Origin of the sequence: Lactobacillus sp. ESL0259 (genome assembly GCF_003693045.1) — a bacterium.
In the GTDB taxonomy this organism is placed as follows: domain Bacteria; phylum Bacillota; class Bacilli; order Lactobacillales; family Lactobacillaceae; genus Lactobacillus; species Lactobacillus melliventris.
Genome location: NZ_REHP01000001.1, coordinates 57,672 through 106,712, shown reverse-complemented (window position 1 = coordinate 106,712; position 49,041 = coordinate 57,672). Strand labels below are relative to the sequence as shown.

Below are 49,041 nucleotides of genomic sequence, written 5' to 3'. Positions count from 1 at the left end.
TCGTTCCAAGATTCGCATCTCGGATTTATTTGCTTGCGAAATTGACTTCGCTCTTTTGTTTTGGGTTCTTTAAACCCGCACATTTTTGCGAAAACATTGTTCAGTTTTCAAGGTACTACCTGCTGCTAAAGCAGCTTTTTTATTTTGCCAGATTCAAGCGTTTTTGTCAAGCACTTTTTTCTGACTTGTTTTGCCGTCTTACCGGACAGCGTTTATTATCTTACTAAAACAATTGACTTTTGTCAACTGCTTTTGCTTGATTTTTTTACGCCGTCTTCGTGCTCGCGCCTTGCGGCTCATTGCCCGACGACAGTTATTAATACTAGCAAGTATTTTTCTTTTTTGCAAGTCTTTTTTGCATTTTTTTGAAATAAAAATATTTCTTCATTATATTTGAATTATTTTTGCTCAATTAGCCTAGCTTCGCCGTAATCTAGTTAGAATTGCCCCACAATTTCCTTGAAATATTTGTCTCATCTCTTCTTTATTTGTCACAATTTCGTATCTTAAAACTAGCAAACGTTATCTAAACTTAATCCTTTCGTATAACCTAATTAATTTAAAAGTTTTATAATACAACTATCTTTTTAAGGAGATTAAAACTATTTTGAAACATAAAATCATTACACTAGCCACATCCTTAGTTATGGCCGTGACACCCCTAGCCGCTGTTTCTACTACACAAGTCAAAGCAGCACCAAGCAGCACGCAGACAGAAATGTATAATTTTGTCAGAAATACTTTGCAAAAACATCATGTTCGCGGCATTGTTACCGTTGTTAAAAACGGTGTACCACAGACAATTAGCTATGGTTATGCTTGGTATGGCAAGCGTATCGGCAACGGCAATAGCCAAGTCGTCTATCCGACAGCTTCTTTGCAAAAAGTAATAACTGCGGCCATGGTAGTCCAGTTAATTAACGAAACCAAGGGCACTAATAATTCCTTCACCCAATACACCAAAATATCTCGCTGGTACCCTAACCTCAAAAATGCGGATAATATTACTGTAGGCAATCTGTTAACTCATACCTCCGGTATTATGGCGACTAAAACCGAAGTAGACAGGGGCCGAAACTATTCGGAAGAAAAAGCAATTAACTGGGTAGTTAACAACATTAATTCTTCTCCATCCGACACAATAGGTAATTATCATTACAATAATAGTAATTATATTTTACTTACAGGCATTATCAGACAAATCACCGGTAGATCGTATGCGGATAATATCCAGAGCCGAATTATTGACAAGCTGAACTTGCAGAATACATATCTTTACCAAAACATTCCTAAGGGTAAAACAGACCCTATTTCATACTATTCAAATGGTGGTAAAAATTATCAAAAAGCCGCTTATCTTAAAAAGAGTTTAGTCTCACAGATTCCAGGTGCCGGCAATCTATTTACTACAACAGAAGAATATTACAAAATGCAAGTTGGTTTAACAGATGGCTCTATTCTTAATAAAAACGATTTTTATTATCTAACACACTTAAAAAGCAAAGTAGTTAATTATTCAGGCGGACTTTATTTATATAATAACGATAATATTAAAAACGCCTATGGGAGTTTTAAAGGGGTTCATTTTGGTACCTGGATGCAGCTAACTGCAGATAATCAAAACGGTATTGTGATGTTTTTAAATCAAACTGATGATAATGAAAACAACCAAAAAGATGTAGGCTACGAAATATTGCAGCGCATCAAGCCTAATACTTTTGTGGCGCGTTAATTTGATTTAGCTTAACTTCTAAAATCATTTAATTACGATGAATTCGGTTTAAAACAAATAAGAGTCAGGAGAATTTCCTAACTCTTATTTTTTACTTGTAATATTTATTAAAAGTTACTCTTTTTGACGTATTGGTTTTTCCCTACGATATAGTATAGCTTCCGGTGGATCTTAACGGCTGCGCCATAAGTTTTTATTCTTTGGCCCTTCTTTAATGCCTTTCGCTGCAGCTTTTTAGCCGTTTTACCGTAAACGTAGCTGTTGCGTCTTAGCTTGCGCTTAACGCCCGAAACATTAGTAGCCTTAACATAGTTATCCTGGCCTAAATCGTAATACTTCTTGCCCTGAATAACTTTAGTGCCATAGGTCCAAATAGTCTTGCCCATAAAGTATTCACCAGTTTTACGGCTGCCATTTTGGTCGTACAGGTAGGAATTATGAAAAACTGTTCTCCTCACTGCAGCTTGCCCTGTGACATTTTGCGAGTAAATATAGGTGACACTTTGCGGATTGGCCGTATAAAAACCAGTGGCATTCTTTGGTCTTTGGGTCAGCTTATAGCCAGCCAGAGCTACTTCTTGTGTAAGGTAGCCTTCACCAACATTACCGGTTAAAACCCGATCAGGTGCAAGCTGCTTGCCGGTTTCATCTTGATAGTGAACCGTAACGGAGCCACCCACAATTGGTTGCCTGCCAGCAGTACCGCCAGGGTTAACCGGGGCATTTTTAGCATAAACATAAGTGACTTCTTGGGGGTCGTCTGTAAAAGTACCTTTAGCATTTGCAGGAGTAGTTTTTACCACATAGCCAGCAATATTTTGGGGTATACTGCTATAGCCAGTACCAAATCTTCCATTTAAAGTCTGGTCTTGAGCTAGCGATTTACCATGTTCATCGCGATAATGAACTGTAACTTTTCCTACTCTAATATACGTATCTTGATCTCTGGTACCTAAGTAGTTCTCTGTTAATTCATAGGAAGACCAGTAGTTATTTCCCTGCGGCTCGTCTACCGAGCCGTTGCCTTTATTACGCCAGTGGCTATCTGTGTTAAGGTAGGTGTTCTTTAAAAAATTATTAGGTCCCAGAATTAAAATAGACAAATTAGATAGACCACTTAACACGCCAGTCTTGTTCGTTACTTGAGACATCTGGAAACTACTGATATTTAGAGTTTTCAAACTTGCACACTCGGCAAACATATCATACATATCAGTAACCTTTTCAGTATTGAAATTTTGCAGGTCTAAACTAGTTAAGCCTTTACAATTGACGAACATATTACGCATGCTAGTAACCCCAGCTGTGTTAAAGCTGCTCAAATCCAGGGATGTTAAATTCTCACACTGATTAAACATATCCTCCATATTAGTCACAGCAGAAGTATCGACTTGATTTAAGCCCTTAATTTCAGTTAGACCAGTAAGCCACTTAAATACTCCGTGAGCATCGCCAACGAGCTTCAATGGCTTTGTAATCTCAATTCTTTTAATAGATTGATAGTCACCAAAAACGGATTGAATAGAAGGAGGGTTAGTAGCCGTACCACCAGGTATAATTAATAAACCTTTATCCGGAAGCCAAATTAGATCAGTTCCGCCCCATCCGACTATCATAACAGGGCCTGTAATGTTTTTAGTTGAATTGCCCACAGTTGATAAGTCTTTAGAAACTTGAGTTTTACTAGTTAAAGAAGTTTGCGGTTGCGTGACATTGTTATCGCTAGGTTCAGGAGTAGTATTATTATCAGTATCAGGACTAGTAACTGAAGCTGTAGTCCTATTACTATTTGATAAAGAACTATTTTTATTTACTTGCTTTTTAGCAGCAACAGAATTGATCAAAGTATCAGCTTTAACCATATCCGGAGACATGATAATTAAACCCAAGGTAGCAGCAACCACACTAGTAAGTATTAATTTGCCACTATGGTGGGACTCAAATTTATAATTTCTTGTCATAATATAAACCTTTCATATAATAATAAACAACATGATAAGAATAACACTAAAAAACAAAAAATAAAAGTGTAATTTGTATACGCGTAATATTATTTTTAAACCAAAACGCTGTTAATAATTTAACCATAATAAAACCCCGAAATTGAAACAATTTCGGGGTTTATAGTCACAAGGTAATTTATCAACTTTTTACTTTATGTTTAAGTTTTTAATATTTAAAAGTTAAAATTATTTTTCACGTTTCTTTTTGATTTTGTCATACAGATACATCGTATCAGAGATAGCGAAATAGACAAGTGTAATAAAAAATGCAACTGTAGCAATTTTAAGAGCCAAACTAAAATTAGTTAATGCTGTCCACATTAAAAAGACTACATATAGAGCCGCAATTGGTAAAACAACTCGATTAATTCGATGTTCTTGACGCATAGCATGGATTGCTTTATTTTGATCTGCATCTTTAAGGTTACGTTCTGCCATTTTGTTACCTCCTTTTTATGGCCTACTTATTTAAATTTTATAGTATTTTAACATAATATTTGTAAAATAGCTAATTTTATTAATATTTATTTAATATTTTTTATTTATCTTATCAAGCAAAAATTCTATAATGGCGACTCTTGAAACGTTACAGCTAACACAAAAAGTCTAAGAAAATTAATTCTTAGACTTTTTCTTATTCATCAAATAATAACTCATACATTTTTGTACTCAATGGTTTTTCTAATAATAAATTCATCCCTACCACTGCTTTTTTCTTCGGCCCCAACAATTCTTCTTTGACCGTGTCTTTTTGAATATCAACCTGTCCTAAATAGTAAAACTGCTTGCCAATCGCATCACTCTTCTTAACAAAAAGCAACAGCTTCATTTGCGGCGTATTAAGCAATCTCTGCACCTCATCTGATTCTAGATGACGTGGCGATCTCGTATACCAGCGTAAACAGCGGCCGTCTTCTAGCGTATTATGGTATAAAGCATTGCGCTTTTTAGCCGAGTCTTTTTGATAAGTGACAAAAATAGGAGTTTCATGTTCGTCCACACGGTAGCCATACATTGGTGCAGAAACATCTAAAGGCCAATTGAGCAACCGACAAGCATCTTTACGATCGTATTGCTCGTAAAGCGTGAATTGCTTTTGATTATCATATTTTTGATTCATTGCCAAACCTGTTTTAATCACATCAACAAACAATTTTTTAAAAGTATTATTTTGCAAAAGAGACTGCATTAATTGCGGTGCTAATGCATAATCCAGTAAATCAGCTTTAACCACAAGCGGCTGACCGCCATACTGTTCTTTTTTGGTTGTCTTGCCCTGCTTAATGTCAAAAAAGCTTAACGAAAGAATATCTTCAACTGAAATTAACACTTTTTCATTAACATAAGCACCATAATCATGCAGTTTTTTCTCAAATTCTTCCTGACTAACCTGCTCTTTTTCTAAAAGTAGCTTTAAAAGCAGCAGTTCATGTGGCCTTTTACCATTCAATAATTCTTTAGTAACAAAAGATAAAACCGCACTTTCATAGCCATTCAATTTTACAGGCTCACCCATCTTGGCCAGAAACTCGCCATAGTGTCCAAGACTATGATTGTTGGCAAAGACTATTGGTGAAGTTGAGCCATAACGGTAAAAATCAAATAGCAGGGGCGGACGCCCTATTTTTTCAGCTAATTCTTGGTAAGATTGCCGCAATTCCTTAATGCTGTCCAATTTAATCTTATCCAGCGAAGCCAAAATTTTGGCAGAAGCAATTTGGCTAAAGTTAATTGTTGAAACATCAATAAAACTCGGAAGCACACTTTCTTCACGTGCCTTATCCTGTGAACGACTGTCATCCTGATTCAAAGCAATCGGAATTAAATAGTTATTTTTATAGTTACCAATAAAGTCAATGACCGTGACATAATCTTTGCCCGGATATTTACGTAAGCCCCTACCTAGCTGCTGGATAAAAACAATACTGGACTGAGTATTCCGCAACATAATTATCTGATTTAAAGCCGGAATATCAATGCCCTCATTAAAGAGATCAACGGTAATGATGTAATCAATTTTACCTTGTTCCAGCTGCCTGACCACTTGCAGTCTTCTTTTTTCACTGTCTTCATTGGTTAAGGCTACTGCCGGATGCTTGCGCTCTGAAAAAGCCTGTGCTAATTCGCGTGCTTCTTCTTGGCGGCTGCAAAAGACCAGTCCTTTAGCTTGAGAGCCACAGTAGCCGTAATAGTCCAGCTGTTTCAAAACATAGTCAACACGCTCTGGCGCCAGTAATCTGCGCAAGTTGGCGGTCTCATCAATGCTTGCACCAGCAACTTCATAGTCCGCAACTCCCACATAATGAAAAGGAGCCAGCATTTTTTCTTCTAACGCTTCCCGCAAGCGGATTTCATAAGCTAGATTATAATCAAACAATCTATAGACATCCTGATCGTCCATTCTTTCTGGCGTGGCAGTCATCCCCAGCCAAAACTGCGGCTTAAACTTGGCAAAAATGCGCTGATAACTTGGTGCAGCTGCTCTGTGGGCCTCATCAATCAAAATGTAATCAAAAGTTGTTGCACTCAGGCTGGCAAGGATATCCGGCTGACTTAAAGTCTGCACGGTGGCAAAAACATATTTGCGCTCAATCTGGTGCTTATGTCCGGTTAACAAGCCATAATCAGTTGGATTGCCGCCAATTACCTGGTAAAAACTTTTTAAAGCTTTTTTGGCAATTTGTTCACGATGGACTACATAAAGAAACTTGCGCGGTTTAAAATCTTTAACCGCAAAAGCCCCCAAATACGTTTTCCCAGTTCCAGTTGCCGAAACTACCAGGCCGCGTTTTTGCCCACCATCAACTAGTCCCTTTAGTTCATGCAGTGCCTCCTGCTGCATCTTATTTGGCACAATTTTAGCTGCTTCATTAACATGAACCTGGGAATGCGGTTGTGGCTTTACCCAATTTTGTTCGTATTCTCTTATCCAGCTTGCGGATAATGGCGTGCTCGTCTTTTTTAATTCATGCAGCTGTTTAGCAATTTGTGTTGTCAGTGTCGCATTATTCTTCGAACTAATTTTCAAAGCCCACTCATAATTACTTAAAAGTGCCGCACGGGTAAAATTAGCACTGCCAATAACCAAAGTTTGCCAGTCATCATGGTCAAAGAGATAACCCTTAGCATGAAAACCTGCTTGCGGCGTAATCTTTACCGTTAAGTTGCTAATCTTCATTAATTCACGGAAAACTTTGGGGTTGTTAAATCCTAGATAGTCGCCTGTAATTAACGTACCCGTAACGTTTCTTTTAGCCAAATCGGCCATGACTACTTTAAAGGGGACAAGCATGTCCTGTGTCACAAAAGCCACTGCCCAGGTAAAAGTATTGCAACTGAGCAGCTCTTGCCGCAAAGTCAGCCAAATGTTCTCCTGCTTATTATTTTGCAGGAGCTTTGGTCCTAATACTTCATGTCCCGGATAACTGGAATCATACAGACCATTAAGAATGGCGTCTTGCAAGGGCTCATTCATACTCATCACCTCAAAATTATTTTACACAAAAGAAAAAGAAACCCAACCTGATGTGACCCTTAATTTGTCCTAATTTTAGGGATCACATCAACCCTTTGGCTCTCTTTTGATAGCTATTTATAAGTCTATTTCTAATAAAATTGGGCAATGATCGGCGCGCGCTCCTGTGTCCATCATTTCAGAACGCTTGACCTTGTCAGCAACTCTATTGCTTGTCAGCCAGTAATCAATTCTCCAGCCTGAGTTATTAGCTTTGGCAGTTCTTACCCTTTGAGCCCACCAAGAATAGACCCCTTCAACGTTGCCGTGAAGTTTTCTAAAAGTATCCGTAAAACCGGCTTTAAGCATTTTGGTAAAATCTGCCCGTTCTTCATCAGTAAAGCCGGCAGAATGATGGTTAGTATCAGGGTGCTTCAGGTCGATTTCATGGTGCGCACAATTGTAATCACCACTAGCTAAGACCGGTTTTTCCTGATCTAATTGCTGCAAATATGCGATGTATTTTTCATCCCACACTTGCCGGTCATCTAGGCGCTTAAGGCCATTGCCAGAATTGGGGGTATATACTTGCGTGACAAAATACTCAGGAAACTCTAAAGTAATGATTCTGCCTTCGTGATCCATTGGCTCCGGCGCTCCAATAATAGGATAAGTTACTTTAGGCTTAAGTTCTTTTTTATATAAAAACATAGTTCCAGCGTAACCTTTACGAGCCGGTTCTTCAGATGAACGCCAGACTATATCATATTCAGGGAACTCTTTAGTTAATATTTCCCAATGTTTTTTAGTAGGACCCGTGGAGCGTAATTTTGTTTCTTGAATGGCAACAATATCTGCATTTTGGTCATGTATTTTTTCTAAAACCTTACGTGTCTCCACTGCACGTGAGGAGGTTCCGGTCAAAGCAGCATTTAGTGAGTCGATATTCCACGAAATTAAGATCATATTCTTCTCCTTATTATTCATTTCTTTCATTATATAGTTTTTTCATGGGGACTCAAAATTTCAGTAATTTTACCAGTACTATTTTGACATAAAATTTTATAAGATTTGCTCAAAAATGCTGTTATTTTTTTCACGACCTCGGCAAAAAAATTCGTAATTTTTTTAATATTGCTTAATCCCTTGATACACAATATTGTAAGCGATTACTACTGCGGCGCGGTTTTTGCAAAAATTTATTTTTCACAATTTTATATTTTTAAATCATTTTAAGCAAGTGTATAATAGCACAAGAGATAACAATAATAATCTTTGGAGGTTAGATTTTATGACTAAAATTTATGCTTATGCCATTCGTAAAGATGAGGAACCATATGTACATGAATGGAAGGAAGCTCACAAGGATGTTGAGGTTGATTACACTGACCAACTTCTTACCCCTGAAACAACTGAATTAGCTAAAGGTGCTGATGGTGTCGTAACTTACCAGCAACTCGATTATAAAGCTGATACAATTGAAGCTTTGGATAAATTAGGTATTCATAACTGGTCAATCCGTAACGTTGGTATTGACAATATCGACCTAAAGAAGGCTAAAGAATTAGGCTTCAAGATCACTAATGTTCCTGTTTATTCACCAGATGCCATTGCTGAACATGCTGCCATTCAGGCTGCCAGAGTTTTACGTCAAGATAAGGCAATGGATGAAAAAATCGCTAAGCATGATCTTCGCTGGGCACCTACAATCGGTCGTGAAGTACGTGACCAAACAGTTGGTGTCGTTGGTACTGGTCATATTGGTCAAGTATTCATGAGAATTATGGAGGGCTTTGGTGCTAAAGTTATTGCCTACGATATTTTCAAGAACCCAGAATTGGAAAAGAAGGGCTACTACGTTGACGACTTAGATGAGCTTTACGCTAAGGCTGACGTTATTTCACTTCACGTTCCTGATACTCCAGAAAATGTTCACATGATTAACGATGATTCAATCAAGAAGATGAAGGACGGCGTTGTGATCGTCAACGTTTCTCGTGGACCATTAGTTGATACAGATGCAGTTGTTCGCGGTCTTGATTCAGGCAAGATTTTTGGCTTCGTAATGGATACTTACGAAAACGAAGTTGGTATTTTCAACAGTGACTTTAGTGGCAAAGAATTTCCTGACAAGCGTCTGGCTGACTTAATCGCACGGCCAAATGTTTTGGTTACACCACACACAGCCTTCTACACTACTCACGCTGTACGCAACATGGTCGTTAAGGCCTTTGACAACAACTTGAAATTAATTAAGGGTGAAAAAGCTGATACTCCAGTTGATTTAGATAAAGAGTTTTAATTTCTAAACTTATTTCCCTTCTTAAATACACTTTTAACATTTCAAATAATACAAAAAGACACCAGATAAAAATTATCTGATGTCTTTTTTAGGCTTAATTTAATTAGCAGAAGCATTTACTGCTTGAATTAATGCGTTTCTAAAGCCCATTTCTTCCAGTTTGGTGACGCCCCTAATAGTTGAACCACCTGGCGTAGTGACTTCATCTTTTAATTCTTCAGGCAGCTTTTTACTAGCTAATGCCAATTTGCTGGTACCCAAAAGCATTTGGTTAATTATCTGGTATGATTCTGCCCGCTTAACACCGTTTTGCACAGCGGCATCACTAAGAGCTGCAACCAGCAAATCAACGTAAGCAGGTGTGCACCCGGCTATCGTACCATAGATACCCAGTAAGTTTTCGGGTACGACATATACTGTTCCCATTTGTGTAAAAATCTTTTTCACAGCAGCGATTATTTCCGGCTTTTCATCTGGCAGAAAAGTAATAACAGTAATGCCAGCTCCAACTTGAACCGGTGTATTAGGTACAACCTTGGCAAAGGTAGAGGCTTGCGGAAGATTTTCATTAATCTGAGTCAGGTCACCGCCACCAGTTGACAGAATTATACCTTGATATTTTTGGCCTAAATTTTTGATGATGGTTGCAGTAATTGGGCCGCCCACTGCAACTACCACCGCTTGGCAGTCCTTAAAGTCATCATAATCATTAATCAAGGTTAAGCGAAGCTCAGCTGCAAGTTTTTGCGCTGTGTGATGCTGTCCACCATCAAAAACATAGATGTCTTCACTGGGATTTTTAGCATTTAACAAGCCCTTAATAATTGCGGCGCCAATCTTACCAGCCCCAATAAAGCCAATTTTCATCACTTATTCACCTTTTAAAAATCCGTTTGATCTGGATCGTTTGCTAACTTACCTGCTCCATGCAGTCCATCAAGTTTAGCCATATCCTCCTCGGTTATAGTAAAGTCAAAGACTTGTAAGTTGGATTCAAGACGCTCGCGGTGAACCGATTTTGGTAATGGAACAAAACCGTGTTGCAATGACCAGCGTAACAGGACTTGCGCTGGACTTTTATCATAGTGTTGGGCTACAGAAACTACTGTCTCGTTGGCAAATAAATCTCCTCTGCCCAGTGGTGAGTATGCCTCACTCAGAATACCCAGTTCTTTGTTATAAGCTGTTACGTCTTCCTCCATATCACTAGGATTCAAGTAAATTTGATTGACGGCCGGACGAATTTTGGCAGTTTTCAGTAATTCAGCCAAATGCTTGCGTCTAAAGTTAGAGACCCCAATTGCACGAATTTTTCCTGCCTGCACTGCCTCTTCCATTGCCTGCCAGCTCTCTGCATTTAATTCAGCCCAATGGTCACGCACAGGAGCCGGGTTAGGCCAATGGATTAGATACAAATCAAGATAATCCAAGTCTAATTTGGTCAAGCTTTCGTCAATGGCAGCTTTAGTTTTTTGATAGCCGTGGTGGTCATTCCACAACTTAGTGGTCACAAATAAGTCATGTCTGTTAACTCCACTTAGTTTGATTCCCCGACCAATACTTTCTTCGTTACCATATGCGGCAGCAGTATCAATTAACCGGTAGCCAATGTCCAGTGCATCTTCAACGGTTTTTTGGGCAACTTCACCGTCAGGAGTTTGCCAGGTTCCCAGTCCGATAACCGGTATTTTGACGCCATTATTTAGTTCATAAGTATCATTTAAAGAATGAATTTTGCTAGTCATAATTTTTCACCTCTCCCATCATTATACCGGATTGAACTATACTTCTACAGTAAAAGATAGCAATTATTGCGGTTGTTTTTGGAAGTCGCTTTTAAGTAAAGCCACAAATTCAGGATAGGTAGTTACTTCGTATAACGGATGCAAGTTCATCGTATTTTTCCGTTTCCGGTGGTTATACCAAATACTGTCAAAGCCATATTTTTCTGCACCTAGTATGTCTGACTGCAAACCGTCACCAAAGAAAACTGTTTGTTCCGGGCCGATTTTAGTATGAGCAAAAAAGTAATCAAAGATACGGGCATCAGGTTTAGCAAATCCTGCTTCTTCTGATGTCACAATCAACGAAAAATAATTAGCGATTCCGGCTAATTGTAGCCGATGTCTTTGCATATAGGCTTCGCCATTACTCAAAATAGTCAATGCATAATTTTGTTTTTTGGCATAGCGTAAAGTATCAACTACACCCGGGAGCAGTTTATGTGCTTCGCCAAAATAAGAGCGGTATTCGTTCATTACTGCTAAGCCGTCAATTTCAATCCCGAATTTAGCTTTAATAAAATTGGCAAAAGCTATTTTACTCAGCTGCTCATAGTCGATCTTGCCCTGCTCAAGCTCACGCCACAGACCTTGATTATATGCATGATAGTCCCGCTGCAGCTCATCAGTTAACGGCCATTGATGCGCTTTAAAAAGACTCTGCAGAGCAAAACTCTCTGTAGCAGCAAAGTCAATTAAGGTATCATCAACATCAAAAATTATTTGTTTATAACGCAAGCATGTTCTTCCTCTCCAACTATTCCTCAGAATATAACACGTATTCACTAAAAATTAGTGTGGAGATTTATTATAACAATATTTCACAGATAAAGAACAAAATTAACTATTTTTAAATTTTGGGTTGCATTGCTTCTGCTATTTCACAAAATCGGCTATAATATCTTTTAATTTTAGCAAAAGGGGTGATTGGGCATGTTTACACTATTATTGGTTTTGTTTCTCATTTGGCTTTTTATCAAAATGGGTCTTGGCTTTTTTAAAATTCTATTTTTCCTTCTGACCTGTGCTCTGACCTTCTTTTTCTTTGTTCAATTACTGCTTCCGGTAGCTGTTTTTCTGGGAGTCATTTTTCTCATATTTGCCCTAGTTAGACGCTAGTTTATCTCCAAAATTAAACATATATTCAAGCATAATAAGTATCACTTTTAACTTATTATGCTTTTTTATATTTGCGAATGCTATATGATTTTTTATTAACCTCGATAACTTACTCGCACATCACGTTGTGACTTTTACTTGTGTTTGAGACTAAATTTTTCTCTATCAAATACAAGATATTGTGGTATAGTTCTAGTGGACACCATAGATAATGTATCTGTGGAACAATAATTAATTTTAAGGAGTGACTTTGAATATGAAAAATACGAGCATAACGTTGGATCAGGGCTACATTGATCAAGTGAAACAAAATGTCACCCCCCATTGGGGAGAACTTGGCTGGGTTACTTATAAACGAACCTATGCCAGATGGCTTCCGGAAAAAAATCGTTCCGAAAATTGGGACGAAACGGTTAAACGTGTAATTGAGGGCAACATTAACCTTGATCCTCGTCTCAAAGGCACTCCTTCAAAAGAAGTAGTCGCTGAACTAACAAACGAAGCCAAGGATTTATTTAAACTAGTGTACGGTTTAGGAGCAACGCCTTCTGGACGTAATCTGTGGGTTTCCGGCACCGACTACCAAAAGCGCAATGGTGACTCGTTAAATAATTGCTGGTTTATTGCTATTCGGCCGCAAAAATACGGTGATAGCCATATAGTTCCCGACTATTTAGGTCAAACGCAAGAAGCAGTTTCAATGCCTTTCTCATTTCTTTTTGACGAATCAATGAAAGGTGGCGGCGTTGGCTTTTCTGTTGTCCAAGACAATATTAAAAAGATTCCTACAGTTGATAATAAAATTGATTTAACGGTTGTAATTGATAAAAACAGTGCTTCATACGCTGATTCAGTTAAACTTGGTGCAACGGATAAAGATGAGTGGGCCAAGCAAAGCAAGGACAAATCAGATTACGTTTATTACAATTTGCCTGATACTCGCGAAGGTTGGGTTTTAGCTAATGCCCGTTTAATCGACATGCACTTCAATCAAACTAATCCCGAGAATAAGACCAAGCTGGTACTTGACATCAGCAGAATTCGTCCTTACGGAGCTAAAATTCACGGCTTTGGCGGTACCGCTTCTGGTCCTATGCCCTTAGTGGAAATGTTTTTCGATATTAACAACATTATTAACAACCGGGCTGACGGCAACTTAACTTCTGTTGATTGTACGGATATCTGCAACCTGATTGGTAAAACAGTCGTTGCTGGTAATGTAAGAAGGTCAGCGGAACTAGCTTTAGGTACAAGCACCGACCAAGACTTTATCACTATGAAACAAGATAAAGACAAACTTTACCACCACCGTTGGGCCTCAAACAACAGTGTAGCCATTGATTCTAACTTTGATGAATATGAACTAATCGCAAACGGTATTAGAGAAAATGGTGAACCGGGAATAGTTAACCTGGATTTATCTCGTAATTATGGCCGGATCATTGACGGTTATCAAAAAGATATTGACGGTGATGTTGAGGGTACTAACCCTTGTGGAGAAATTTCCTTGGGTAATGGTGAACCATGCAACCTGTTTGAAGTATTCCCGTATATTGCCGAACAAGAAAACTGGGATTTAAAAGATGTTTTCAGATTGGCAACTCGCTTTGCTAAACGAGTAACCTTTAGTAGCTACGACTGGGAAATATCCCGCAATATCATTTCCAAGAACCGGAGAATTGGTGTTTCAATGTCAGGCATTCAGGACTGGCTCTTAAATGACCTGGGTCACCGCGTTGTTACCGGCTTTGAAGACAGCGTTGATGAAGAAACCGGTGAAAAGATTAAGAAGCCAATTTACGATCCTCAGGGAATTAAAATGGTCACTTCCGCTTACCAGGCAGTCATTGATGCTGATAAGGAATACAGCAAGACCTTAAACTGCAACGAGTCGATTAAACATACTACTGTTAAGCCTTCAGGTACTGTCGCCAAATTAGCTGGAGCTTCTGAAGGGATGCACTTCCACTATGCCGGTTACCTCATTCAACGGATTCGCTTCCAAGCTTCAGATCCACTGCTTAAAGCGCTCGATGCCTGTGGTTACTACTCAGAACCAGATATCTACTCACCAAACACAACTTGTGTCGAATTCCCATTGCGTGCAGCTCACGCCGACAGCAAGAACTTTGCCTCGGCTGGCACGGTTTCAATTGAAGAACAATTTGCAACACAAGCCTTTTTGCAAACTTACTGGTCAGATAACGCAGTCAGTTGTACGGTTACCTTCCAAAGCGATGAAGGGGACAAGATTACACCACTGTTTAAACAATACCGGCATGTGATTAAGTCAACTTCTTTATTGCCATATTATGGTGGCTCACTGAAACAAGCGCCAAAAGAACCTATTGACAAAGAAAAATATGAAGAAAGAAAAGCTGAGATCACCGGTGATGTTGCTCAAGTATTCGCCGAGCAAAACGATGATCAAAAAGATTTGGAGTTAGTCGATCAAACCGACTGTGAATCTGGTGCATGTCCTGTTAAATAAATTAAGTAGGCGAAATTTTAGTCATGAAAAAAAGTAAATTACCAGTAATTGCCAGCGTCGCCGCTATTTTTGCCTTTAGCCTATCTGGTTGTCAGAACAACCAGACAAAGCCAAAACCTAAGACAAATAATAATATTGCCGTTAGCTATGTTTTAGCTGCTAAAAATGATACTGAAAAAAAGACAGTTAAAGTGCCGCAAAAATCTACTGTAATGACCGGCTTGAAAAAGGCGTGGAAAGTTGACAGTAACAACGGCTTTATCACAGCAATTGACGGTAAAAAGCAAAATGCTAAAAAGAAAATTTACTGGACTTACACTATTAATGGCAAATATGCTACAAAGGGTGCTAACCAGCAAAAAGTCGCAAATAAAGACAAAGTCAAGTTTACTTTAGCCAAAATGAAGTAAAACTATTGGCCGTGCAAGTAACTAAGTACGAACTATTTTAGTGCTTGCACAAAAATATTAATAGATTGGGAGTTTATATATGAAAAGAAGCAAATTATCAGTTTTGACCGGAATAGCCACCATTTTTACCTTTACCTTTGCAGGCTATGAAACAACTCAAAATGTCCAACAGGTTGATGCCAGCAGTAAGATCAAAGTTACTTACACTCTAAAAGTACATAATAAGACCTACAAGAAGAAGACTATTAAATTGCCAAAGCATTCAACTGTAATGCGTGGTTTAAGAAAATGCTGGAAAATAAAGAGTGACCATGGACTTATTACTTCAATAGCTGGTAAGAGCCAAAATCCAAGTAAAAAAATCTATTGGACTTACAAAATAAATGGTAAGTTCGCTCAAAAAGGGGCCGCAATCCAAAAATTGGCAAATAAAGATAAGGTTAAGTTTACTTTAGCAAAAGTTAATTTCTAATTTGTTATGGCACGTAATTCAACTAAGAAATTAGCATTACTAGCGATTTTAACAGCCATGTGCGTAGCGCTGAGAATTTTTAAAATAATTCCTGTGCCTAATGTCCAGCCGGTAACCGATATTTTAATGATTGTAACGTTGAATATCGGCTTCGGCTTTGGCTTTGCCTTAGCTCTTTTAACCATGGTGGTCTCCAACATTTACTTAGGCTTTGGCATTTGGACTGTGGCGCAAGTTTTAGCCTTTGGCGGCTGCGTCTTAACCGTTGCTTTGCTGGATAAATTCACACCATTGAAAAAGCATTTTACTTTGCAACTAATTCTCGCCGTTTTTCTCGGTTGGGAATATGGTTGTTTTGTCGACTTTGGTATGTCTATTTTCGGCGGCTTTAACGCATTCTTGGCCTACTGGGCTGGTAGTTTAGTCTTTGATACCTACCACGCCATTGGTAATTTGGTATTCTACCCGATTCTCTACAAGCCATTGAATATTGCACTTGATCATTACAAACGGAGGCTTTTATGACGATTAAAATTTATACTAAGGTAGGCGATCAAGGCTTTACCAAACAGGTTACCGGTAAAATGGTTCCTAAATATGACCTGCAAATTGTTGCTGTCGGTGATATTGATGAACTTGATTCATACCTCGGTGTCGTAATTGCCAATTTGTCTGCTAAATGCCAAGAATTGCATGATCCTATCCAAAACTTACAGCGGGACTTATATGAACTAGAAAGCGATATTGTTGTCAAAAGGCACGAAGAGATTACACCTGAAACAGTAACCAAGCTAGAAAAGGAAATCGACGAACTTAATAAGAAAATACCCCAAACAACCCATTTCATTTTGCCTGGCGGTTCGATTACGGCAACTCATTTACATTATGCTCGGACAGTTGCCAGACGTGCTGAACGTTCCATGGTTAAATTAAACGCCGAAGAGCAAAAGTTAGCTCCTGCTTGTTTAAAGTATATCAACCGTTTATCAGATTACCTTTTCATTCTAGCGCGCTATGCCAACGTACTGGATGGCGTTCCTGAAGTCAAAAGTAAAATCAAATAAGTTTATTAGCATTTAAAAAAGTGAAGTAGTTCCAACCAAGAATTACTCCACTTTTTCTTTATCTTAAATTAGTATTTTACTGCCACCAGAGTTTAATTAAACCTTGTGTGCCCAAATCACCTAAGTGCTTTTCATCAACAAGTATCTCATATAACTTCTTAGCTTCTGCAGTAGCTGGCAAGTCAATTTTCATTTCTTTTGCTGTCTCTAAAGCAATGCGCAAGTCTTTCAAAAAATGCTTACTGAAAAAGCCTGGGGTATAGTCACCTTTTAAAACTCTCGGACCGTAGTTACTTAAACTCCAGTTAGCAGCACTACCAGCACCAACAGTTTTAAGGACGGCTTCAAGATCAAGGCCGGCCTTTTTGGCATAAACCAGCATTTCTGTCATGCCAGTCATAGTGCCTGCAATCATGATCTGGTTAGCCATTTTAGTATTCTGTCCCGCACCAGCTGGTCCAAAATAGTGAACTTGCTTGCCGAAATCCTTAAAAATAGGTTCCAAGTTTTGGTATGCGGACTCATCACCACCAACCATGATGGTCAGTGTACCGTTTTTTGCTCCGAGGTCACCGCCTGAAACGGGAGCATCAAGGACTTTTGCTCCTTGTTTTTCACCCGCAGTGAAAATCTTTTGCGCTAAAGCCGGCTTGGAAGTGGTCATGTCTACCAGATTTTTGCCCTTAACTTCAGCTTGTAAAATACCGTTATCGCCGAAATAAACTTGCTCAACATCAGTTGGAAAACCAACAATCGTGAAAATGGTATCAGTTTGTTCAACTACAGCTTTAGGATTTTCACACCAAGTAGCACCTTTTGCAACCAGATTATCGGTCTTACTCTTAGTACGGTTATAGACCCACAGTTTGTGACCAGCTTTTAATAAGTTAAGGCAAATTGCGTTACCCATTACGCCAGTGCCAATAAAACCTATTTTCATAATCAACATCTCCCTTATTAAAACGTTTTCTGAACAATTTAATCATACCACTAACTTATCTTTAATAAGCAGGTATTTAGATTTTCACTAATAAATATTTTGGCCTGGGTACCATATTCCAGCATCCCTAATAAAGTAAAATTCTTGATGGCCCACTTGCACTTAGATATGCACTCTGATTTATGCACAAAATGATATTTGATCATATTTTCCAACAATACTAATACAGTTTGATAAAAAACAGTTTAAGCCTCATTTTAATGCTTTAGCAGCTTTAACAAAATGCCGCGCTTCCTTATAAGCCTGTTGTTCAATGCAGATCATTAAGAGATTGTAAATTACTCTTAATAATTCTTCTTGCTGGCGCAGCCTTGAAGCGCCCTTTAACTTTTCAACTATTTTTTACCTATTAGCAAATTGCTTTTCAAGTCATAAATCAGGATTAAATCAATTGCAAACACATCTGTAATTATAGTTTAAACGGTGCCATATCATTTTTAACTAAAAAATTAGTTTACTATTTGACTTAACCTTAACTTTAAGTACTACAATTTTGATAATTATAAAATTTATCCTGCTGATCATAGCAATTTATATAAATGTCAGCTCGCCACCATAATAAAGTATTTTATAATTATAATTAATAAATATGAAACAAATTAGTGCAGGGAGGCACTTTTATATGAACAAACATGAAGATTTCTTATTAAACCAAATTGCCGGACCCCAGGATCTTAAAAAATTAAGCATCCCTGAAATGGAACAGTTAGCTCAGGAAATCAGAACATTAATCTTAGAAAAAGATGCGGCTGAAGGCGGGCATCTTGGTCCCGACTTAGGAATTGTGGAGGCCACAATTGCCTACCATTATGTCTTTAATGCACCCAAAGACAAAATTATTTGGGACGTTTCGCACCAAACATATCCCCATAAAATGTTAACTGGACGGGCACAGGCCTGGCTTGATCCCGACCACTATGAAGATGTCACTCCGTATTCTAATCCGGACGAAAGTCCTTATGATTACTATTCAATCGGCCATACTTCAACCTCTATTGCGCTAGCAACAGGTATGGCTAAGGCCCGCGATTTAATGGGCAAGCATGAAAACATCATGGCTTTAATTGGTGATGGTTCGATGACTGGCGGACTGGCCTTTGAAGGCTTAAACAATGCCGCAATTGAAAAGTACAACTTGGTAGTTGTAGTTAATGATAATCAATGGTCAATTGATGAAAATGTTGGCGGCTTAGTGACTGCTCTAAAGAAATTACGTGATTCAAACGGCCAGACTGCCGAAAATCCGTTTACAGCTATGGGCTTTGATTACCGCTATGTCGCAGACGGTAATAACCTGACTGATATGATTGCCGCTTTTAAGGCAGTTAAAGATGTTGATCATCCCATTTTATTACACATTAATACGTTGAAGGGCAAGGGCTATGAGCCCGCAGTTTCTGATGAAGAAGCTCATCACTGGGTATCACCGTTTAATTTACAAAATGATCAACCACTTGCTCCAGAAAGTCAGGAGCCTACCCCTAATTCAGTGGCGCTTGACGTGATTAAAGATGAGATTAAAGCAGGAAAAAGCGTCATGGCGATTGATGCAGCCATTCCGGGTGTCTTTGACCTGGAAGAGTTTAAAAAAGAATTTCCCGATCATTACACGGACGTGGGCATTGCTGAACAAGAGTCTGTTGCTTTTGCCACGGGGTTTGCCAAAGAAGGTGGGATTCCAGTTCTAATGGAAAATTCTACTTTCTTACAGCGTGCTTTTGACCAACTGTCTCACGATACGGCTGCCAACGACCTGCCCGTTGTAATGTTAGTAGCTGGTGGCAGAATCTCTAATCAATCTAAGACGCACTTGGGAATCTTTGACCAAGTAATGATTTCTAACTTGCCTAACTGGATTTATCTGGCTCCTACTACACTAGAAGAAGAAAAAGCAATGATCAAGTGGGCTATTAGCCAAAGAAAGCACCCCGTTGCTATTAAAATGCCGGCTAATGTGCCTGATGCAGACGAACAAACAATAGCGACTGATTATTCAGAAATTAAGTATCGGGTTAAACCAGGTAAAGATGTGGCAGTTTTAGCGTTGGGAGATTTTTATCAATTAGGTAAAGACGTGGCAACTAAATTAGGAGCTAGCCTAGTTAATCCAGTCTCTGCCAATATTTTGGACAAACAAGCCTTAGACGAATTAGCTGCTAATCATCAAGTAATTGTTACGCTTGAGGATAATTCGTTAGATGGCGGCTTTGGGCAAAAAATGGCTTCTTATCTGGGCAAAGAAAAAGTTAAGGTGCTCAATTACGGCCAAAAGCGCGTTTATACCGATCAAACTCCAGTTAAAGAAATTTACCAGCAAAATCATTTAACTACTGAGCAAATTGTGGCGGATGTACAGCAGCTTTTATAATTGCAAACTATGGCTGCAGTAGGAGCTGATTAATAATGACTAAAAAACATAAAACTATCATAGCAGGCACATTGCTATTAGTGTTATTGCTACTTGCGGTTTACATCTTCAAAAACAACTACCAAAAAGAAAATGGTGCCAGCATTCGCATCGATACGCCAACACTTTTTGTACATGGCTGGGGCAGCAGTTACCACGCCGAAGAAAGTATGGTCGCTTATGCCCAAAAACAGCATGCTACTAATTCTGTCATACGCGCTGATGTTAGTCCTGCCGGTAAAGTTACTTTACTAGGGACAATTAAAAAACGGGCCAAGAACCCGATAGTTGAAGTTAATCTTCAAAATAATAAGAGCATTTTTGCTGGAACGAATAATCAAATTGCTGCCATGAACAAAAGCAGCAATTATATTAAAGATGTAATCATTGCACTGCAAAAAAAATACCGTTTTAACCGCATTAATTTAGTAGGTCACTCTATGGGTAATTTACAGATTGCCTATTACTTACGCAATAATGCCACTAATGCGCACATGCCTCAACTAAATAAACAGGTTTCGATTGCTGGTCATTATAATGGCTATGTTGGGGAACAAGGAGCACCAAATAAAACCGTCTTAAATCGGGCTGGCAAACCCAGACAGATGAGCACGGGGTACCGCGCACTTTTAAATTTAAGAAAAAAATTTCCTCAAAAAGCTGCAGTTTTAAATATCTATGGTGATATGGGGTCTGGCAGTGATGGTGATGTCACCGTTAACTCTGCCCGTTCTTACCGTTACTTAGTCAGTAAACGCGCCCGTTCATATCAAGAAAAAGAAATCAGAGGTCCTCGCGCCCAACATAGTAAATTACATGAAAACACACAAGTTGACCGTTTGCTAGTTAACTTTCTCTGGTAATTAGCTTACTGTATTTTACCTTGATCATATAAACTTATTTTGTTTTTTAACCGCGCAATGGTAACTTGAATATTTTGGTCTTGCTTTTCTAGCCTATGCAATTCTTTGACTAAAATTTGCCGTCTGGGTTTCTTAGTATCACTGCCCTGCTGCATCAATTTAGTATATTCCAGCAAATCATTTACCGGAATTTTCACTTGACGCATGCACTTAATAAAACTAATCCAAGTAAGATCTTTTTCTTCGTAGTTTCTGACACCATGTTCCTTCTTTATCGCAGGTATTAAGCCCATCTTTTCATAGTATCTGAGAGTTACAGGAGTCAAATCTACTTTTTCAGCCACTTCCGATATTTTCATTATTGTTCCTCTTTCTGATAGACCTAAACTTAGATCTAAGTTTAAGCATTAGCTAAAAAAATATTGAGTTAAACACAGCGATTGTTCTTGCTTGTTTTACCTAATATTGATTGAAAAGTAACCTATAGTTAATAGTTATAGGCGCTTTTTATCTTTCGATTTTACCGATTAGTTAAAATTTTAGTCATACTACTTTTTTATGTAAAATACTTTTTAAACATGACCTAGTATAACTCGTTTGCATTAAAGGGAATTTTTAGCGGCAAAAACTATTTAGCAAGGAGAAGATAATATGGAACTAAGAGTTTTAAATTACTTTGTAGCCGTGGCCCAAGAAGGCAATATGACCCGTGCTGCCAGAAAGCTGCTTATCTCCCAGCCAGCTTTATCAAGACAAATTGCTGAACTGGAAGCTGAACTTGGAGTTAAATTGTTTAGCCGTAAGTCGCGGCATTTAGCTTTAACTCCAGCAGGTCATTATTTACTTGAACAGGCACAAGAAATTTTAGATTTAACTGCTAAAACCAAAAGAAACTTGACAAAAGCTTCTTTTATTAGTGGCGATTTAACCATCGCTGCGGGAGAAAGCCTCGGGATGCAGCGGGTCATGAATGTGGTCAGCGCAATTATTAAAGAGCATCCTTCTGTTAAAATTCACTTATTAAGTGGCGACTACAGTTATGCTGAACGCAAGTTAGACAACGGGACGGTTGACTTTGCAGTCATTATCGGGAACGTTCCTTTAGCTAATTACGCCTCTTTAACTTTACCCGAAAGAGATACTTGGGGAATTTTAATGCCTGCTAATGATCCTTTAGCGCAAAAAGCAGTGATCAAACCAAGAGATTTACAAGGACGCTCTTTATTAAATTCACAGCAAGCGCAAAAAATGCACCTTTTTCAAAACTGGCTAGGAAATTATTATGATTCAGTCAATTTTATTGGCAGTTATAATTTAAATTTTAACGGTACTTTGATGGTTAAGAATCATGCCGCATTAATGCTTACTCTAGATAAATTAGCTGATACTTCGAAAAATTCGGGCATTACGTTTAGAAAATTGCAGCCAGAGCTGCAGCAAGCTATCAGGGTAGTTTGGAAACGTGAAGTTAATTTATCACCAGTCGCAGAATTATTTTTAAAATTATTGCAGGAATCAATTTTTGAGTAATAGGATTTAATGCAATAAAAGAAAAAGAGTTTAAGAGACTTAAAAAGCCCTGTAGCCATAAGCTACAGAGCTTTTTAGTGTTAACTGCCAGTACTTTGGTATTTTTGTAAAAACACTCGCCATAACTGATAAATTAGGATAAAAAAGAATACACAGGCGCCAGGAATTAGTAAAAGCCAGACCCACTCATGTTTAACTGCAATTTTTTCTTGTGGAATTGAAGCAACCCAGCCGATTGGCAAGATAAAGGTCATAATTAGCCTTAAAGCCGACGAATAGATCGCTAACGGGTATTTACTCATGTCAAAAAAGTCAAATGTTGTTTCTGCCAAGTTGGCTAAACCATTAGAAAGTAGTGCAACGATATTACCTAATACAGCTAGTCCTAAGAAGATGAGAGAAGTAAAAAGCGAGATAAAAATAAACATGACCGTGATATACCATGGATTATGTAACTGAATATCCACAATTATCAACAATAAAAGCGCAACAATTAAATCGCCCCACGCATCTTCATCCACACGTTCATTAACAAGCTGAAATAAAGGATTGACTGGTTTAATTAAGATTGTATCTAAGCGCCCGTCATGAATATAATCAGAAATGTTGAGTGCATTGATAAAAAAGCAGCGAAAAATAGCAAAAGCTAGAGTTGCCAAGGCATAAGTTAAAAGCAGCTGTGCAAAACTATAGCCTTTAATGCGGGGCACAATATTAAAAATAAATCTTAAAGCGAGGATATTAAGCAAGTTTTGAATGATCATCCCTGCTAGCGCAAAATAAAAGTCCAGGTCATAAACAGCAAGTGATTTTAAATTTACTTTTAAATAAGTAGCTAACAATTTTAAATATCTCATTATTACCCTCCTTGAATCACAGTTGAAACAACGGAGCGCTTAAACAAGAATTTAAAAAGCACGTTGAACAGGATAATGTAGAAAAGCTGGATCAAAACTACTTGAATAAATAAACTCCACGATGGCTTTTGCGCCAGCATTCCTACTGCACCAAATGAATATTGAAATGGCAAATAAGCGGCCAAATTTTTGATCACTGCCGGATAAAAATTGGTCGGAAAAATATTGCCAGCTAATACCAATAGTATTGCTTCTTTAAAAGTGGAGATGCCCCAAATACTATAAGTATAAAAAGAAAATGTCCCTAAAAGCAGTTCCAGTTCAAAATACAATAAATACGCCAAAGTGGTTGTTACTAAGACCATTAAAATTGTGCTCACTGCAATTTGAAAATTCAGAATCCATAAACAAACTAATAAATCCACTGTACCAATCACTGCAAATTTGACAACTGAATAGCCAATGCTTTCCCACAGTAGCTGCGTTGCAAATGCTACTGGTTTTAACAGGTCAAGTGCAATATCACCAGAACGAACTTTATCATTCACATCGTAGCTGGTTTTAGGAAAAAGCACGGTCAAAAGCTGCATTAATACCAAATAACTAATTGTTTGTTTAAATTCACCGTTTGGCTTGCCAGTTAGAACAGCTTGCCACAAAAAATACTGTACGGTAAGCGAAATTAAAGATGAAAACAGCCAGAAAATCAAAGCATATTTTGAGGCTAGACCTTTTTTTATTCCTATTTTAATGAGCATTAGCCTATATTTCATTGCTGCACCTCCTGCTGTTTGAGGTGCGCCAATAAATATGCCAATTTATTGCTCTTAACTTCAATATTGGCAACTGGGATGCGGGCAGTAATTGTACTTAACACTTCTTTCAGATTTTCTTGCTTAATGCCTGCAATCTGGTATGAGCCGTTTTCAAGCTGCATCATGTTGGGCCATTGCTTTATTAAAGTGGCGCTCAATTTATCCGCACTAGTAAAAGTGACCGTTGTGGGCACATCTAATTCTGCTAGTTGTAGACTACTTTGATCTAATACCAACTGACCTTTATTCAAAATTAAAATGCGTGAGCATATTTTGGCTACTTCATCGAGATCGTGCGAAGTGAAAATGATCGTTTTATCAGTTAATTTTTGTAAAAATTGCGTGATGCTATTTTTTGTCAGAACGTCAAGTCCAATTGTGGGTTCATCTAAAATAAGCAGTTCAGGATCGTGAATAAGAGCTGCAATAAATTCAGCTTTCATCCTTTGACCCAAACTAAGGGTGCGCACCGGTTGCGTTAAAAACTCGGTAGCCTGCAACAGCCGTGCTAACTTTGTTACCCGTTTGGTAAAAATATCCTCCGGTACTTGATATATTTCACGGTTGAGTTTGAAGGTGTCTATTGCGGGCAAGTCCCAGCGTAATTGGCTTCTTTGCCCGAATACTACTCCTATTTTAGCCGCATTTTTTTGTCTGTTATTAAGCGGATCTCTACCAAAAGTCTTGATACTGCCGCCATCAGGCTGCAAAATACCTAAAATCATTTTGATCAAGGTTGACTTGCCGGAACCATTTAACCCCACTAAGCCAACATGATCTCCTTGATGAATCTCTAGAGAAACATTTTTTACTGCGTCAAAAATGCGATATTCTTTGTGAAACAGCTTAGCTGCTTTCACCTTACGATACCGTTTCGCCAGGTTCTTGGTTTCAATTATCATTAATTATTCCCCAATACTTAATTCAGAGTGCAGATTTCTTCCCCAATATAGAAACCAACACTCACCTTGAACCGGCGTTTCCAAATCATAGCGCCATTATAGCGCTTAATTTTTATTTTTCCAAACTCTTGCAGTTACTTTGAAAATAAAGCCAAGATAAAAATGGCCACAATTACCAAGATATCTGCAAATTTCATCTTCTCTTTGAGGAAAATATCGCCAAAGATGACGCTGTATAAAGAGGTCATATTTAAAAAGATCCAGGCAATGCTTGAGTTTGGTGAAGACGTTGCCAAAGTATAAGTTACTTGCGCTAAAAGAGTCAAAACCGCCCGAGAACCATAAATCAGATAAACCTTACCTTTAAGATTTTCAGCGCTGATCTTGAGAGTTCTGTTTTTATAAATAAAAGTAATTAAGGTAATTAAGCAGCGCACATAAATTGTCATGATAGTAAAAAAGACCAGATCAATCGGTTTGATTAGGCCTTTAGTTAATAACGGCGAAAGTGCAGCTTGAATAATCAATAAGGGCGCAATCACAGCGAAGGTGGTCAATAAAGTTTTTAAATTTAAATTATTGTGGCGCTGCTCGAAAACAATATAAATAACCACGATTACAGTGGAAATAATAGAAACTAAATATGAAGATTTGCTAAAGTAACCCATAGTCAGCAAGATAGCCCAAGGAATAAAAAGATCGGTCACTTTACTCAAAAGCACAGACTGCATAATTGAAACTTTTTTGAACACATAACTATAGCCATAAGCGACGACCTGAGCCAAAAAAGCATATAAAAGGACTTTAATAATATAGTTGTTGGTTATTCTGGGACTGGGAAAACTGTGCAGGACGTAAATTAGAAAGAAAGTTACTAAAACCGAACTACAAATATTATTTAAGAAGTTCACATCAATTGAACTTTGCTTCCGATACCCCATTTGGTAACGGTCAATAACTGATATTATTCCCCTGAAAAATGAAGAAATAGTGGCAAAAATAATCAACCAAATATTACTGATAATCATGGTTCCTCCATATAACAAACATAGTCTAAAACTATTACTAATATTTTGGTCTTTGCAGCCACAATTAAAAAGTCAGAGAAATAGTTATTACCAGTAACTATGAGTTGTTCCGTTACTAAAATCCAGCCATTGGACATACAAAGTTTAAATGTACTCATACGATATCCGCTAAAGACTAATCATAAAAATACAGTATTTAACTTAAATATTATTTTATTATACATCAAGTTTAAATTTCAAAAAAGACTAGGATTTTTTCGTCCTAGTATTTATTATCACTTACGCCTTACTATATGCCAGCCCTCGTTTTAGTCTCTTCCAAAAACTGGTATCTTCTGTTTGCAAAATTACGCCTTGATAGATTTTACTAATATATACTGTCATGCCAATAATACTTACTATTAAAATCGCCAGCGACAGAATAACTTCCATATTACCCACATGACCATTAATTATCCGAATTGGCATCATGAATGAAGAAAAGAATGGCACATAGGATAATACTTGTGGCAGAATTTGTTCGGGGTTAGAAATAAAGGCAAGCGACAGGAAAAAGGCAATAAGGGAAATCATCGTAGTACTTTGAGCAGCTTTTGAAGAGTCTTCAGGCTTGGCTACTAAAGCTCCTGAAAAAGCTGCCAATATCGTATAAATAATTACACCAAGAATCAGGAAAATGAGATTGACATTTAACAAATTGCCCAGAATTTTATTTATTACTACCTGGTTGTCATGCATAAATGAAGCCGTAATTTTTGCATGTAAAGCCCAGTGGTAAGTGGCCCAGCCGCCAACAATATAGATTAAAAGTTGCGTAATAATTACACCAAAAATGCCCATAATTTTGCCTAAGAAATATTTTGCCGCAGTTGTACTGGAGAAAATGATTTCCATAATCTTCGTACCCTTTTCAGAAGCTATTTCTTGAGCTGTAATGCTACTGTAGGAAAGCAAAACCATGTAAACGACCATAATCACTATAATTAATGACACCATTTTAGCCAGTTTATCGCCCAGCTGCTTTTTCTGGAGGATCTCACTATACTGCGGTTGCTGTTGTAAGGCCTTAAGCTGATGTGGTGCTAATTGCGCCTGCTGCAAATTCAGTTGACTCTGCAAGACTTGTAAATAACTTTTTACTTTAGGCTTCAATTCATCATCAATGGGTGACGCTCCGTGATAAATGGCCTTAACCTGCTTTTTTTGCGTTTCAAATACCAGGTAACCATCAATCTTTTCTTTTTTGACAGCCTTTTTAGCAGATTTAGCGGTTTTAATTTTAGCATCAACATATTTATCATTGTTTTTAATAAAGTTTTGGCGAACTTGCTCATTGGAACTGATAACTGCAATCTGGCTGTCTGGATCAGAACTAGCACCGATAGCTCCTCCTAAAGCACTACATCCAATTATGAAAAATGGTCCTAAAATTAAAAGCAGAAAAGACCAAGACTTAACTTGATGCCAATAAGTTTGCAGTGTTATGGTCCATAACTTATTCATGTTGTTCACCAGCTTCCATTCTGAATATTTCGTCAAGTGTTGGTGGTTGCTGCCGGAACTCTTCAACATATTCGCCATTTGTCAATGCGTCAAAGACTTCCGAACCACTATTTTCATTGTCAATTCGCAAAAGATATTGGCCATGCGCTTTCTTTTCCACTTTTTTAACGTGAGGGAGCTGCTGCAATTCTGCAAGCGACTTAGTAGTTTTGCAGTAAATTTCTGTTTTACCAAATGAGTCACGAACAGCGTCAACTGTACCACTTAAAACAACTTGTCCCTTTTTCAACATGATCAAACTATCGCAGATTTCTTCAACGTTTGACATATCGTGACTGGAAAAGATAATTGCTGCATTATTCTTTTTAGCATCTAAAACTGCGTTTTTAAGCAAATCTGCATTTACCGGATCCAAACCGCTAAAGGGTTTATCCAAAATAATTAACTTGGGCTGATGAATTAAAGTACAAATTAATTGCACTTTCTGCTGATTACCTTTTGAAAGTGTTTTAATTTTGTCACTTTTTTTGCCCTGGACATCAAAGCGATTTAACCAATCATCGATTTGCGGTTTTATTTCTTTTGCCGAGCGGCTTTTTAGCTGCGCCAAATAAATAATTTGCTGTTCAATAGTCATTTTGGGCAGTAAACTACGTTCTTCTGGTAAGTAGCCGATAGTATCAAAAGTTTTTTCAGTAATGGGCTGATCTTCCCAAGTAATTTTTCCTTCATAGTGCAGAAAGTTTAAAATACTATGGAAAGTCGTAGTTTTCCCTGCGCCATTTTGACCAATCAAACCCATGATTTCACCAGGCTGAATGGTAAAGTTAACGTCTTTAAGAGCCTGAAAATCACCAAAACGCTTACTTAAATGTTCTACTTTTAGCATGGCCCCTCCTTTTTTCTAATAACAATATAAGCAGATTTTACCATATGCACTAATATAAGCGAAATAGTTTTTTAATTTAAGCAGACTTAAAACAACAATATTTGCAATACTACTTTCATTCATTTTTTACTGCGTTTTAGGCCAAAATAAAAGGCTAAGAAATCATGTTAGCAAAGCATTAATTTATTAGCCTATTAAAATTTTATGATCAAAATATTTTTAGTGGAAGTTTGTTATTGCCTGTTTAATAGGTACTAACCCATTAGCAATATCAAATTCCTTTTGGTGTAATTTTCCCGTTAAAATAATGTCAGCAACTGTTCGGGCCACATCTTGACGAGTAATTGTCATATCTGCAATAGAATCAGTAAAATGATTTGCCACTTTGATCTTTCCCGTTCCCTTTTGATTAGTCAGTGCCACTGGCCGCAAAATTGTATAGTCGAGTGAACTGTGCAATAACCACTGATCAGCATAATATTTTGCCGCATAGTAATAATTTTGCGGTCCTGCTGCTGGTGTATTATCCGACCAAAAGCTGCGATCGTCAGATTTAATTGCACTAATCATGATAAAACGGTGAACGCCAGTTTCTTTTGCCGCATTAATTGCTTTGACTGCTCCATCAAGGTCAATCATCATCGTTGCATCAGCACCGGTTTTGCCACCTGAACCGGCAGCAAATACAACTACATCAACCGTCTGCATGGCTTTTGCCAATTGCCCTTGCGGTCCTGCTAGATCAATAAATGCGGTAGTAATTCCCTTTTCTTGATAGGCTTTTTCCTGCTCATGGGAGCGCAAGCCGGCAATGACTTGGCAATTCGTACTTTCTTGTAGCATTTTTACCAATAATTGCCCAATTTGTCCGTGAGCACCAATTATCAGAACTTTCATTTTGTAATCACTCCATCCACAATAGTTCATTTTATTATAGTTTAACCACGTATTTCAAAAATGCATTATAAAAGGGCTCTTGACTAATCACTATTAGTTTTAGAACCCTTTTAGATAATTCAAATGTTTTATTAATTAATCATATCATTATATATTAGCTAAATTCTTCTTCTTGGGTGCATTCTTAGGACTATCAGCGTCATTCTCCTTATAGCCAAAGAAGTAAGTTAAAGCAAATGCTGCAATAATAGTAACAATAGAAGCAATCCAGAAGTTTAACAGGTTGTTTGGATTGCCTTGTCCTGCTTTAGGAACAAATGATGGAAAGCCAATCAAGCTGCCAGTAAAGCCATACATATCAACTTTAAGCAGACCGTTGACCAGACCACCAATGGCAGCACCGAGGCTGGAAGTCATAAATACACGACCATACTTTAAGTTAACACCGTACATTGCCGGTTCAGTAATACCAACAGCGGCGGAAATAGCAGCACTTAAAGATAAGCCCTTTAGGTCAGGATTGTGCTTTGTCTTAAACCAAACAGCAAGGGCGCCGGCACCTTGGGCAATCATCGTTACTGAAACGATACCGTTTAAGATACTATGTCCCGTAGCAGCAATATCATTCGCAATAATTGGCACTACTGCCCAGTGCAGTCCGAAGATAACCAGTATCTGGTAAAGACCACCGATGATTAAACCAGAAAGTGCAGTGTTGACTGTCAGTAACCATTGCAATACTTTAGCAATTCCCGTAGAAATAAATGAAATTACAGGACCCACAATAATTAAGACTGTCATCCCTACTAAAAAGATTTCTACTAGCGGAGTGAAAATTTGTCTTAATGTGACTGGCATCCACTTCTTAATCCACGGTTCAATCTTAGCAGCCATCCAAGCCGCAAAAATCATTGGGAAAATCGAATAAGTATATTGCGGAATATGAATTGGAATACCAAAGAAATTGGCATTAATACCAACGCCAGCTAAGTAGTAACTAAATTTTCCGCTGGCATAAATCTTTACTAAATCAGGATAAATCAGAAAGCCGCCGATAATAGAAACAACTACCGGGTTAGAGCCTAATCTTTGAGCAGCAGTAAAGCCAACGATTAAAGGCAGGAAGTAAAACGACGCATCCCCCATCGCATTGATAATAGTGTAAGTTGGAGAAGCCGTAGACATGTGGCAAAAGTTAGTTAAAATGTTAAGAATACCTTTTAACATACCACTGGCAGCCAGCAAACCAATCACAGGCATCATAGAGCCGGTAATTACGCCTATTAACTGGAAGAAGCCATTTTTAATCTTGCCACCAAGAGATTGGTTAGCTGCTGGAGCTGGAGCAGCAGGTGCAGGTTCACCTTGTCCAGCATATTCAGGCCCAAGTAGTTTAATTAGCTCGTCGTAAACGTCTTCTACCGTTTGCCCAATTACTATCTGATATTGGTTATTAGCACGAGTAACATCTATTACTCCTTTAATGTTGTTAACTTCATCATCATTCGGAATGCTATCATCGTTTAAAGTAAACCGCAAACGAGTAAAACAGTGCATAACGTTTTTAACATTATCGGCGCCGCCAACAGCCTGAACAATTTCACGCGCTGTAGTTTGATATTTATTTTCATTTTTATTAGCTGCAGCTGGTGCTGCTTTAGCCTGTTTTAATGTAATAGTAGCAGCTGATTCGCCAGCAGCTTTAGTACCCAGAGCAAGGTCAATGCCAGCTAGAACATCTTGAGTATTTGTAATTGCCAAGATGACGGTATCATCTTTTTGAGCATCTTTAATCGCTTGCAGATCCATCGTCCCCAATTGCTGTCCCGCTTTTACCTCAGAGTTTGCTGCTACTTGCAAATCAAATGGTTTACCATCAAGTTCGACAGTATCTATGCCCAAGTGAAGCATAACTTCCACACCGTCTGCAGTCTGCAATCCAAGTGCGTGCTTAGTTTCAGCCACCATTATCACTTTACCTGTTACAGGCGAGACAATCTTCCCAGAGCTAGGTTTAACGGCAAAACCTTCACCTAACTTCTTCTGAGAAAAAACCGAGTCATTAACATCCTCGAGTTTAATGACCTCACCGGCAACAGGTGCCAGTATTTTTATCGTATTACTCATAATTACGCCTCCATGAAACTACCACATAAAAGGTCGTCATATATATTGATAACGCTTTCCTTAAGATTATAGTTCTTGTATAGACAGGTGTCAACAAATTGCTTATTATATTGTTGTAATAAATAATTTTGTATTATTTTCCAGACTAGACAGGTTAAAAATTAACATAAGGTGGTATGATTAGTGTTAAAAGGTGGATAACAAATAATGAGAGCTAAATATTTACAAATTGCGGCAGATTTAACGAATAAAATTAGGCATGAGCAGTATGTTGCCGGTGATTTCTTGCCAAGTGAACCAGCACTATCAGAGCTATATAATGTTTCACGTGAAACCATCAGGAAATCTTTAAATGAACTCTTAGATGCTGGCCTAATTCAAAAAATAAAAGGTAAAGGTTCAGTAGTTATTAATGCCGCGCGCATTGCCTTCCCAATTTCTAATATTGAATCCTTTGATGAACTTAATAAACAAAAGCAAATGCATGCTACGACCAAAATATTGGAATTAAAAGACACGCAGGTGCCTTTGACTATTATTAAGCATTTATCTTTAACAGAAACTGCTGCAACTTATGTGTCCCGTTTACGATTAATCAATGATGAACCAATTGTGGTTGATGAAGATTATATTTTAAAAAAATATGTACCTAAAATTTCGGCTAAGCAAGCTCAAAGCTCGTTATATCAGTATTTTGAAGATGATTTAGGACTTGAAATTGATTATGCCACTAAAACTATTACCGTAGAACCAGCCAGTCAAAACGTAATGAAGCAGTTGCAGCTTACCGATACCAACTTGGTTGTAGTAGTGCGCAGTTTAACTTATTTAAAAGATACATCTTTTTTTCAATATACTATTTCCCAACATCGGCCCGACAAATTTAAATTTGTAGACTTCGCACATAGAAAAGCACAAAATGGAGGACTTATATTATGAGTTTAGCTGACAAAGTGATTTACCAAATATATCCCAAATCATTTTATGACAGCAATGGTGACGGGATCGGTGACTTAAGGGGGATTATCCAAAAAATTCCTTACTTAAAGAAATTAAATATTGACATGATTTGGTTTAATCCTTTTTTTGTATCTCCTCAGAATGATAATGGCTATGATATTGCCGATTATTATAGTATTGATCCACTATTTGGTACAATGGCTGACTTTGAAGAACTAGTCACAAAGCTTGGGCAAAATCATATTGGTGTGATGCTCGATATGGTCTTAAATCATTGTTCTACTGATCACATTTGGTTTAAAAAAGCCTTAGCTGGAGACGAATATTATCAGAAGTTTTTCTACATTAGAAAGCCTAAAGCAGATGGCAGTATGCCCAACAATTGGACATCTAAATTCGGTGGCTCAGCTTGGGCACCTTTTGGAAATAGTGGTAAATATTATCTTCATTTATACGAGAAAACTCAAGCTGATTTGGACTGGCACAATCCTGCAGTTAGAAAAGAACTATTTAAGGTAGTTAACTTTTGGCGTGACAAAGGGGTTAAAGGCTTTCGCTTTGATGTAATTAATGTTATTGGCAAAGATGAAAAACTTACTGACGCACCCCAGAACACCGCCAGTAAGCTAATGTATACTGATCAGCCCATAGTCCATCAATATCTAAAAGAATTAAATAAAAAAACTTTTGGTCAGCAGCCAGATACAATTACTGTCGGGGAAATGTCATCGACGACTATTGCTAATTCTGTTGCTTACACTAGAAAAGATAATCATGAGCTGTCAATGGTTTTCACTTTTCATCATCTAAAAGTTGATTACAAAGATGGCCAGAAATGGACCAGGATACCTTTTGACTTTTCCGCTTTAAAAAATGCTCTTAACGAGTGGCAGATTGGAATGAGTCAAGGTGGCGGCTGGAATGCTCTCTTTTGGAACAATCATGATCAGCCTTGGGCGCTGAGCCGTTTTGGTGATCCTATTAATTTTCGCGAAAAATCTGCAGAAATGCTGGCTACCGTAATGCATTTATTACGTGGTACACCTTATATTTATCAAGGTGAAGAAATTGGCATGATCAATCCTAATTACCAGACAATCACTGACTATGTTGATGTAGAAACGCTTAACGCTTATGACGAGCTTAAACAGGAAGGCTTAAGTGACGCCCAAGCTCTGGCAATTATTCAGGCTAAGTCGCGCGATAACAGCAGAACCCCCATGCACTGGGATGACACTGTTAATGCCGGTTTTACCACAGGAACCCCTTGGCTTAGGCCTAAAGATCAAGATAAAATTAATGTTGCAGCTGAATTGGATCATGGTGAGATTTTCCCTTATTATCAAAAACTGATTTACTTGAGAAAACATTATCCCATTATCGCCAAGGGAAGTTATGAACCGATTGACTTGGATCACCCACAAGTTTTTGCTTATTGCAGACTTTATCACGGGCAAACCTTACTGGTAATTAATAACTTTTATGGTAAAAAAATTACTTATAGCTTACCTGACACTTATCAAGGGCAGCAAGCACAAACATTGATTAGCAATTATCATAAAAATTTACAGGAAGTACCAAAAACTTTAGCTTTGCATCCCTATGAATCACTAGCCTTGTTAATATAGATTAACGCAAAAACACCTCCAAATTTGTCCTAAATTTGGAGGTATTATCTTTGGAAAACTAACCTGTTTTGTTTGTCAAAAACATCTAGCCAATAAGTAAATCATTAGCCTTAACTTCTGCACCATCATCCTGGTTCAGTTTGATTTCTTTTTCATATCCACTAGTGAACACAACAATGACAATAGGGTCTAATTTGTTATCAGTTACAACATTCTTATCAAATACTTCTAATTTTTGACCTTGAGTTACCTCGTCATCTTGGTTTACCATCACTTCAAAGCCTTCTCCTTTTAAGTTCACAGTATCAATCCCAATATGAATAAGAATTTCGACACCTTGTGCAGTTTTTATACCTACGGCATGCTTTGTCTTGGGAAGAGCCTCAATTTTACCTGCTACAGGTGCATAAACGGTTACTTTATCCTCATCTGGAATAATGGCAAAACCGTCTCCCAGCATTTTTTGTGCAAAAGCCGGATCGTTTACCTTTTCAATTTTTTCAAGTTTGCCACTAATTGGTGCAGTGACCGTAAAGTCTTCCTGCTTCTCTTGTTTCTTACCAAACCACTTAAACATTCTTCTGACCTTCTACTTTCATTAATCTTAAGTAATTAATTTCATGTTTTATTACAATTTTAGCTTTCTAACTATTAACAAATATATACTTTTAATCAATAAAAACTAGTAATGAAAAAACATTTTCCTGTTTTTTAAGAAAATCACTCCAAAAGTGCTTTTTCCGTTAACTCTCTATATAGCAGCTGTTCATATCTAACTCACAAAAAAATCCAATACGTAACAGTAAAAACACTTCTCTCTTCCCACCTTTAACAAGAGAATTCTGTACTATTCAAAATCAAAATTAAAATCTTGAATAAACTTGATAAATTGATAGACAATTCTTTTCGCATTATTTTTCTGTGTAATGGCTACTAAATCAACTTGCGGTTCCCAGTCAAGGGGAACATAGGCTAAGCTGCTGTCAAGTTCAGGATAAATACAGTAAAGACCTAATCCCAGACCTTGATTTGCCTTAAGCAAAACATTTAAAGAAGATATTTCAGCAGCATAAGTAATATTTAAATCTTTATTCAGATGAATAATCTTATTTTGTAAATTAATGATATCTGCCGCTGCCCACCTATTATCTAGAAACACCAGTTTTTCACCCTGAAAATCCGTCAGTTTAATTATACTTTTTTTACTCAAAGGGTTATTTCGCGGAACGATTACTTTAAACGGCTCTGTTTCGATTGGATAGACCTTAATATTATTTAAATCTTCAGCTTCCAATCCAGTTGTCAGCATAACATCCAAATTGTTAGACACCAATTGCTGCTTTAATTCATTGCGATTCAAATTTACCAGTACAAATTTAACTTGAGGGAACATTTTTTGAAATTGACTTAGCCAAAGGGGAATATATTTATCATTAAAAGGATTATATGAATAGCCAAAATTTATTTGCAATCTTTCTTTTTTATCTTTTTCCTGAATCTCCTGTACTGCAGAATTATAGTTATTAATTAATTGCCTGATTTTTTGATAAAAAACTTCACCATTTTTCGTTACATTAACATAGCGCTTGTTGCGATTAAATAATTTGACACCAATTTCATCCTCGATAGCATTAATATCATGTGTGACAGTTGGCTGGGTTACATGAATTGCCTTAGCAGTTTTGGTAAAATTTTTTGTTTCAACTAAATTAACAAAAGTAACAAGTTTTTTTATATCCATATCTTATTCCTTATAATTTATTTTTATTATTAATAACTGATATTAATTTCATTTATAATTATAAATAAAATATACTGTTCTTGTAAACGGTTTATATAATAAATAAGGAGATTAAAATGGTTAAACATACAGAAGAAGCTACCAGTGCCTGGATTGCCGAAACAGCTAAAAAAGTTAATGCTGCTAAGGGCTCAGATTATGTAGAATTAGATCAAGGACTATTAACAGTTGACCAAATCGACGCATTGCTCAACTGTCTGCCACTTGAATTAATTACTATTGATAAAGATGATCGTTATGTCTATTGCAATAATGAAATCCCTAAGGAGATGTTACTTTCACCACGTTGGCCTGAAAAACTTGGCCAAACTTTATCTGAAGTTCACAAAAAGACTTCAATGCCTCATGTTCAAGAAATAATGGATTACGCCAAAACTGGCAAAACCTATAAACTTATTAAACCAAGTGATAACGAATATATGGTTGCCTCTTTTAAGAATATGACTGACAAAAATGATCAATATGCTGGCGTGACTGAATGGATTGTTGATTTATTACCAATCATTAACTGGTACCTAAAACAAACGGGACAGAAACTGGTTCCTGACGAAACTAAAAAGGCAACCGATGTAGATTCCGGTGCCTCAATGCAGTCATAAATAAAATTAGTATGTTTATTAAATTCTAGCTGAGAACTAACTTCCGATATTCTATCAGAGTTAGTCCTTTTTAGTTTGACCCTAGTTTTTTCATTGTAGTAGTCAAAGTATTACGATTCACTTAGATTCTTAAGCCATAAAAGTTAATGCTTTTTCTCTGTTATAATAAAGCTGGAGGCAACAGCCTATCTGATATGGATAGGAGGTGATTCCAATGGAAATAGCAAAATTATTTATACAATTTTTTCTTGATTTGCTTAGAGAACTAACAGTTTTCTTAGTTAAAAAACGCTGGCTAAACGACAAGAAGAAAAAGAAGTAGGTTGCCTTCCTTCTTTTATAATTAGCACGCAAAAAAGCTCTATTGTTGGGATAGAGCTTTTTGTGTGACTCCAGTGGAATCGCTAAACTATTTATACACTTATATTCTAGCATAAAATTATTGCAAAAAGAAAACAAAAGTAACGAAAAGCTAACAAAAGTGCCTAAAAAGAGAATTACCAAATTTTAAAGTAATGGTTCTTAATCAGCAACTTTATTAAGATATTTTTGGCTTTATTTAGCTAAAAGCATAAGAGCAGCTTCACGGCTAGACATATTATTAAATTCGCATGATGCCTGACAGCATCATCATTTTATGCCGTAATCATTTCCTCATTTCTGCGAGGATAATTAGCAGATAAATTATAATTCTACATTTTGCAATGATTGCAGAACGTTTTCAGTATCTTGTAACACATCCGCAATAATCTGTTTAACAGACTTTGTTTCTTTAATTAGGCTCAAATCTTGACCAACCATAATTGCGCCATTTTGCGTATCACCTTGATACATGCCCATTTTAATAGTTTTAGCATCAAGACCAGCTTCTTTTTGAGCAGCTTCAGCCTTCAGATGAGTAGCTTCTAAGTCTTTGATCTGATCAGAAAGGTTATTAGCGATCATTCTAAAGGGCGCATCATTAGCATAAGAAACTTCGGCAGTAGCCATATCTTCTGCAGCAATAATTGCTTGTTTTGCTTTATCACTAATCGGTAACTCATCTGCTACTAAAAAAGCAGTGCCCATTTCTATTCCTTCGGCTCCCAAAGCAAATGCTGCAGCACCACTATGGCCATCTACAATACCACCAGCAGCTACTACAGGAATATTAACTACCGCTACTACTTGTGGTACTAAAGCCATTGTGGACTCAAAAGAAACATGGCCGCCACCTTCCCAGCCTTTGACAACTACCAAATCAGCTCCTGCTTTTTCTGCTGTGACCGCATCAGCCAAATAACTGGCCTTGACAATTATTTTCATACCGAGTTTATGCCAACGCGGGAAATACTTTTGGCATAAAGCGCCATTAAGCCGCATAGCATCAGCATAAACTACAGGCGGCTTGGTTGCTGTCAACACTTCATCTGCTTGCTCAACAATTCCCTCTTGCATGATTGCGTTAACGGCAAACGGTTTTTCAGTCAATTTTTTAGTCTGGTTAATTTCTGCAATGCTGGCGTCTTTAGGCATATAACCTAAGCCCAATACGCCCAAACCACCAGCGTTTGAGACCGCAGACACTAAAGGAGAAAGTGAAGTAAACGCCATTGCACCCTGAATTACTGGCTTTTCAATTCCTAATACTTCTTTTACTCTATTCACCATTTAGTTTTTACCTCCATCACTTATAAATTTGCTAAAATTAGCATAACGATTCCTTGGTTAAGGTGTAATGACAAATATTTAAATTTTGTCGAGTCAGAAGAAGGCATTACTTAATGGAAAAGCAAAATCCTAGTTTAGAGTTACGCCTAAGTAACGCGTTATTCAGCTTGTTGAATGATAAAGATTATGAACAAATCACAATCTCAGATATCACCAGAAAAACTAAAGTGGCCAGAACAACTTTTTACATTTGTTTTGACAATAAAGATGAATTGCTGCGCTTTTCTATTAACCGGTATATGATTCCGTTTGTAGCCGGTTTGCGCAACTCACTTGATCTTAAACCTAAAGACAACATGACCAGAACTATTGCTGCACTGAATGATATAGCGCCACAAATTAAATTTCTGCCGCTTTTGCTTAGCATCAAAACTGCAACATTTAATCCCAGTCGCGAAATCGAAAATAATGTTAAAAAAGAAATCAGGCAGATATTACAAAAGGAAAAAATTGCTCCCGATATTTTAGAATACTTTGCCAGTCTTTATTTTGTCAGTTTATTAGAAACACAAAAATGGTGGGCCAAACATCCCAAGGTTGCCCCAGCTAAAGTCGCTCAACTAATTCATCAAAGCTGCTATCACGGACTTATTTCACTTCTTAATTAACAAAAAAAGAACCAAGTAGTTATTAGCTTCTTAGTTCTATTTGTTAATATATAGTAATGCATTGCTGATCAATACACCTTGCAAGCCTAAACAAAATAGTCTATTCAGTTCAATCAGTTTTATTACCTCTTATAAATCAAAGTATAGTTACTCTTGATTTAACAAGATATTGCCTGATCGCATCTTCTTAAAGGCAATATCAATGTCATCTGTATCCGCAGCTTGTAACATTTGGCTAAGATTACCTTGAAAAACACATTTTTTGTTCCCAACGAATACAATATGCGCCTGCATGGAATCTAATTTATCCAGCTGGTGTAAAGTCATAATAACTTTTTTCTTTTTCTCAACAACTAAAGATACAATTAAGTCTAGAATTAAATTTTCAATATAACTGTCAATTCCACTAAGAGGTTCATCGAATAAATATAATTCCCGCTCCATTATGCTAGTACAATAAACCATAACAGATTGGTATTCTCCACCAGATAAAGACCTTAGTTTAGTATTTACCAGGCCTTTTATAATCTCATTATAAAAACGAGTTTGCGCATTAGTAATTGTAACAGTATGATCATTCATTGCTTTAAAAAAATTTATTACTCGTTTTACCGTCAGTTCATCAAAGAAAGACATATTTTGAAATTTATAAATAATATTAGGCATAGAAGGAAAACCTATCATAGCTGTAGCAGGACGATCAATAAAGCCGTAAATTAGATTAAGTAAAGTCGTTTTACCAGCACCATTACCGCCAATTATTACATTTAACTGATCGGCAATAAATTTTGCGTTAAAATCGGCAAAGATTTCTTTATTTTTATAAGAAAAGTTCAAATGCTTAATTTCCATATTGTCTCCTTACAACTATTTTTCAAAAATTGTAGAAATATTTTGTTTCGCAATAAAAATCATCCCAAATAGGACATAAATTAGAATAACGATCAATAAATTAGCAAGGGTTGCCCAATTTACTCTAGAAAACATCATTTGCATTATTACTTCATACCCCTTCATTAGGTATTTAACAGGTGTACATAGCAATAACAAATTTAATATTTTATTTTTTGCTTCAACAGCTGACACCATGAATGAGGCCAAAATAATCAATGTAATAACAATATTGTAAGTTTGTAACTTTAATTTTGTTGTTAGCAAAAAATACAAGCCCATAGTTAAAGGCAAAACTAACACAGTCGCAGCTATGATAGTGGTTAACAGTAAATAACCTAGATAGGCAAAAGACTTAAACATTAGTGCGGTAATTAAGTTAAATAGAAATAATTCTATTATTAAAAACGTCCATTGCGATAAAAATTGACTAATTAATACTAGATATTTTGAATTTGTTACCATGTAAATAACTTTATAATAGCCATAGTCACGATACTCAACCATTGCCAGAATCACTGAGTTTAGAACAGTTGTTAAAGCAATATAGGCAAAATAGTATGCACTGCCGCTAATTAGTTTACTCTTACTGACAGTATAGTTATTAATAAAAACCGGAGCGTTAGATATAGCAAAATATATAACTGGAAAGACAATGTTAAACATTAAAGCAATTTTGTTGCTAAAAGCATTAATAAGGAAAATCTTGTAGAGCGAATAAAACCTTTTTTTCATATAGAAATCTCCGTGAATATTACCTAATATTTTGAAATAGTTTAAACTTATCGCCTAAAAGGTGTACTCAAATTTAACTAAGAATTAAAATTCAGCTAATTTTCATTTCAAATAGATTCTCAGTTTAGCAACAACAGTCAATTTTTTAGTCTTCACTGTACGATAATTATACGATAATTATGAAAATTATATGTTATTTTTATATGCCAGTCAATTAAATTTCATATTTTTGATATTTAAAGTTATAAAAATATTCCTTTTAGTCTTTCTAGTTTATTTGATATTGTAGTTGTCATTACACAAAATAAATTTTACTAAAAAGGCTGCATTATAACGTTTTCGGGATCAATCAAAGTCAAAGTTAAAACCTTGAACAAACTTGCTAACCTGAAAAATTATTCTTTTTGTTGTTTTTCTGCATCAAGTCTACTAAATTAACCTGTAGCTTTTCGCCCAAACAAAAAGGACAAGCAGTTAATGTGCCACTTGTTCTTAATTATATTAAATTAAATCCTAATCCTTTACCCCAATTTCTTCATTCAACCAGTAAGTTCTACCATCATCCGTTCTCTTTAAAAGATGATTTTCAATTAGATCTCGTCTTCTAGTAACATAGTCTGACACAAAGTGCATTAAAATCAGGTTCACTTCCTGCTCAGAATATTTTTTAGCTGGTTCAAATTTAGTTGCCAAATATTGTAAAATCAACAGCCGGTTTTTAGCCTTACCAGGCCATACTTTAACAACTCCATTATCATCAATATAGCGCATTAATACTTCTTTATTCTTCATTTTCTCCATTTAAATTAATTATCCGATCAAACAATGATTTTTCAGTGGCAGAAATTTTATGAGCCACTTCAATTACTGCCAAATTAGGCTTTTTTAATAACGTTTTATGAATTGCAAGTGACAGCTCCGGATCAAGGGCACTAGTAGCCTCATCTGCCAGCAATACGGGCCGTTCAGAGAGAAAAGCACGTGCAATTTCAATTCTTTGGATTTGTCCGCCGGATAAATTTGCCCCCTTTTCACCAACTTGATAGTCCCAGCCTTTTTCATCTATGAGCTCTGTTAGTCCCGCCGCTTCGATTGCCTTAGCCAAACTTGCTGGAGAAGCCTTCCGCCCCAGTAAAATATTAAATTTGATTGTATCATCAAAGATAAATGGCTTTTGGTTGACGTAACTAAAATTATCGTGAGCTGCGGCCCAATTACCGGTAACATCTTTATCATCAATAAAAACATGCCCCTCGCTGGGCTTAATTTTACCCAACATTAAGTTTAACAGTGTAGTTTTACCCCAGCCACTAGGTGCCATGAGTAAAATTTTTTCGTTAGGTGCTACCATCAAGTTAAGATGAGCAAAAATCTTTCTTCCACCTTGACTATAAGTGGCATCTTCAACTTTCAAACCAGCAAATTGACCAGTTTTCGCACTTTTAGTACTGTCAGCTGAAAAAGACAGAGCCTGCTCTACTTTATTCCACATTGGTTTAGTAGACTTAATAGCATTTAATTGCTGAAAAATATTAACTATCGGATTAATAAATTCATTTGATAGTTGCACTATCATAATTAAGGTACCAACACCGATCTGTCCTTGCAGCATTAAGATAGCACCTACTAAAAATGGTAGTATAAAGCTGAAAATATCTGCGAAAGCCATAATGACTTCTCCCGCTGCAGCTTGTGTGAAGTTTAATGACTTCAATGCCTCTTCCATTCTTTTGGCACTGTTAACGACTTTACTAATAGTCGAACTTTGAGCATCGTACAATCCAACAGTTTGCGCTCCGTTTAGCCCGTCATTCACACTCTGAGTATACGAAACATTATTTGTCTCCCAGACTTTTGCTTTGGCTTGAATAGTTTTGGTAAATGCTCTTTGCACCAGTCCGGGAATTAAAGTAGTTACCATAAAAATTAATGTTAAAATCCAAGAATTGATTAAACCAACCACAACTGACAGTAGAAAAGAAGCTAATTCTGCAATGATCATTAGTTCATTTGTAGTCTTAGATGTTTCAATTTGTTTAAGATCGTTGGTCATCAGGCTTAAGCCGTCCTTTTGTGAATCACTGCGTTGTTCAATCAGATAACCCATCGTTTTCTCTTTAAGATAAACATTGACATCTTGAATAATAGAACACTTGATATAGCGGTATACAAAATTAGACAACATAATAATTAAGATTGTTGCAGCGCCAATGCCAGCAATTTTAATTAAATTACTACTATCGCCTTGACGATATTGCGCTGCATTTAACATGATCTTGGTGACATAAGCAATCACAACATTGCCAAACGCACTGACTATTGCTAAAAGTGTGTATGCACCTAATTTCCATTTAGGCGCAAATTTTAATGAAGACTGCATTTTTCTACTCCTTTTTCATTATTAAAACAGTTAAGATATTTTTTGATTAGCTATATTAAAGCATGACTAATTTTTGAATATATTTTTTCTCATATATGAGAAAAAAGTGTCATAATATAGCAAAAAGGACAAAACAACATGCAATCAGGAATTGAATTTAAACAATTAAGAAGAAAACAGCATATTACGCTTAAAGAAGCAGCTAAAGGTATTTGTTCCATTCAGATGCTATCCCGGTGGGAAAATGATCAAGGCCATATGGACTTTAACCGGGTATTAAAACTATGCGAAAGAATCAGTTTATCAGCAACTGAATATATTGCGCTTGCCAAACTAGACCCGCAGGATCATATTGCACTTATTTTAGAAAAATCCTGGAGTAATCACGATAAAGACTATTTGGAAAAACTAGCTCAATCGGCATTAAATAAATACAAGTTAAGCCAAGATCCTTTTGATCTCGATTATGCAGCAATTGCTTGCAGTTTGTATTATAAAACTTCACAGCACAATATTTTTCCTATAGCCCAGCAAAATGAATTAAACCAGCAATTAAGTAAAATAACTGTTTGGGGTCATGAATTTCTCTCACTATTTGCCAATGTTATCCCTATTATTAGTCCCAGAATCATTTACCAAATTTCTGTTCAGGTTATCAATAATATTTCTTTTATTAAAAAAGCGGGAGAAGGTACATTCCATTTTGGTATAGCAGCACTATTTGAAGGTGTAATCGGCTTAATTACAAATAGTCAGTTTAAATTTGCAGATAAACTGCTCACACAAATAAATCAGATTGACTTACCAGATAATGAGATGTTGCTAATTGTTGGATGCAAATTTTTAAATGCAATTCTCAGCTTTCACAATACTGCCAATGATGATCTAGCTGTTTCTATCATTCATTTTTTAACCAGTATGAACATGCAAACTACGGCTACTTACTTTTTACAAATATTAAATCGGGTTAAAGCTCTAAACTAATTATAAAATTTGTTAAATAAGTCTTCGATATCAATTCTTTCAACCGCGTACTGAATATCGGCTTGCACTAGGTTTGCTAGCAGCTGAGTCAACTTATCTGGGGTAATTTCTGCCAAAGGAACCAGTAGCAGATTATTGGGCAGAGTCTCATAATGATAATCAGATAGCAGCTTAGTAGCTTCAGGACTAGACTGCATTTTTAAATAACGCTTTTTTTGCTTTTTATTGTCTAAATCTTCAATGATATGTCCCTTACCCATAAATAAGACTCTATCAGCATACTGCTGCAAGTTGGACAAAAGATGTGAGGCCATAATGATCAGCTTCTTTTCCTCTTTTAATTTAAGGAGTATTTGTGAAATTAAAGCAACATTCTGGGGGTCGAGTCCATTCATTACCTCATCTAAAAGCATTACTGGAGAATCAGCTGCTACTACCATGGCAAAGCAAAGTCTCTGTTTCATTCCCAAAGAATATGTCTGCACTTTCCGCTCAACATAACTTTTCATTTGCAAGTCAGCAATAATTTGGTCAACAGGTTTAGCAGAATTGTGCCAAAGATCAGCATATAAATTAAGATGGTCCCGTCCCGTCATGAAAGGAAATAAATCGCTTTGCTCGGGAAAAGAGCAGATTTGCTGGTGCAATTTTATCGTATCTTTTTGACTTTGATAACGTGTACCTTCATACTCAACAAACCCTTTTTGCGGTGTTAAATTATGCAAAATAACATTAATCAGAGTTGACTTACCTGTTCCATTAGGAGCAACCAAGCCAACTATTTCACCTTGTTTAAATTTGAGGTTAATGTCATCTAAAACAACATTTTTTCCAAAAGCCAATCTGACATCTTTTAGTTCTAACATTTTAATCACCCCGCCTAACTAAAGGAATACTTTTAATTTGGGTAAACAGAAACAGTAATATTTCGATGGCAAGCATAGCTACAAGTAGTGGCCCCAGTCCTGAGTTAAAGCCCCAGCCAGGAGTATCCATTAAATAAGCTAAATTGCCTGTAGTGCTGTCACCAATTGAAAAATAAGTCATGGGCAGCTTCTCCAACACTGGATGAACAAAGCCCATTCCGAATGAGAAGTACAGTACTTTAGCACTGATAGCAAACAAACTACTGAGCATCCCTGCCACATATTCATTACGTAGAGTCAAAGACAGCAAAATTGTGAGCCTGATAAAAATAAAGGAAACAATGATTGCAAAAATAATGAATTGCAAATAATACATACCCAGCGTTTCCGTTTTAAAGATAAGTTTGAAGTCAATCCGCCCCAAATAGGCGACTGTATTCAATTTTAATGACCCCATACCATATTTAGGTGCGATACAGAGAAGAGCTATTACACTAGCTACAATAAAATCTATTAGTACTCCTACTTCGACAACCCCTGTTTTAAGCCATAGAATGGTTCGTTTACTTAAGGGAATATTTTCCAGTACCGTATAATATTTCCGGTCATTAGTCACAATGTCAGCAGCAAAGAAGCAAACTATTACTACTAATATTAGAACTGTCCAGCCAGAAAGCGAATTTTGCATTACCTGCAAAGCCGTGCGCTCTTCCAGAATATTTTTATTCAGCGGTGTTTGCCTGTTCTTTTTACCAGCTAAAAGTGCATTGTATAAATGACGCGTGCGCTGATAACCAAAATGCCCATCCTGTTGGTAATTATTACTTTTATTATAAGCAGCCGGATACAAGAAATTTTGGTTTCCTTCTGTATGAATCAGATTATCAATATATTGATAACGTTTGCTAGCATACCTAGTATATGCTTGCCAGTCATTTTTCTTTAAAGCCCTTAAAAGCTGTTTATCGTATGCTAAAACTTTGGGATATGTACCAACTGCATCTATCGCACCCTTACTGGGAAAATAAAAATAACCCGGTTTATTGGAATAAGCTATCTCTTGCCGTGCTACTTTGAGAAAAGCAGTATCGTCAATATATTCTTTTTGAATTGGTTTAGCATCGACCCGCTCAATTACTTCATGATTGGGCACACTGACCAAACCAAAATAAAGAGACATAATAATGGTAGCAATAAATAGACCAATATTTTTAGGATTGAGCAAAAATGCCTTTAATTGGAAAAGAAAATAGCGCCATCTCATCGTGCAGCCCCCTTTTTATTAACCAAATACCTAAACCAAACTACACAGACAAGTGACCAAATTAACAATATTACTGCTGCGGTGGCAAAATTTAGTCCTGCAAATCCAGTTTTACTTGCCACAGTGCCGTTAAGCACATCATTAACATTTAAGTATACAGACGGTAGCCAAGTAATGGCTTTAAGCAACTTGCTCGGTAAATAAGATAAAACATAAAGGGCAATGCCAATAAAGGTACTTAAATAAACATTTTTGGTTAGTTGGTTAAGAAGCAGCGTCAGACTGGTCACAAAGACCACCAAGACCGCTGTATAGAACAAAAAGATTAAACAATCCAGCCATATAGGAATTGCCCTAATTTTATTAAAATAAAAAACATTAGGATAATTCAAACTGCGAAAGCCGTTAAGAAGGCCGGCAAACAGATATGCGCCAATTAAACCAATAATTAATGGTATTAAAGTTAAAACCAGATTAATCATTGTTTTACCTTTTACTTCATCTTCCACACGATACGGAATATTACGTAAAACCGTTTCATGATCTAATTTAACCATCCACACATCATTGGCAATAAGCAAGATATAAAAGAAGATCAGAACAGCTATAAAGTTCACAATATAAATTAAATAAGTTACAGATACTTTTGAGCTCATTGCAGGTGGTATATGATGCTGATAAAGATATTTATATGTAACCAGTCCCTGACGCAATTGGTATTTAGGGGGTACATTTAAGGTACTGGCACCCAAATAATTATTTTGATAACCATCAAGCATAGTTTGAAATAAGTTAAGTGAACTCTCTAAATATGTTTGTGGCGACTCTAAAACTTCACCATTTTGCAGGCTGGCAATACAACCTTCCTGGGCGTTTAAATTGTCATAAGTTTGCTTATATTTTTGTTTACGTAATAAGTTACCGTTAAAATAGCTGATATTAATTTCCAGTGAGTCATAGTATGACTGCCACTGACGGTAATTATCGCCCAGATTTTGATTTCCAACCAATAAAACGAAGAAAACCATGAACACAATTAAGGCTCCCATTAGCAGAATGTTTTTCTTAGATTTGCGTGCAATATTGAAATTGGCTTTAAAATACGTGCTCTTCATGAATAATAACACCTGACTTTATGAAACTCACTAGAAACCGGTAAAAGTAATTAATAATGATTTTATCATATTTTAATCAAATTTATTATGGGTTTTAAAGGATAGTGGCTAAATTTAAAACAAAAACTAATCTCGGCTTTAATTTTAAATCAAGAAAAAAGCCGCTGAACTAACGTTTTAAGACGTAATCCAGCGGATTTTTAATGTTTAATTATAGTAATACGTATTTAATTAAGTGTCAGCAAATAATTATAGCCATCTGCAAAATTAATATTATTGGCTAAGCGGTTTCCCTTATTACTGTAACCAGTAAACTTAAAGGCTAAATACTTTGCCTGGCTAACTAAGGCTTTATCTACCTGCCATTTGATTGGTAAAGTTTGCAAAGACTGTAGGTGAGCAATATCAGTTACATCTTTAGTAGCCACTACGCTTTTAGCTGCATCCAGTAATACTAGTTCTGCTTTATTAATTAGGACAGGAGCAGCCAGGCCATAATTAGTTAGATTAACTTGATAGTCGATATTCTGTTCATTTACTTGATAGCTGATATCTTTAACTGCTAAGCGGTAGCCCAGATAATCCCTGATATATTCATACCAAGAACGACTTGCTTCATTATCATTAGTATCTTTAAACCATGATTTCTGATACGGTAATTTATATTGGTCTAAAAGTGCAGGTGTTACTAGTTGCCGTTTCCAAGCACTCAAAGAATAGTCTTTGCCGTCTTCTTTATAATTATGAGCTATACTCAATGAAGTAAAATGATGAACTGCTAGACGTTGAGCAATCAGTGGTGCAGAAATTAACTGACCGTTATTGTCTGATGCATTGGCAGAACCCCAAATCATTTCACCGTCAACCGGTACGCTCTGAGATTGTTCTGCCATCGCCTGCCATTCAGCAGAATTAGAATCAGCACCTGCAGTATTCCAAACATGAGGACGACCAATCAGGTAATCATCATGGAATCCAACTCTTTGCCAGTCAGAACTCTGCGGATCAATATTTCGTGACTTGATATTGTAATATCTGACTTGAATAAATAAATCTTTAGGGGTATTAGCTAACAAGGCCTGGAGAATTTCTTTTTCATTCATACGGCTACGGGCACCGCTGTCCCATTCTCCCCAAGCTCCAATAAATCCTGCTTGTAAATTCGCTATTTGATCGCGATGCTGGGCAATCCAGGGTGCTAGCTGTTTAATATGTGCAACTACCTGCTCAGTCGTAGGTTCCTGAGACTTTGGATGAGCATCGTCCCAAATATAAGCAAAGCGCAATACAGCCTGCAAATGGTATTGCTTTAACTTTTGGAAATATTGATCCATATTATTAAAGGCCGTTTGATCTAAGGGCTTATTTTTATAATCTGTTAGATAAAAGTATACTTGTGCAAGTCGCGGATTATCAGCAGAAAATGTAGCTACCGCATTTTGCATTTGCGCTATCCCGGTTTTATCCGCATTAGCCCATAAGCCCTTGCCGGTCTTAACATTTAAATTTAACTCTAAACGAAAGCCGCGATCGGTATTGTTAGCCATTTCTTGATTTTGTTGTTCGGTTAGGGGCTTTTCGTCATATCCAGTAACGGTTGCGGCCTTTACTGAAGATAAATTTTGCTGGCTTGGTAAAAGAAATAGCCCTAAAAATACAGCTATTAAAGTTAGTTTCTTAAATGCTTTTTTCATAATGATGCCTCGGTCATAATTTAAACCAATTGAAGCCATCTGCCCATTGACACTCATTAGCCAGACGTGCCGTACTACCATTGGTAGCAAGCAGTTTGACTCCGACTTTGTCAGGCTGATCAGATTTAGTCAATGGAATAACCGTAGTTATTTCATTATT

45 protein-coding genes (1 of these 45 cut by a window edge) are annotated in these 49,041 nt (G+C 36.9%); 15 read left to right on the top strand and 30 right to left on the bottom strand.

Annotation, left to right across the window (positions count from 1 at the left end; genetic code table 11):
- The first annotated feature begins 607 nt into the window (after positions 1–607).
- On the top strand, positions 608–1,732 hold the full coding sequence (locus F5ESL0259_RS00495) for a serine hydrolase domain-containing protein (protein ID WP_370448789.1): 1,125 nt from the start codon (positions 608–610) through the stop codon (positions 1,730–1,732).
- Positions 1,733–1,839: 107 nt separating this feature from the next.
- Here the strand turns inward: F5ESL0259_RS00495 and F5ESL0259_RS00490 are convergent, their stop codons facing one another.
- The 4 genes from F5ESL0259_RS00490 to F5ESL0259_RS00475 all read right to left on the bottom strand — a co-directional run bounded on the left by F5ESL0259_RS00490 (position 1,840) and on the right by F5ESL0259_RS00475 (position 8,155).
- Positions 1,840–3,693, bottom strand: a complete 1,854-nt coding sequence (locus tag F5ESL0259_RS00490; protein ID WP_122037111.1) for a MucBP domain-containing protein — start codon at positions 3,691–3,693, stop codon at positions 1,840–1,842.
- Between the two features lie 228 nt (positions 3,694–3,921).
- The gene (locus tag F5ESL0259_RS00485; protein ID WP_046324090.1) at positions 3,922–4,173 is read right to left on the bottom strand and encodes a hypothetical protein; all 252 of its coding nucleotides are present in this window, start codon (positions 4,171–4,173) and stop codon (positions 3,922–3,924) included.
- Positions 4,174–4,369: 196 nt separating this feature from the next.
- The gene (locus tag F5ESL0259_RS00480; RefSeq protein ID WP_122037110.1) at positions 4,370–7,210 is read right to left on the bottom strand and encodes a DUF3427 domain-containing protein; all 2,841 of its coding nucleotides are present in this window, start codon (positions 7,208–7,210) and stop codon (positions 4,370–4,372) included.
- 117 nt (positions 7,211–7,327) lie between these two features.
- Positions 7,328–8,155, bottom strand: a complete 828-nt coding sequence (locus tag F5ESL0259_RS00475) for an exodeoxyribonuclease III (RefSeq protein WP_122037109.1) — start codon at positions 8,153–8,155, stop codon at positions 7,328–7,330.
- Between the two features lie 325 nt (positions 8,156–8,480).
- Here F5ESL0259_RS00475 and F5ESL0259_RS00470 point away from each other — a divergent pair, with 325 nt between their 5' ends.
- Entirely contained in the window at positions 8,481–9,491 is a 1,011-nt protein-coding gene (locus F5ESL0259_RS00470) for a D-2-hydroxyacid dehydrogenase (RefSeq protein WP_122037108.1), read from the top strand.
- Positions 9,492–9,590: 99 nt separating this feature from the next.
- On the opposite strand, the gene F5ESL0259_RS00465 is transcribed toward F5ESL0259_RS00470, so the two are convergent.
- The 3 genes from F5ESL0259_RS00465 to F5ESL0259_RS00455 all read right to left on the bottom strand — a co-directional run bounded on the left by F5ESL0259_RS00465 (position 9,591) and on the right by F5ESL0259_RS00455 (position 12,010).
- Complete coding sequence (locus F5ESL0259_RS00465; protein WP_122037107.1) at positions 9,591–10,358, bottom strand: pyrroline-5-carboxylate reductase; 768 nt, start codon at positions 10,356–10,358, stop codon at positions 9,591–9,593.
- Positions 10,359–10,372: 14 nt separating this feature from the next.
- Positions 10,373–11,236: an aldo/keto reductase gene (locus tag F5ESL0259_RS00460; protein WP_122037106.1), complete on the bottom strand. Its 864-nt coding sequence runs from the start codon at positions 11,234–11,236 to the stop codon at positions 10,373–10,375.
- A 63-nt stretch (positions 11,237–11,299) separates the two neighbouring features.
- Positions 11,300–12,010, bottom strand: coding sequence for a YjjG family noncanonical pyrimidine nucleotidase (locus tag F5ESL0259_RS00455; RefSeq protein WP_122037105.1), 711 nt, complete (start codon positions 12,008–12,010; stop codon positions 11,300–11,302).
- Positions 12,011–12,647: 637 nt separating this feature from the next.
- On the opposite strand from F5ESL0259_RS00455, the gene nrdJ reads away from it, so the two are divergent.
- From nrdJ to F5ESL0259_RS00425, 5 genes are all read left to right on the top strand, one after another.
- A complete protein-coding gene (nrdJ, locus tag F5ESL0259_RS00445; RefSeq protein WP_122037103.1) occupies positions 12,648–14,882 on the top strand; it encodes a ribonucleoside-triphosphate reductase, adenosylcobalamin-dependent in 2,235 nt (744 codons plus the stop codon).
- 23 nt (positions 14,883–14,905) lie between these two features.
- Complete coding sequence (locus F5ESL0259_RS00440; protein ID WP_122037102.1) at positions 14,906–15,292, top strand: DUF4430 domain-containing protein; 387 nt, start codon at positions 14,906–14,908, stop codon at positions 15,290–15,292.
- A gap of 79 nt (positions 15,293–15,371) precedes the next feature.
- On the top strand, positions 15,372–15,764 hold the full coding sequence (locus tag F5ESL0259_RS00435) for a DUF4430 domain-containing protein (protein ID WP_122037101.1): 393 nt from the start codon (positions 15,372–15,374) through the stop codon (positions 15,762–15,764).
- Between the two features lie 6 nt (positions 15,765–15,770).
- Positions 15,771–16,289, top strand: coding sequence for an ECF transporter S component (locus F5ESL0259_RS00430; RefSeq protein WP_046324079.1), 519 nt, complete (start codon positions 15,771–15,773; stop codon positions 16,287–16,289).
- Positions 16,286–16,828 (top strand): cob(I)yrinic acid a,c-diamide adenosyltransferase, encoded by a 543-nt coding sequence (locus tag F5ESL0259_RS00425; protein ID WP_122037100.1) that lies wholly within the window; start codon positions 16,286–16,288, stop codon positions 16,826–16,828. Before F5ESL0259_RS00430 ends, F5ESL0259_RS00425 begins: the two co-directional genes overlap by 4 nt.
- Before the next feature lie 76 nt (positions 16,829–16,904).
- Here F5ESL0259_RS00425 and F5ESL0259_RS00420 read toward each other — a convergent pair whose 3' ends face one another.
- The gene (locus F5ESL0259_RS00420; RefSeq protein WP_122037099.1) at positions 16,905–17,768 is read right to left on the bottom strand and encodes an NAD(P)-dependent oxidoreductase; all 864 of its coding nucleotides are present in this window, start codon (positions 17,766–17,768) and stop codon (positions 16,905–16,907) included.
- 682 nt (positions 17,769–18,450) lie between these two features.
- Between F5ESL0259_RS00420 and F5ESL0259_RS00415 the strand changes: the two genes are divergently transcribed.
- On the top strand, positions 18,451–20,196 hold the full coding sequence (locus F5ESL0259_RS00415; protein WP_122037098.1) for a 1-deoxy-D-xylulose-5-phosphate synthase: 1,746 nt from the start codon (positions 18,451–18,453) through the stop codon (positions 20,194–20,196).
- Positions 20,197–20,231: 35 nt separating this feature from the next.
- Positions 20,232–21,098 (top strand): alpha/beta hydrolase, encoded by an 867-nt coding sequence (locus F5ESL0259_RS00410; RefSeq protein WP_122037097.1) that lies wholly within the window; start codon positions 20,232–20,234, stop codon positions 21,096–21,098.
- A gap of 5 nt (positions 21,099–21,103) precedes the next feature.
- On the opposite strand, the gene F5ESL0259_RS00405 is transcribed toward F5ESL0259_RS00410, so the two are convergent.
- Positions 21,104–21,457 carry a MerR family transcriptional regulator gene (locus F5ESL0259_RS00405; RefSeq protein ID WP_046324075.1) on the bottom strand — a complete coding sequence of 118 codons (354 nt, stop codon included), beginning with the start codon at positions 21,455–21,457 and terminating at the stop codon, positions 21,104–21,106.
- A 292-nt stretch (positions 21,458–21,749) separates the two neighbouring features.
- Between F5ESL0259_RS00405 and F5ESL0259_RS00400 the strand changes: the two genes are divergently transcribed.
- Complete coding sequence (locus tag F5ESL0259_RS00400) at positions 21,750–22,628, top strand: LysR family transcriptional regulator (RefSeq protein WP_122037096.1); 879 nt, start codon at positions 21,750–21,752, stop codon at positions 22,626–22,628.
- An 80-nt stretch (positions 22,629–22,708) separates the two neighbouring features.
- Here the strand turns inward: F5ESL0259_RS00400 and F5ESL0259_RS00395 are convergent, their stop codons facing one another.
- The 9 genes from F5ESL0259_RS00395 to F5ESL0259_RS00360 form a co-directional block, all read right to left on the bottom strand.
- Positions 22,709–23,488, bottom strand: coding sequence for an ABC-2 family transporter protein (locus F5ESL0259_RS00395; protein WP_198202190.1), 780 nt, complete (start codon positions 23,486–23,488; stop codon positions 22,709–22,711).
- Positions 23,488–24,258 (bottom strand): ABC-2 family transporter protein, encoded by a 771-nt coding sequence (locus F5ESL0259_RS00390; RefSeq protein ID WP_122037094.1) that lies wholly within the window; start codon positions 24,256–24,258, stop codon positions 23,488–23,490. Before F5ESL0259_RS00390 ends, F5ESL0259_RS00395 begins: the two co-directional genes overlap by 1 nt.
- On the bottom strand, positions 24,255–25,202 hold the full coding sequence (locus F5ESL0259_RS00385) for an ATP-binding cassette domain-containing protein (protein WP_122037093.1): 948 nt from the start codon (positions 25,200–25,202) through the stop codon (positions 24,255–24,257). The genes F5ESL0259_RS00390 and F5ESL0259_RS00385 overlap by 4 nt, the downstream gene beginning before the upstream one ends.
- Before the next feature lie 134 nt (positions 25,203–25,336).
- Positions 25,337–26,230: an EamA family transporter gene (locus tag F5ESL0259_RS00380; RefSeq protein WP_122037092.1), complete on the bottom strand. Its 894-nt coding sequence runs from the start codon at positions 26,228–26,230 to the stop codon at positions 25,337–25,339.
- A complete protein-coding gene (locus tag F5ESL0259_RS08945; RefSeq protein ID WP_158595973.1) occupies positions 26,227–26,388 on the bottom strand; it encodes a hypothetical protein in 162 nt (53 codons plus the stop codon). The genes F5ESL0259_RS00380 and F5ESL0259_RS08945 overlap by 4 nt, the downstream gene beginning before the upstream one ends.
- A gap of 121 nt (positions 26,389–26,509) precedes the next feature.
- Positions 26,510–27,733, bottom strand: coding sequence for an ABC transporter permease (locus F5ESL0259_RS00375; protein WP_122037091.1), 1,224 nt, complete (start codon positions 27,731–27,733; stop codon positions 26,510–26,512).
- Entirely contained in the window at positions 27,726–28,622 is an 897-nt protein-coding gene (locus F5ESL0259_RS00370; RefSeq protein WP_122037090.1) for an ABC transporter ATP-binding protein, read from the bottom strand. The genes F5ESL0259_RS00375 and F5ESL0259_RS00370 overlap by 8 nt, the downstream gene beginning before the upstream one ends.
- A 219-nt stretch (positions 28,623–28,841) precedes the next feature.
- Positions 28,842–29,519, bottom strand: coding sequence for an NAD(P)H-binding protein (locus F5ESL0259_RS00365; protein ID WP_122037089.1), 678 nt, complete (start codon positions 29,517–29,519; stop codon positions 28,842–28,844).
- 147 nt (positions 29,520–29,666) lie between these two features.
- Complete coding sequence (locus tag F5ESL0259_RS00360) at positions 29,667–31,646, bottom strand: PTS glucose transporter subunit IIABC (RefSeq protein WP_122037088.1); 1,980 nt, start codon at positions 31,644–31,646, stop codon at positions 29,667–29,669.
- 207 nt (positions 31,647–31,853) lie between these two features.
- Between F5ESL0259_RS00360 and treR the strand changes: the two genes are divergently transcribed.
- Both treR and treC read left to right on the top strand, forming a co-directional pair.
- Positions 31,854–32,585 (top strand): trehalose operon repressor, encoded by a 732-nt coding sequence (gene treR / locus F5ESL0259_RS00355; protein WP_046324060.1) that lies wholly within the window; start codon positions 31,854–31,856, stop codon positions 32,583–32,585.
- Positions 32,582–34,234, top strand: a complete 1,653-nt coding sequence (treC, locus tag F5ESL0259_RS00350) for an alpha,alpha-phosphotrehalase (RefSeq protein ID WP_122037087.1) — start codon at positions 32,582–32,584, stop codon at positions 34,232–34,234. The genes treR and treC overlap by 4 nt, the downstream gene beginning before the upstream one ends.
- A gap of 85 nt (positions 34,235–34,319) precedes the next feature.
- On the opposite strand, the gene F5ESL0259_RS00345 is transcribed toward treC, so the two are convergent.
- Both F5ESL0259_RS00345 and F5ESL0259_RS00340 read right to left on the bottom strand, forming a co-directional pair.
- Complete coding sequence (locus F5ESL0259_RS00345) at positions 34,320–34,811, bottom strand: PTS glucose transporter subunit IIA (protein ID WP_122037086.1); 492 nt, start codon at positions 34,809–34,811, stop codon at positions 34,320–34,322.
- Positions 34,812–35,081: 270 nt separating this feature from the next.
- Positions 35,082–35,975, bottom strand: coding sequence for a LysR family transcriptional regulator (locus F5ESL0259_RS00340; RefSeq protein WP_122037085.1), 894 nt, complete (start codon positions 35,973–35,975; stop codon positions 35,082–35,084).
- A 116-nt stretch (positions 35,976–36,091) separates the two neighbouring features.
- On the opposite strand from F5ESL0259_RS00340, the gene F5ESL0259_RS00335 reads away from it, so the two are divergent.
- Complete coding sequence (locus F5ESL0259_RS00335; RefSeq protein WP_122037084.1) at positions 36,092–36,634, top strand: PAS domain-containing protein; 543 nt, start codon at positions 36,092–36,094, stop codon at positions 36,632–36,634.
- 684 nt (positions 36,635–37,318) lie between these two features.
- On the opposite strand, the gene F5ESL0259_RS00330 is transcribed toward F5ESL0259_RS00335, so the two are convergent.
- On the bottom strand, positions 37,319–38,284 hold the full coding sequence (locus tag F5ESL0259_RS00330; protein WP_122037083.1) for a nitronate monooxygenase: 966 nt from the start codon (positions 38,282–38,284) through the stop codon (positions 37,319–37,321).
- A gap of 113 nt (positions 38,285–38,397) precedes the next feature.
- On the opposite strand from F5ESL0259_RS00330, the gene F5ESL0259_RS00325 reads away from it, so the two are divergent.
- A complete protein-coding gene (locus F5ESL0259_RS00325; protein WP_122025445.1) occupies positions 38,398–38,952 on the top strand; it encodes a TetR/AcrR family transcriptional regulator in 555 nt (184 codons plus the stop codon).
- 147 nt (positions 38,953–39,099) lie between these two features.
- On the opposite strand, the gene F5ESL0259_RS00320 is transcribed toward F5ESL0259_RS00325, so the two are convergent.
- From F5ESL0259_RS00320 to F5ESL0259_RS00305, 4 genes are all read right to left on the bottom strand, one after another.
- On the bottom strand, positions 39,100–39,804 hold the full coding sequence (locus tag F5ESL0259_RS00320) for an ATP-binding cassette domain-containing protein (RefSeq protein ID WP_122037082.1): 705 nt from the start codon (positions 39,802–39,804) through the stop codon (positions 39,100–39,102).
- 15 nt (positions 39,805–39,819) lie between these two features.
- On the bottom strand, positions 39,820–40,578 hold the full coding sequence (locus F5ESL0259_RS00315; RefSeq protein ID WP_122037081.1) for a hypothetical protein: 759 nt from the start codon (positions 40,576–40,578) through the stop codon (positions 39,820–39,822).
- A 513-nt stretch (positions 40,579–41,091) separates the two neighbouring features.
- Complete coding sequence (locus F5ESL0259_RS00310; protein ID WP_158595971.1) at positions 41,092–41,370, bottom strand: DUF2087 domain-containing protein; 279 nt, start codon at positions 41,368–41,370, stop codon at positions 41,092–41,094.
- The gene (locus F5ESL0259_RS00305) at positions 41,360–42,958 is read right to left on the bottom strand and encodes an ABC transporter ATP-binding protein (RefSeq protein WP_122037079.1); all 1,599 of its coding nucleotides are present in this window, start codon (positions 42,956–42,958) and stop codon (positions 41,360–41,362) included. The genes F5ESL0259_RS00310 and F5ESL0259_RS00305 overlap by 11 nt, the downstream gene beginning before the upstream one ends.
- A gap of 138 nt (positions 42,959–43,096) precedes the next feature.
- On the opposite strand from F5ESL0259_RS00305, the gene F5ESL0259_RS00300 reads away from it, so the two are divergent.
- Positions 43,097–43,942 carry a helix-turn-helix transcriptional regulator gene (locus F5ESL0259_RS00300; RefSeq protein ID WP_122037078.1) on the top strand — a complete coding sequence of 282 codons (846 nt, stop codon included), beginning with the start codon at positions 43,097–43,099 and terminating at the stop codon, positions 43,940–43,942.
- Here F5ESL0259_RS00300 and F5ESL0259_RS00295 read toward each other — a convergent pair.
- The 5 genes from F5ESL0259_RS00295 to F5ESL0259_RS00275 form a co-directional block, all read right to left on the bottom strand.
- Positions 43,939–44,808 (bottom strand): ATP-binding cassette domain-containing protein, encoded by an 870-nt coding sequence (locus tag F5ESL0259_RS00295; protein WP_122037077.1) that lies wholly within the window; start codon positions 44,806–44,808, stop codon positions 43,939–43,941. The two genes, F5ESL0259_RS00300 and F5ESL0259_RS00295, sit on opposite strands and share 4 nt — an antisense overlap.
- A 1-nt stretch (position 44,809) precedes the next feature.
- Positions 44,810–46,072 (bottom strand): tellurium resistance protein TerC, encoded by a 1,263-nt coding sequence (locus F5ESL0259_RS00290; protein ID WP_122037076.1) that lies wholly within the window; start codon positions 46,070–46,072, stop codon positions 44,810–44,812.
- Complete coding sequence (locus tag F5ESL0259_RS00285; RefSeq protein ID WP_122037075.1) at positions 46,069–47,187, bottom strand: ABC transporter permease subunit; 1,119 nt, start codon at positions 47,185–47,187, stop codon at positions 46,069–46,071. The genes F5ESL0259_RS00290 and F5ESL0259_RS00285 overlap by 4 nt, the downstream gene beginning before the upstream one ends.
- A 227-nt stretch (positions 47,188–47,414) precedes the next feature.
- Positions 47,415–48,962 carry a DUF4874 domain-containing protein gene (locus F5ESL0259_RS00280; RefSeq protein ID WP_122037074.1) on the bottom strand — a complete coding sequence of 516 codons (1,548 nt, stop codon included), beginning with the start codon at positions 48,960–48,962 and terminating at the stop codon, positions 47,415–47,417.
- Positions 48,895–49,041 carry the 3' portion of a DUF4874 domain-containing protein gene (locus F5ESL0259_RS00275; RefSeq protein ID WP_122037073.1) on the bottom strand. It continues 1,284 nt past the right edge of the window, so only the last 147 of its 1,431 coding nucleotides appear in the window; the start codon falls outside the window, past its right edge — the gene reads right to left on this strand; the stop codon is at positions 48,895–48,897. Before F5ESL0259_RS00275 ends, F5ESL0259_RS00280 begins: the two co-directional genes overlap by 68 nt.

Excerpts from the sequence above, each read along its gene's own strand:
- F5ESL0259_RS00490 (WP_122037111.1), bottom strand. The coding sequence starts at position 3,693 with ATGACAAGAAATTATAAATTTGAGTCCCACCATAGTGGCAAATTAATA.
- F5ESL0259_RS00485 (WP_046324090.1), bottom strand. The coding sequence starts at position 4,173 with ATGGCAGAACGTAACCTTAAAGATGCAGATCAAAATAAAGCAATCCAT.
- F5ESL0259_RS00480 (WP_122037110.1), bottom strand. The coding sequence starts at position 7,210 with ATGAATGAGCCCTTGCAAGACGCCATTCTTAATGGTCTGTATGATTCC.
- F5ESL0259_RS00475 (WP_122037109.1), bottom strand. The coding sequence starts at position 8,155 with ATGATCTTAATTTCGTGGAATATCGACTCACTAAATGCTGCTTTGACC.
- F5ESL0259_RS00470 (WP_122037108.1), top strand. The coding sequence starts at position 8,481 with ATGACTAAAATTTATGCTTATGCCATTCGTAAAGATGAGGAACCATAT.
- F5ESL0259_RS00465 (WP_122037107.1), bottom strand. The coding sequence starts at position 10,358 with ATGAAAATTGGCTTTATTGGGGCTGGTAAGATTGGCGCCGCAATTATT.
- F5ESL0259_RS00460 (WP_122037106.1), bottom strand. The coding sequence starts at position 11,236 with ATGACTAGCAAAATTCATTCTTTAAATGATACTTATGAACTAAATAAT.
- nrdJ (WP_122037103.1), top strand. The coding sequence starts at position 12,648 with ATGAAAAATACGAGCATAACGTTGGATCAGGGCTACATTGATCAAGTG.
- F5ESL0259_RS00440 (WP_122037102.1), top strand. The coding sequence starts at position 14,906 with ATGAAAAAAAGTAAATTACCAGTAATTGCCAGCGTCGCCGCTATTTTT.
- F5ESL0259_RS00435 (WP_122037101.1), top strand. The coding sequence starts at position 15,372 with ATGAAAAGAAGCAAATTATCAGTTTTGACCGGAATAGCCACCATTTTT.
- F5ESL0259_RS00430 (WP_046324079.1), top strand. The coding sequence starts at position 15,771 with ATGGCACGTAATTCAACTAAGAAATTAGCATTACTAGCGATTTTAACA.
- F5ESL0259_RS00425 (WP_122037100.1), top strand. The coding sequence starts at position 16,286 with ATGACGATTAAAATTTATACTAAGGTAGGCGATCAAGGCTTTACCAAA.
- F5ESL0259_RS00420 (WP_122037099.1), bottom strand. The coding sequence starts at position 17,768 with ATGAAAATAGGTTTTATTGGCACTGGCGTAATGGGTAACGCAATTTGC.
- F5ESL0259_RS00415 (WP_122037098.1), top strand. The coding sequence starts at position 18,451 with ATGAACAAACATGAAGATTTCTTATTAAACCAAATTGCCGGACCCCAG.
- F5ESL0259_RS00410 (WP_122037097.1), top strand. The coding sequence starts at position 20,232 with ATGACTAAAAAACATAAAACTATCATAGCAGGCACATTGCTATTAGTG.
- F5ESL0259_RS00405 (WP_046324075.1), bottom strand. The coding sequence starts at position 21,457 with ATGAAAATATCGGAAGTGGCTGAAAAAGTAGATTTGACTCCTGTAACT.
- F5ESL0259_RS00400 (WP_122037096.1), top strand. The coding sequence starts at position 21,750 with ATGGAACTAAGAGTTTTAAATTACTTTGTAGCCGTGGCCCAAGAAGGC.
- F5ESL0259_RS00390 (WP_122037094.1), bottom strand. The coding sequence starts at position 24,258 with ATGAAATATAGGCTAATGCTCATTAAAATAGGAATAAAAAAAGGTCTA.
- F5ESL0259_RS00385 (WP_122037093.1), bottom strand. The coding sequence starts at position 25,202 with ATGATAATTGAAACCAAGAACCTGGCGAAACGGTATCGTAAGGTGAAA.
- F5ESL0259_RS00380 (WP_122037092.1), bottom strand. The coding sequence starts at position 26,230 with ATGATTATCAGTAATATTTGGTTGATTATTTTTGCCACTATTTCTTCA.
- F5ESL0259_RS08945 (WP_158595973.1), bottom strand. The coding sequence starts at position 26,388 with ATGAGTACATTTAAACTTTGTATGTCCAATGGCTGGATTTTAGTAACG.
- F5ESL0259_RS00375 (WP_122037091.1), bottom strand. The coding sequence starts at position 27,733 with ATGAATAAGTTATGGACCATAACACTGCAAACTTATTGGCATCAAGTT.
- F5ESL0259_RS00370 (WP_122037090.1), bottom strand. The coding sequence starts at position 28,622 with ATGCTAAAAGTAGAACATTTAAGTAAGCGTTTTGGTGATTTTCAGGCT.
- F5ESL0259_RS00365 (WP_122037089.1), bottom strand. The coding sequence starts at position 29,519 with ATGAAAGTTCTGATAATTGGTGCTCACGGACAAATTGGGCAATTATTG.
- F5ESL0259_RS00360 (WP_122037088.1), bottom strand. The coding sequence starts at position 31,646 with ATGAGTAATACGATAAAAATACTGGCACCTGTTGCCGGTGAGGTCATT.
- treR (WP_046324060.1), top strand. The coding sequence starts at position 31,854 with ATGAGAGCTAAATATTTACAAATTGCGGCAGATTTAACGAATAAAATT.
- treC (WP_122037087.1), top strand. The coding sequence starts at position 32,582 with ATGAGTTTAGCTGACAAAGTGATTTACCAAATATATCCCAAATCATTT.
- F5ESL0259_RS00345 (WP_122037086.1), bottom strand. The coding sequence starts at position 34,811 with ATGTTTAAGTGGTTTGGTAAGAAACAAGAGAAGCAGGAAGACTTTACG.
- F5ESL0259_RS00340 (WP_122037085.1), bottom strand. The coding sequence starts at position 35,975 with ATGGATATAAAAAAACTTGTTACTTTTGTTAATTTAGTTGAAACAAAA.
- F5ESL0259_RS00335 (WP_122037084.1), top strand. The coding sequence starts at position 36,092 with ATGGTTAAACATACAGAAGAAGCTACCAGTGCCTGGATTGCCGAAACA.
- F5ESL0259_RS00330 (WP_122037083.1), bottom strand. The coding sequence starts at position 38,284 with ATGGTGAATAGAGTAAAAGAAGTATTAGGAATTGAAAAGCCAGTAATT.
- F5ESL0259_RS00325 (WP_122025445.1), top strand. The coding sequence starts at position 38,398 with ATGGAAAAGCAAAATCCTAGTTTAGAGTTACGCCTAAGTAACGCGTTA.
- F5ESL0259_RS00320 (WP_122037082.1), bottom strand. The coding sequence starts at position 39,804 with ATGGAAATTAAGCATTTGAACTTTTCTTATAAAAATAAAGAAATCTTT.
- F5ESL0259_RS00315 (WP_122037081.1), bottom strand. The coding sequence starts at position 40,578 with ATGAAAAAAAGGTTTTATTCGCTCTACAAGATTTTCCTTATTAATGCT.
- F5ESL0259_RS00310 (WP_158595971.1), bottom strand. The coding sequence starts at position 41,370 with ATGAAGAATAAAGAAGTATTAATGCGCTATATTGATGATAATGGAGTT.
- F5ESL0259_RS00305 (WP_122037079.1), bottom strand. The coding sequence starts at position 42,958 with ATGCAGTCTTCATTAAAATTTGCGCCTAAATGGAAATTAGGTGCATAC.
- F5ESL0259_RS00300 (WP_122037078.1), top strand. The coding sequence starts at position 43,097 with ATGCAATCAGGAATTGAATTTAAACAATTAAGAAGAAAACAGCATATT.
- F5ESL0259_RS00295 (WP_122037077.1), bottom strand. The coding sequence starts at position 44,808 with ATGTTAGAACTAAAAGATGTCAGATTGGCTTTTGGAAAAAATGTTGTT.
- F5ESL0259_RS00290 (WP_122037076.1), bottom strand. The coding sequence starts at position 46,072 with ATGAGATGGCGCTATTTTCTTTTCCAATTAAAGGCATTTTTGCTCAAT.
- F5ESL0259_RS00285 (WP_122037075.1), bottom strand. The coding sequence starts at position 47,187 with ATGAAGAGCACGTATTTTAAAGCCAATTTCAATATTGCACGCAAATCT.
- F5ESL0259_RS00280 (WP_122037074.1), bottom strand. The coding sequence starts at position 48,962 with ATGGTAGTACGGCACGTCTGGCTAATGAGTGTCAATGGGCAGATGGCT.